We start from the raw sequence: 57671 nt of genomic DNA, 5'->3' as shown, positions 1-57671 counted from the left end.
AGAGGGAGAAATTTTCGGCTAACATGAACAAATTGCAGGTAAGTCAAAAAATCGCGCCATCATAGCAGCTTCTCCCAGACAGTGATCTAAAAAAGTGCACAATCTTGAACGCATAATTGAATCAAGAAGATTTAGAAAAGCGATGCGTGTAGCGATGCTGTAACTGCCGGGCCAAAACGTGCCGGCTTGCGGTATAAAATAAAGTTGCCATCTACAACAATGATAATGCCCAAAGAAGGACCCACCCTATGCAAACGCCTGTTCCAGATTATTTAAAGCATGTTTTGTCACAATGTCAGCGCAATGTGGGCGGGCAGCTGGCCGATTATATTCCGGAACTGGCACAGGCTGATCCTAACAAGCTGGCGCTGGCCCTGTCCACCGCAGATGGCATGATCTATTCCAGCGGTGATGATGGTCATGAATTTACCATCCAGTCCATGTCCAAACCCTTTGCCTATGCACTGGTGTTGGAGCAGTTGGGCATTGAAGAAGTTTTGCAAAAAGTAGGTGTTGAACCCTCCGGAGAAGCCTTTAACCAGATTTCCTTAGACAAAGAACTGAATATTCCGAAAAACCCGATGATCAACTCGGGGGCGATTACCACCCATTCATTAATTCAAACTACGGCTGGCATTTCACGGGCCGAGCAGCTGCGCCGTTTTTTAAGTGAACTGGCCGGACGGGAATTAAGTTTTGATGAGCAGGTCTATACCTCCGAAATGAAGACCGCATTCCGGAACCTGTCGATTGGCTATATGTTGCGTACTGTCGGTGCACTGGACACTGACCCGGTCGAGATTGTGAATGGGTATATCCAGCAGTGTGCAATTAAGGTCACGGTTAAGGATTTGGCACACATTGCCAGTGTCTTGGCCAATGGCGGCCTACATCCGAAAACGGGCGAATGTTTACTGGATCGGGCCGTGGTGCGGCAGGTGTTAAGCGTGATGCTGAGCTGTGGTATGTATGATGCTGCCGGAGACTGGCTCACGACAGTGGGGATTCCGGCCAAAAGTGGCGTTTCAGGTGGGATTATTGGTGTGCTGCCAGGGCAGGTCGGTATTGCGGTATTTTCACCGCGCGTAGATGAACATGGTAACAGTGTCCGCGGGATTGATATTTTCGAGCGCTTATCTGCTGATATGGGCCTGCATCTGATGGAAGGGACGCCTTCCGCACAAACCATTATTCAAAGCTGTTATTGGGCTGGCAAAAATGATGATGTTCGCGTCTATGAACTGCGTGGGGTGTTGCAGTTTACCGAGTCAGAAATGTTGCTGCGCAATTTACAGGAAGAGCCACCGGGTGATACGACGATTGTACTCGATCTGACCAACCTCACCTTAATTCATGATGTGGGTGCACGGATGCTGTTTGAAGGAGTAGAGCGTTTGCAGCAAGATGGACATCGTGTGGTGGTGGTTGATTCGGAAGGACTGTTAAGTCAAACGCAAATTCAGAAGCATGCAGCGGTGCTGGTTCAGGAAGAGCTAGAGCGTTATTTGCAACAGTATGAATGAGGAAAGGGCCTCTCCTTCAACTTTTCTGGCGCTTTGTTTTAAATACCTCTCCCTGACCCTCTCCTGAGAGGCAGAGGGGGAACTTTACGCGAATTTGATGGTGGTTTTGGATTCGTAATTCATTTAATCACATGACAAAGTCCCCCTTTGAAAAAGGGGGATTTAGGGGGATTTTTAGTTCCCCCTTTAATAAAGAGGACTAGAGAGATTCTTAAGAAATCGAATCATCCAAATTTGGCGCTAACCAACGTTTCGCTTCATCCAGTGTCCAACCTTTACGCTGCGCATAATCTTCAAGCTGGTCGCCTGCGATTTTACCCACGTTAAAGTACTGGCTTTCAGGGTTGGCATAGTAGAAACCACTGACTGATGAAGGTGGCCACATCGCGAAGCTGCTGGTCAGTTGTGTGCCAATCTTGTCGGTTGAACCTAACCAGTCAAATAGTGGTGCTTTTTCAGAATGTTCAGGACAAGCAGGGTAGCCCGGCGCCGGACGAATCCCGACATATTTCTCTTTAATCAGCTCTTCATTCGACAGTTGTTCATTGGCCTGATAGCCCCAGAACTCTTTACGGATACGTTCATGTAAATGCTCGGCAAAGGCTTCGGCAAAACGGTCACCTAAAGACTGTACCAGAATGGCATTGTAGTCATCGCCTTTGGCTTTGTACTCATTGGCCATTTCTTCTGCACCAAAGATCGACACGGTAAAGCCACCTAAATAGTCTTCCGCTTCACCTTTTGGCGCGACAAAATCGGCCAGTGACAGGTTCGGTTTGCCAGTGACTTTGTCTGACTGCTGACGAACGTGCTGGAAAGTATGCGTGACATGCGTACCTGTTGCATCATACACTTCGACTGAATCTGCACCGGAACGGTTGGCCGGATACAGGCCAAATACCGCGCGCGCATCAAAGCGTTTATTGTCGATAATATCTTTCAGCATCGCCTGCGCCTGATTGTATAAATCGGTCGCTGCTTCACCCACCACTTCATCGGTCAGGATGGCTGGGAATTTACCGGCCAGACTCCATGAAATAAAGAATGGCGTCCAGTCAAAATATTCAACCAGTGTTTCCAGCGGATAGTTGGTCAGGGTCTGGGTACCAATAAAGTTTGGTTTTACCGGTGTATTGGCTTTAAAGTCAATTTTCAGGCCGTTTTCAATTGATTCTGCATAAGACAGTTTCGCCGCTTTCGGCTGCTTGTTGGCAATCCGCTCACGTACTTTGGCATATTCAGCACGGGTGTCTGCTACAAAGGCTGGTTTCATCTCTTGTGACAGCAGGGTAGTTGCAACACCAACAGCACGTGAAGCATCAGCCACATAAATGACCGCATCATTGGAATATTGCGGATCAATTTTCACAGCCGTATGCGCTTTCGAGGTAGTCGCACCGCCAATCATCAATGGAATATTGAAGCCTTTACGCTGCATTTCTTTGGCCACAAAGACCATTTCATCCAAAGATGGGGTGATCAGACCCGACAGGCCAATAATATCGACTTTTTCATCAATCGCAGTTTGCAGGATTTTCTCTGCCGGTACCATCACGCCCAGGTCAATAATGTCATAGCCGTTACAGCCCAAGACCACACCAACAATGTTTTTACCAATATCGTGGACATCGCCTTTTACTGTGGCCATCAGCACTTTACCTTTGGACTCGCCCACAGTTTTTTCTGCTTCGATGTACGGGTTTAACCAGGCCACCGCCTGTTTCATCACACGGGCCGATTTCACCACTTGCGGCAGGAACATTTTACCGGCACCAAACAGATCGCCGACCACGTTCATACCGTCCATGAGTGGACCTTCAATCACATCTAGCGGACGTTTGGCTTTTAAGCGGGCTTCTTCGGTGTCTTCATTAATAAAGGTGGTAATTCCTTTGACCAGCGCATATTCCAGACGTTTTTCCACCGGCTGGTTACGCCATTCCAGGTTTTCTTCTTCTTTTTTAACGCCCGACTGACCGCGATATTTTTCCGCGACTTCCAGCAGTTTTTCCGTAGCATCCTGACCGCTGGTACCCTGATTCTGGTTCAGAATCACGTTCTCAACCGCATCTTTCAGTTCCGGGTCAATATCATCATAAATGGCTAGCTGACCAGCGTTTACAATACCCATGGTCAGGCCCTGTTTAATCGCATAGTACAGGAACACGGCATGAATTGCTTCACGCACTGGCTCATTACCACGGAAAGAGAACGACACGTTAGAAATACCGCCAGAAATCATGGCATGTGGCAGATTCTGTTTAATCCAGCCCGTCGCTTCAATGAAATCCACCGCATAGTTGTTGTGTTCTTCAATACCGGTTGCAACCGCAAACACGTTCGGGTCAAAGATAATATCTTCAGCCGGGAAGCCCACGTCATTGACCAGCACATCATAAGAACGTTTACAGATTTCTTTTTTACGTGCGGCAGTATCGGCCTGACCATTTTCATCAAAGGCCATTACGATCACGGCAGCACCATACTGACGGCATAGACGCGCTTTTTCGACAAACTCGTCATAACCTTCTTTCAGGGAAATCGAGTTGACGACAGCTTTACCTTGTACACATTTCAGACCGGCTTCAATAATTTCCCATTTAGATGAGTCAATCATGATTGGCACACGGGAAATGTCCGGCTCAGAGGCCACCAGATTCAGGAAGTGCACCATCGCGCCCTGTGAATCGAGCATGCCTTCATCCATGTTGATGTCGATGACCTGTGCACCGCTTTCAACCTGTTGACGGGCCACATCCAGCGCTTCGGCAAAGTTTTCTTCACGAATCAGACGCAGGAATTTTTTCGAACCGGTCACGTTGGTCCGCTCACCGACGTTCACGAACAAGGAATCTTTGGTGATGTTAAATGGTTCTAAACCACTTAAACGGCAGGCAGGTTCAATTTCTGGCAGTTGACGCGGTGCAATACCTTCAACGGCTTGTGCAATGGCACGGATATGATCCGGCGTGGTGCCACAGCAACCACCGGTAATATTAATTAGACCGCTTTCGGCAAATTCTTTTAAGAAGGCAGCAGTTTGTTCCGGGGTTTCATCATAACCGCCAAAGGCATTTGGCAAGCCGGCATTCGGGTGTGCAGAAACAAAGACATCGGCCACATCGGATACGGTTTTTACGTGTGGACGCATGGCATCTGCACCTAAGGCACAGTTAAAGCCAATAGAGAGTAAATCACCATGACGCACCGAGTTCCAGAACGCTTCGGCAGTCTGGCCGGTTAAGGTACGGCCTGAGGCATCGGTGATGGTGCCGGAAATCATCAGCGGTAATTCGCGGCCCAGCTGTTTAAAGACTTCTTTTACCGCAAAAATTGCCGCTTTACAGTTCAGGGTATCGAAAACGGTTTCAATCAGCAGAATATCGGCACCGCCTTCAATCAGGGCGTGCGCAGCTTCAATATAGTTTTCTTTGAGTTCATCAAAAGTGATATTACGGAATGCCGGATCATTCACGTTTGGTGAAATTGAACAGGTGCGTGACGTTGGCCCCAAGACACCCGCCACAAAACGTGGTTTTTCCGGTGTTGAATATTTTTCACAGGCAGCTTTGGCCAGACGCGCAGCTTCACGGTTAATTTCCGGAACCAGCGTTTCCATGTGGTAATCCGCCATGGAAACACGCGTGCCGTTAAAGCTGTTGGTTTCAATAATGTCAGCGCCGGCATCTAGGTAGGCTTCATGAATACCTTGAATAATCTGCGGCTGGGTCAGTACCAGCAGGTCATTGTTGCCTTTCAGGTCATAGGCCCAGTCAGCAAAACGCTCACCACGATAATCGGCTTCTTCCAATTTATGGCGTTGGATCATGGTACCCATGGCACCATCGATAATTAAAATTCTTTTGGCAAGAAGTTCTTTCAGGGTAGCAAGCGTGGACATAAAAAACCCTTGTTTTGATGAATCAGAAATGCGCAATATTTTAGCAGAGTTCGACTGCTTTTTTCCGCAATTGATGGGATGGAACGGAACTTTGTGGCATCTTTGCTGAAAAAGTATACGTTTTCATGGGCTTATTTTGAAAATATACACATCGTTATAAATAAATCATTGTAAGGATTCATAAAATTGTCATATAGCTATGGCAGTATGAGAGAGTCTAAAAATGGGCCGGGTTTTGCTGTACTTGTAATATTTCAGTGTCATCAAAGATGACAGCAGTGACGGAAAACCGGATGAAGATGAGATGGTGGTTTATAAGTTTTTGATTTATTTTAAATAGTTTGATTTTTTGTCTATAAAATTATCAGGAAATTGTGGCAAATAAAGTAGAAAAATTACTTTATTTGACCTGCTTTTGTCATATAATTGTCACAATTTAACTGAACAATAAGGGGATTTTGTATCCTCTTTTCCTGCTTGCATGAATTCTAATCAAACTCCCGTAGATTCAGCACACCAGTCGGCTCCGAAAAAGTCGACCAATGTTCATGTGCCAACACCGAAATTCTTTATGCCGGTGTTTCTAACGCTTATTATTTCAACGCTTATTTATATTGGCTTTCAATTATCGGCAGATTTATCGCATGTTCCGGCGCTTAGCCTGTATTCGGTGATTCTGCTGGCCACCGCTTTATTTATTGCGCTAGGCTTTGAATTTGTTAACGGTTTCCATGACACCGCCAACGCGGTGGCCACGGTCATTTATACCAATGCCTTGTCTGCACCGGTTGCGGTAATGTGGGCCGGTTTCTGTAACTTCCTTGGGGTGATGGTCGCCAGTGGTGCCGTGGCCTACGGTATTATTGCCTTGCTACCGGTCGAGCTGATCATGAATGTTGGCTCAGGCGCAGGTTTTGCCATGGTCTTTGCCATGCTGATTGCGGCCATTCTCTGGAACTTAGGCACCTGGTTCCTCGGTATTCCGGCTTCAAGTTCGCATACCTTAATTGGTTCCATTCTGGGTGTGGGGATTATGAATTACATCCTCAATGCGGGCGCTGGTGCATCCGGTGTGGATATGGAACAGGTGATGAAAGTCGGTAAGGCTTTACTGTTCTCGCCATTAATTGGTTTTGCCTTTGCTGCCGTACTGTTCCTGCTGGTGAAAAAGATTTTCAAACGTCAGCTGGAACTGTTCCAGCCGCCTGAAGGCAACAAACCACCACCGCCATTAATCCGTGCCATCCTGATCTTTACCTGTACCGGCGTGAGCTTTGCCCACGGTTCCAATGACGGCCAGAAAGGCATGGGCTTAATCATGCTGATTCTGATTGGGATTGTGCCATTGGCTTATTCCTTGAATAAGGAACTGGACAATCAGCATATCCAGTCTTTCCAGCAATTGTCGACACAAACCGCATCTGCAATTTATGCCAACCATACCGATATTCCGGATGCGCAGGCCCGTGAAGTAATCACCAAGTACATCCAGACCAAGGAAATCACCCCGGAAGTGGTACCGGCTTTGGCCAGTTTGACTGATCATTTAGGTGAGCGTGTGGGTCAATACGGCGATTTGAAAAATATTCCGGAAGCAGAAGTGGCAGCATTGCGTAATGATATGTACCTCAGCACCACGTCATTCAAGCGTCTGGATAAAGCGGAAGCTTTACCTGCCATGAGCAAGGAACAGGAAAAAGTGGTCGATGATTACCGTGACCATCTCGATTCCTTCCTGCAATATATTCCAACCTGGGTTAAAGTTGCGGTGGCACTGGCACTGGGCTTAGGAACCATGGTCGGCTGGAAGCGTATTGTGGTCACCGTGGGTGAACGGATTGGTAAACAGCACATGACTTATGGTCAGGGTATGTCAGCCGAGCTGGTGGCGATGTCGACCATTGCTGCAGCAGATGGCTTTGGTATGCCGGTATCGACCACGCATGTCTTGAACAGTGCGGTGGCCGGGACCATGGTGGCGAATAAATCTGGCCTGAATTTCCAGATGGTTAAAACCATTCTATCGGCGTGGATTTTCACCTTGCCTGCAACCATCTGTTTATCGGGTGGCCTGTTCTGGTTATTCCTGAAAGTATTCTAAGCCGGTTCATCCGCAATAAAAAACGCTGCCTGGGCAGCGTTTTTTTATATCTGTAGATGAAACAGATGATCCAAATGCTAAGTCGTGACGTCCTTTATTTTTTAGATAGACAGCAAATCTACAATGCATTCTCTCAAGGGGTGAGGGCTGAGGGTAAGGAAATAGCCTAAGCAATATCAAAGCTTCTCTTTCTTTAATGAACCTATCCACTCTTTTATCTTTCAGGTAGACAGCAGGTCTCTAAAAAAATCTCCCTCTCCGTTTTGGATACGTAGCACCGCTACACAAGAGAGAGGGAACGATCGAAGAGAGATTAAAATCTCTTATTTCTTTAACTTGGCCAGTAAGCCTTTAGGCAGCTTCTCGGTAGCAAAACCATATAAGGCTGCAAAAGGCAGGGCAGTACGGGCCAAATATGCGACACGCCATAAACCGCCATGGTTGGCCCCTTCCATCATCAACTCTAAAGGATGGTTCAGAGTCACTTCCGGATTGGCCCCCGACTGTGGATTACGCAGGTCATGAATCCAGAGCGCGGCCATAATCGCATTGGTGGTTTCTGGCGCAAAAGCTTCCACATCAAACAGGCTGGCACCATTAAATGCCGCTTTTAATAACGGATTTTTAGTCACCGAATAGGTCGTGGTTGATGGTGCAATATTAATGCTGACGCGTTGTCCCTGATGACGGGCGAGGGTGGCGCGCCATTGCTGAATCCGTTTGGCCAGCGCATAGTTCGGTCCTTGTTCTACCACCAGACAGTCGGCAATCCCGTAATCCTGTCCATTGTCTGAATGGACCAGATCATGCAGGTTTTTCTGGAAGAAATGCTGCGCCGTAACCGTTGAAACCCCACGGGTCAGCAGTTGCTGGGCTTTCGAGCGCTGCTGATACTTGTCTTTTGAGGCCTGAATCACATCGGCAGGCACTGCATAGACATCAGTTGGGGTGCACATAAACATCAGGCTGGTCTCGGCTTTTTGCGTGCTGACGGCCTGCATAATCGCATCCATCGCCATGGCCACACGCACGTGTTTTTCACCATCTAAATAGGCAATTGCAGCCAAATCCAGCTGCTGTTCAAACTGGGTTAGCCACTGGGCAATTTCAGGAGTTTGAGTCAGTAAATTGGCGCCAAGCTGCTCTTTTAATAGCTCAGTCGTGCTGTTTTCATCTACCGCTTCAGTCGCTGGTGCATACAGGGTGGCATTACCCTGTTGCACGGTTTCTAGAATTTTGTTCCAGACCCGGGCATTGGGTAAATCGACCGCGACAATATTGGCTTTCCATTTCGTTAGCCAGGTCAGGGGGCCAGCTTCAGAAGCAGCACCAAACAGCACCATGGTACGGTCTGATAAATCGAACCATTCCGGATGAGCGACTGCTGCACGTAAAGCTTGAGCATGACTGTGTTCAATAATCCCGCCATCTTCCCAGCGCTGGATTTGCTCAAGCAGTGTCTGACCTTGCAGTTTCTGTCCCTGATACGGCACATACCACTCCGGCGCCGCCGTGCTTTGGCCCTGGATTTTAACTGTGTGCAAAGGCTGGGCATCGAGGCTCATCACATCTTTCAGCAGATGTTTTTGACTATGTCGATAAAACTCGAAACTGCCATGTGCTTTATTCAGGCCCTGTTCAGCAATTTGAATCGGGTTCTGGCAGGTCTGAATGCCGTATTCGACCAGCGCCTTAAAATATTTGGGATACTGTTTGCGCCAGTTTTTTTCAGACAGGGTTTGCTGGGACAGTTGCGGTGCAACACCGGCCAGTGCCTCGGCAATAATCGCACGTCCTGTGCGTGAAGTACTGGGTTTCTGGTTTTCGAAATGTGGAAATTGTAGGCCGTCTAATTTGGACATGCAAAAACTCGCAGCTTGAAAGCAAATTAATATACAGATGTATACATTATCTATGCCAAATTGTGAGATGGGGTGGCATTAACTACCAAAATTGTATGAATTATCCAATGAAATTGCAGTTTATGAGGACGCAGTAAAAAGCCTCCGTTCTGGAGGCTAAATGGAAAAATGGGCTTAGCAGCGGCCTTTTTTGGCCTGACCTGGTGGGCAGAAATCTCCTGGATGGCCATAAATACGTGAGTCAGGATCAATCACCAAACGGCCTTCTGGGGTATGGACGGCACAGGCACTCAAGCTCAGTAAACAGCCGGCAATCAGAAATAACTTTTTCATCTCTCATCTTCCATCTTCGTTATTATTCGAGTTATTTTAGACGCCAACCGCTGCGGCATACTGTGTTAATTTGTAGTTATGCGTTGTCAAAATATACCGCAGGCGCTTCAGATTGCTCAAATTTAGAACGGAAGCTGGCTAAGTTTATTCAGGAAATGCGGAATTAAACGCGGCTCAATCATGATGGTGATAATCACCCCATAGGCTGCTCCCCACAAATGCGCGCTGTGGTTAATATTGGAATTGCCACGTTTACCCGACCAGATGCTATAGGCCACATACAGCACCGCAAAAATAATAGCCGGAACCGGAATAAAGAACACAAAAATCAGTTTCCATGGTTCAAACAGGATATAGGCAAACAGTACTGCAGACACCGCACCGGAAGCACCCAGGCTGGCCCAGCGATGATCATTTTTGTGTTTCAGATAACTCGGTAAAATTGCGGCAATCAGACCGCCTAAATAAAACAGTACAAAGCCCAGATCATACAGATATTGACGGTAAAAGCTTTCAATAATACTGCCGAAGAAAAACAGGGTAATCATGTTAAACAGTAAGTGGGTACCATCGGCATGGACAAAACCGTGAGTAATGAAGCGGTCATATTGACCCCGTTCCAACGCCGGTGGCCAGAAAATCAACCGGTTCATGACTTTTTCTTTGGAAAAAGCAATAAAGGAGATAATCGCTGTAATCACAATCAGCGTAACAGTATGATTAAACGGTAAATCTAACATAAACAGATGTTCTTCTTTTCGGGTTTCCTGATCATAATGCCATTAAAAAACAAATGAAACAGAACTTTCATAGGATAATTCCGACAATTTTAGTTGAATTTTTTTAATTCCCCCGCATCTTCAGTTAAAATGGCAACTTCAGCATGAGGAAATATTGTTATGTCGACTGAGAACCACAGCACTGCAGTTGCAGAAGAGATTCCAAACTTATTGATCACCCCAAATGCTCAAGAGTATTTAAAAGATTTATTGGCAAAGCAAAATACACCGGGGATTGGTGTGCGCGTTTTTGTTGAGAATCCTGGAACGCCGCGTGCTGAGTGTTGTATGGCTTATAGTGCGCCAGAAGAAGTCGTACCAACAGATTATAAGCAGGATTATCCGGATTTTCCGGCCTATATCGACACCCCGTCTATTCCATATTTACTGGATGCGGTTATTGATTACAACAAAGACCGTTTTGGGGGCCAGCTGACCTTCCGTGCGCCTAACTCGAAAGTGCCACGCGTGGGTCCGGATGCCTCAATCGAAGAGCGTATTACTTACGTATTACAGTCTGAAATTAACCCGGGCCTTGCCGGTCACGGCGGTAACTGTGCCTTGGTGGAAGTGGTTGAAGATCCGGAACACGGTTTAACCGCGATCCTGAAATTCGGTGGCGGTTGTCAGGGCTGTTCAGCGATTGATGTCACGCTGAAACAGGGTGTGGAAACCACATTAAAACAGCATGTGCCTGAATTAATGCGTGTGGTAGACCAGACTGACCACAGCCAGGCCGAAGGTGCTTATTTTAAATAATAAATAAGTTTCACTTCAGCAAATGAGCCTCCCATCGTGGAGGCTTTTTACTGTATTAAATAAATATAATAATGATAATAATTATCAGTATTAATTGAATTATCAGTCAAGATTGTTGCAATGCGTAACGAAATACACAGAATTTCTCCTTAATTAAATTGGGATAACCTGATGAATAAAACTCTGAACCAGTCAGCATTATCTTTTGCGGTCCTTGCCGTGATGAGCAGCCTTGCTCAAGCAAATCCAGACAATAGCACTGCAGATGCGACCCAGTTAAATACCATTGTGGTAACCGCTACCGGCTATGAACAGGACCTGTCCAAGGCGCCGGCGTCCATTACCGTGATTGATCGGGAAGAGCTGGAAAAGCGTGAATATAATGATATTACAGATGTACTTAGACATACTCCCGGCGTGGTGGTGTCCGGTTCTGGCTCGGCACAAACCATCAGCATTCGCGGTATGAGCTCGAATTACACCTTGTTTCTGGTCGATGGCAAACGTCAATACGGCCGTGATGTCAATCCAAATGGCGATGATGCCGGTTTTGAGAAAAATATTTTGCCGCCGGTCTCCGCGATTGAGCGAATTGAAATTATTCGTGGGCCGGCCTCAACACTGTATGGAACAGATGCGATGGGCGGGGTGGTGAATATTATTACCAAGAAAGTCAGTGACCGCTGGTCGGGCAGTGTCGAACTGGGCAGTGTCATTCAGGATCAGGGCAATGCCGGTGATATTCAAAATGGCTCGGTCTATCTGGCGGGTCCATTACTAGAGAACAAGCTTGGTTTACAGCTGTCGCTGAATAAGCAAAAACGTGAAGAAGATGCCTATGTTGGCGGTTTTCGCGGGACTGAACGGGAAAGCCTGAATAGCCGCTTGAGTTATATACTCAATGACAATCATGATCTGCAACTGGAAGCCAATTTTGTCCAGCAGGAATCGGAAACCACGGTGGGTAAAACGGTTGCACCGGCCAACAATGCCGCCGATTCCAGTTCACGTAATTATCGTCATGTTTATGCCTTAACCCATCATGGCCGTTATAGCGATCAGCTTGATAGTACCACCTATCTGCAGTATGAAAATTCTAAAAACCCCGATCGTGGTAATACCCAGTTGGGCACCAAAGGCATTGAACTGGATACCTGGACCTTTAATAACCAGTGGAACTGGTTGCTGGGCAATCATACACTGTCTTTTGGTGCGCATTATAAAGATGAGAAACTCACCGATAAGGCCACCAACCGTAATCCGAATGCGCCGGAGTTTAGTGAATTAACCCGCTGGTCGGCCGCGGCTTTTCTGGAAGATACCTGGCATTTGAGTGACCGTTTCGATTTAACCGCCGGGCTGCGCTATGACCATGACGAAAACTACAGTGGTCATGTTTCGCCGCGCTTATATGGCGTGTATAGCCTGAATGACCAATGGACCGTGAAAGGTGGGGTGTCAACCGGTTATAAACAGCCGGATATTCGTGCTGCCACGGAAGGCTTTTATAGCGTCACCGGCGGTGGTGGTTCACCGTTAGCCACCGGACGCGGCATTATTCGCGCCAATCCGGACCTAGACCCGGAATCGAGTCTGTCTTCAGAGCTGGGCGTGAACTGGCAAAATGACAGGGTCAAGGCGTCCTTAACCGCTTATGTCACTCAGTATAAAGACCGGATTACCGAAGTGCGTGCCTGCGAAACCGATACCGATGGCAGCTCGACCAACCGGGATAACTGGCAGGAGTGGAAATGTTTTGAAGGCGATACACCGTTTTATTTCATCAGTGAACGGATTAATGTCGATGAAGCCGAGTTAAAAGGTGTGGAAGCGACTCTGGAAGCCAGCCTGAGTGATTACACCACGCTCATGGCCAACTATACCTTTACCGATTCCGAATTTAAGACAGGTGAGTTCAAAGGCCAGCCTGTAAACCAGATGCCGGAGCATATGCTGAATATTACGGTCGATCATGAAATTAATGATGCCTTGAATATCTGGTCACGCCTGCATTATCGTTCAGAAACATCTGCCTATTTAAGCCGGACTTCTGTTGCCCAGCCAAATCCGGGTTATGAGTTTTTAGATGTGGGTCTGAACTATAAATTTACCCCAAATATCAGTGGTAAATTTGGCGTGTATAACCTGCTGGATGAAAAAGCTGAAGACCGTGATGGTGATCAGCTTCTAGATGGCCGCCGTTATGGCATTAACCTGATGGCCAAGTTCTAATCATCAACGGCTAAACATCTACGTTTCAGTGATCAAGCAAGAAAAAGCCGCAATTGCGGCTTTTTTTGAGGCTTAGGTACGGGTGTCCAGAATTTTCTGTGCCGGCTCGGAATAATAAAACTTTTCTAGATAGAGCCGCGCACGTTCCCGTAAATACTGCTGCGACAGCATCTGCTGAATCACGGGGTTTAACAGCTGCTGTAATTCTTGCTGAATCAGGGCTTCATCAATATTCAGATCACGCAATAACAGGTCAAAAGTGCGTTCCTGATTACGGACATACCAGGCGTGTACCCCATCATGTAGCTGCTGTTTTAAATAATCACTCTGGCGCATAAAGTCCCAGATTTCATGACCCAGCGCCACAGTCTGTGGCAGATCCTGTACTTCAATATAGTTTTTTAAGACCGACAAAGGCAGGTCTTTAATCTTGTGCCAGATATTGGCCTGCAGATGATAGAGCTTGTCATCATCAAAATGCTGGTTCAGGACCGATTCACTCATCTGGCTAAGCTTTAAGATATTCTTTTGCAAATAGGCGCTGACTGCACTGTCTAAACTGGAATCGGTCACTGTTTCCAGTACCGATTTGCCCATTTTCATAAAACGCGACACGCCAGGCACGCTTTTGGCAATCAGTGAATTGTCCAGATAATCCTGAATCGAGTGCTGGATTAACTGGCTGATCATTGCAGAAAAGGCCGGATTACTGACCACGGTTTTAATCAGACGCTGACGATGGCCACTTTTGCTGGCCACATACTGGGCAATTTTATCAATGGTCAGTACCGGAATGACATCGGCAATTTTGGCGCTGTCATTTACCGGATGCACCAGGGCAAAGCGGATGTGTTCTGCAATCTGTTCAATCAGAAAGGCGCTGGCCGGCGTGTCTAGAATCTGTTTTTGCAGCAGGTCATTCAGCTGTTCGCAGCTCCAGAGATCTTTCAGATGCTGCTTGCGGAACCAGTGATAAAAATGCAGAAATTCCTGCTGTACGGTTTCAGGCTGAGAAAACTCATGTGCTAAAAAGTCAAGATGAGCTTCAATCAACTGCTCAAGCATCGGGTTTTGCTGCATACAATCTCTGGAACTTAATTTAAAGGAATCAGTTTATCAGCTAGCGGGTTTTTTAGGTTCTGTGTTTTGGCCAGGAAGGGTAAATAATGTTGTACCACCTGCTGTTCAGCTTCCAGCATTGGCACATGACCGACATTATTTAAAATGACCGGGGTTTCCGCGCGTTTAAACAGGCCCTGTAATTCTTTGGCCACTTCAACATTAATAATTTTATCGTGCTTGCCCCAGAGAATCAGGGTGGGTGCTTCAATATTGCGGGTGAGGCGGGCAAAGCTGTCCGGGGTGTAAATCCGGTTTAGGGTCACCATCTGGTCAATAAATTTTAAGGATTGACTGGCCCGTGAAATTAACAGTTTTTCCTGGGCAGATTTAAACTGCTCTGGTACTTTCGGCGGGTTTTGCATCAGCTGATGCGCAATATGGTCTAAATCGCCCGGCGCGGTGACCACCAGATTTTTCAGTAACAGCGGATCTTTGGTATAAGGCGTATTGGAGTGTTTATAAATACCGGCACTGTTCAGCAGGAACAGGCTTTGGGTATCAAACGGATATTGGGCTGCATAGACCGTTGCCACAGAGCCACCCAATGAGTGCCCGGCAATATTCAGCTTGTCGGCAATATTCAAGGTTTCTACCAGCTGACGCAATTGTGCGCTCATGCTTGGTACAGACAGGTCGAAATTGCCCGAACTCTGGGTTTCACCGGTATTGGGTAAATCGGGGATAATCACATGATAGGACGGGGTGAGAAATTTGGCCACCCGGTTCCAGTTGTCGCGGTGTCCGGCAAAGCCATGTAACAGCAAAATGGTTGGCCGATTAACATCGCCGCCTTCATTATAGCGCCAGGTAATATTGCCAATTTTCAAGCTTTTCGAGACCAGACCCGCCGCCTGGCGTTCAGTCTGATAATAATGCTGCACCACCTGCTGTTCAGGCGAGAGTTTGGCGGCAGAGCTGAGCAGAGGCGCAGACAGTGCCAGTGCCAGGACTGCCAGTCGTGGCCAAGACAAAAATCGCGAAGAATCCTGCTTCATTGACGATATCCCCAAGAATATTTTTTAAATAGGCGTCGGCTTGGCTTGTTTGAATTGTGTAAATTTTCGCCTTAAGTCGAATTGAAAATGCTGTTTCTGGTTATTGTAAGGGCTTTGCAGAAAATGTCACCTAGCTGTTTTTTGATCGGGTTGGTGTGCTGCTTTTGAAGTGTGATGTAAATCGCAATTACTTTAGGAAAATTTGAAAAAATTTATCTTATAAAAATTGATCAGCTATTTTTTTTGCAAGTGACTTTGCCCCGGCAGAGGATTAAAATGCTGAAAACTCAAAAACTGGTGGTAACAAGAATGCTCACAGCTCAAGAGGCTTTAGAACGTCTTAAACAAGGAAACCAACGTTTTGTTTCGGGCAATACCAATCATCCGAAACAACTAACCCACCATCAACGTGCAGAGATGGCCGAAGACCAGAATCCTTTTGCGATTGTGCTCGGTTGTTCTGATTCACGTGTACCTGCAGAAATGGTTTTTGATCAGGGACTCGGCGATCTGTTTGTGATTCGTGTGGCAGGGAATATTGTTGCGCCATCTCAGGTCGGCAGTGTTGAATTTGCGGCAGAGCGTTATGACTGCGCCGTGGTTGTGGTTTTGGGCCATAGTCACTGTGGCGCGATTCAGGCCACCATTGATACCTTGATGTGCCCGGACTGTCCACCATCTGCCAATCTGATGTCAATTGTGAACCGTGTCCGCCCGTCCGTAGAAACGCTGATGCAGACTGAACTGAAAAATGATTTGGCCAAGCTGTCGAAACATGCGGTTCGTTCCAATGTGTTTGCCTCAGTCAATCAGCTACGTCATGGTTCAGCAGTGTTAGAAAACCTGATTGAACAGGGGCAGCTGAAAGTCGTAGGTGCAGAATATTCATTAGAAACCGGTGAAGTAACTTTCTTTGATTTTTAATTGATTCTAAAAATAATCAAAAAGCGGGCATTGATGTCCCGCTTTTTTTATGGCTGAAATCCGGATCTTGAAAACCATCTCAGCGTTGAATCGGCTTTATTTTAATGCTGCCTGAATCAAGGGATAGGCATTTTTCAGCAAAATGGGCTGGGCTGCAGCCGTCGGATGGATCAGATCTTTTTGCATCAGGGTATTTTTACCGGCGACACCGTCTAGGAAGAAGGGCAGTAATTTGACCTGATAACGCTGGCTCACCACTTTGTAGTTATTTTCAAACGCCTTGCTGTAGGCGCTGCCATAATTGGGTGGCATTTTCATGCCAAATACAATCACCTTGGCTTTGGCCTGTTGACTGTGCTGAATCAGCCGCGCCAGATTATTTTGAATCAGCTGCGGTGGTTGACCACGCAAGCCATCATTACCGCCCAGTTCAATTACCACCACATGCGGCTTATGCGTTTGCAGTAATTTGGGCAAACGTGCCAGCGCGCCGCTGGTGGTTTCGCCACTCACACTTGCATTGACCACTTTATGCTGTTTCGGATACTGTTGTTCTAAACGTTTTTGTAACAGATGGACCCAGCCTTGTTGTGGTTGCAAACCGTAACCGGCACTTAAGCTGTCACCCAGAATCATGATGGTTTTGGCAGACACCAGCATGGGCATGAAGGCAAGCCCCGCCACAGCGAAATAAGCAAAACAACTCATTTTGAAATTGCGAATGTGCATTTAAGGATACTATGACTCAATTCACTACAGATACCGCCATCATGCCACAAAGCATTATTTCTGCCCAACAATTGACACAAAAGATACAACTTGCACAAAAAACACTGACGATTTTTGAAAATTTAAATCTGGAGATCCGGGCGGGGGAACAGGTGGCAATTACCGGCCGTTCCGGTTCAGGCAAATCGACCTTATTGGGGATTCTGGCGACCTTGGATCAGGCCAGTGCCGGGCAGTTAACGGTCTGTGGTGAATCAATTCAGGAGCTGAATGAAGAACAGCGTGCGCTGGTGCGGCTGAAATATATTGGTTTTGTATTTCAGTCATTCCAGTTATTGCCGCATTTAACCGCACTGGAAAATGTCATGCTGCCGCTACGCTTGCAACCGAATTTTAAATTTGCCGAGGCCGAACACAAGGCGCGTAATCTACTGAAAAAAGTCGGACTGGAACGGCAGGCAGAGCAGACCCCGAAAGTCCTGTCGGGTGGTGAGCAGCAACGGGTGGCGATTGCCCGGGCTTTAATCAGTGAGCCTAAAATCATTTTTGCCGATGAACCGACCGGGAATTTAGATGGCGAAACCGCCAAAGAAATTGAACAGCTGTTATTTCAACTGAACCGTGAACTGGGGACCACCTTGGTGCTGGTGACGCATGATCCGAAACTGGCGCAGCAATGTCAGCGCCATTTTGAACTCAGTCAGGGACAATTGCTGGAACACCCGGCAGGAGGATGAGATGAACCCATTATTTCGTCCTTTACTGACCCAGAGTTTTAAAAGTACCGGTGTTTATCTGTTACTGATTGCGCTAATTCTGGCAATTAGTGCCACAACCGCGCTGAAATTCAGCAATGAGCAGATTCAAAATGCGGTGGCTTTGCAGGCGGCAGAAATGCTGGCCGGTGATCTGGTGCTGTCCGACAATAAACCGATTGCACCGCGCTGGGAAGCGGCGGCCGATGAATTGGCGCTAAAGCAGTCACATGTTACGGTGTTTAGCTCGATGGCACACACCGGCGATGAATTTGTGATGGTGAATGTCAAAGCCATTGATCAGGCCTTTCCGTTACGCGGAGAGCTGCGGGTTGCGCCGCAGCCTGCTGCTGCCATTCAACCGGGCGAGGTCTGGGTCAGCCAGCGCGCGATGGAGCTGCTAAAAATTCAGGTGGGCGATACCTTAAATATTGCCGATGGCGCCTTTCAGGTCACGGCCAGCATCGAGCATGATTCCAATCAGGAACTGGGTTTTAGCGGTTTTTCACCGACGGTGATCATTGCCCAGCAAGATGTGGCGCGTACCAATGCCATTCAGGTTGGCAGTCGGATTAATTACCGCTTGCTGATGGCCGGTACACCCCAGCATACTCGCCAGTTCGAGCAGGATTTTAAACAGTATCAGGAAAGCTTGCCCAAGACCCAGGAAATTGACGGGCAGAATATCAGTGAGCCGGATGGGCTGCGCCTGCGCAATGCCAGTGAAGGCAATACCCGCTTGATGCGTCCAATTGCCAATCTGGATACCTTTTTACAGCTGGCCAATATTCTCACCATTTTACTGTGTGGCATTGCCATTGCCCTAACCAGCCAGCGCTATGTACAGCAGAATCAGGATCATATTGCTTTAATGCGTTGCATTGGCGCGACCAAGAAGCAGATTCTGGGCGCTTATCTGACCTTGTTGGCGGTGGTGCTGTTACTGGCGATGCTGCTCGGTAGTGCGGTCGGCATTACGCTAGGCTATGGGCTGTTGCAATTGATGTTACAGCTGATTCCGCATTTGCAATTGCAGTTTTCCGCTGTCGAGATGCTGCTGGGGCCACTCCCGATTGCCATGCTGACCAGTGCCGTGGTACTGCTGGGCTTTATTTTGCCAAGTCTGTGGCAGCTGCTCAATACCCCACCAATCCGGGTGATTCGCCAGCAGGAAAAATCAGTCCAGTCGATGCTATGGATGCTGCTGACCGGCACACTCAGCCTGATGCTGTTTAGTGTGGTGCTGACCGAAAATATTGTGCTGACGCTATGGGTCATGGGTGCCATCATCCTGCTGTGTAGCGTACTCTATGCCGTAGTCTGGAGCTTCCTGAAACTGATCCGCAATTTAAAAAGCGGCATCTCGGCCTATGTGCGCACGCCGTATCAGACTGCATTTCAGATTACCGCACTGGCGCTGGGCCTTAGCCTGATTACCGTGCTGGCAGTATTACGTACCGATCTGCTGGATCGCTGGCAGCAGCAATTGCCGGAAGGTACGCCAAACCAGTTTGTCTATGGTTTACCACCGTTTGATATGCCAGAGTTTCAGGCGCAACTTGAACAGCAGGGCTGGCACAGTACGCCGCTGTACCCAAATGTGCGCGGGCGGCTGGTAGCGAAAAATGATCAGCCCTTTGCAGAAGCGCTAATCCAGCACAATAATTCGCTCAGACGTGAACTGAACCTGACCCAGGCCGAACGCTTTCCGGCCGACAACCTGATTGTGGCCGGACAGGAACAGTTTAGTCAGGTCGGGCAGGTCTCGGTTGAAGCCAATACTGCGCAAGAGCTGGGCATTGAGATTGGCGATACGCTGACCTTTAGTTTGCCGGAAGGCTTGTTGCAGGCCAAAGTCATCAATCTGCGCAGCGTGGAATGGGAAAGCTTTAGCCCGAATTTCTTCTTTATTTTTTCACCGCAGACCATGGATGAAAATGCCGGCAGCTATCTGGGCAGTTTCTATGTGCCAGAGCAGGACCGGCCGGCACTGGTGCAGCTGATCCAGCAGTTTTCCAATACCGTATTTATTGATGTCAGTCTGATTCTGGAAGAGATTAAACGGATTGTGAATGTGTTGGTACAGATTATTACCATTCTGGCAGTGTTGGTGGCCGTGTCCGGGATTCTGGTGCTGATTGCCTGTTTAAACCTGCTGATGGATGAGCGGAAACGTGAGGTGGCCTTGCTGCGTTCTTTTGGTAGTTCCAAGCAGAAATTAAAACGGATGATGAGTCTGGAAATTGGCCTGATTGGCGGGATTGCCGGGGTGGTGGCCTGTCTGTTTGCCGAGGTGATTAGTGCGATTGCCAGCTACCGGATGGAACTGGCAATTCAGCCACATTGGGAAATCTGGCTAATCTTGCCGGTTGTAATGACTTTATTGTGTGCTTTAATTGGCCGTTATCGGCTTAGTTATTTATCGGATATTCCGCCTTTGCAAAGTCTGCGAGAGATGAATCAATAAGTTTCATCTCTGCATTAAAATGGTGGGGTATGCGTTACAGCTGCAATTGCTGGCGCATCATCGCGAGAATTTCCTGCCACAGCGGGGCAAGCATCTGTACCTGTTGCAGACAGTACTGATAAAACAGCCAGCTGATGATGGCGGCGCCGGTCAGCGCCAGCAGCGAAAACAGCGCTGACTTGTGCAGCTTCTGGCCGATGTACCAAAGTGCTGCCAAGGCTGCACCCATCACCATGCCGCCAATATGTGCGGCATTGTTAATTCCGCTAATCATAAAGCCCATAAACAGGTTCAGGCCCATCACCAGTAACAGGGTTTTCTTATCCAGCAGAAAACGCTGTTTTGGCAGACGTGGCAATAATGATAAAACCGTCAGGGAAGCACCCAGACCCATCACTGCACCGGATGCACCAGCGCTCACACTTGGCAGTAAATCCGGGCTGGTCAGGCCATGCGCGAGAATTTGTAAGGAATCCTGAATCTGCAAATAGCCACTGAGCAGGCTGCCCATCAGTCCGGCCAATATGTATAAACCTAAAAAATACAGCCGACCAAAGAGCTGTTCGGCCACGCTGCCAAAAATATACAGGGCCCACATATTCAGCATCAGGTGAATCATGCCAAAATGGAAAAACATGCTGCTGAACAGACGCTGCGGCTGTTCGAGAAAGGTCAGGGGAGCATAGTCGGCGCCCCAGAGAATCGCATCTCGGGTGCTGGGCTGGCTGGCATCGACACCGGTCAGGATTTGCCAGGCAAATACACCAATATTGAGGGCAATCAACAGGGCCGTCAGCCACCATAAATGCGTGTCGGGTTTACGGTGAATCAGCGGCGGTGAATATTCAGACATGCTATTTTTATACAATGATGATTTATTTCGTTATAAGCTTAACACGAAAAATTCACGCCTCAGGAGCCCCAAGCTGACATGAAAGCTTTTATTGTCCGTACCTTATTAATTCTTGTCAGTCTGTTTTTATTGATCCAGTTGTGGATTTTCTCGAGTCTGGCCTGGTGGCGAACCCAGCCGGTACAAAGTACCATGATGATGCGCCTGGACTACTGGTCAGATACTTCCCAGCCTATCCGGCATGAATGGCGTGACTATGACCAGATCAGTGAATATCTGAAAAAAGCCGTGGTCGCTGCCGAAGATGGCAAGTTTATGCAGCATCATGGCTTTGACTGGGAAGGTATTCAGCATGCACTAGAACGTAATAAAGATCAGGGTCAGGTGGTGGCTGGCGGTTCGACCATTTCCCAGCAGCTGGCGAAAAACCTGTTTTTATTTAACCAGCGTTCGTTTTTGCGTAAAGGTCAGGAAGCGATTGCCACTTGGATGATGGAACGCATGTGGAGCAAGCAGCGGATTCTGGAAGTGTATTTAAACTCGGTAGAGTTTGGCGACAACATTTACGGTATTGAAGCAGCGACCCAGCATTATTTTGGCAAGTCTTCACGCAGCCTCAGCCGTGAAGAAGCGATTTTTCTGGCCGCAATTTTACCGAATCCGAAATATTATCAGGACAACCGTTCCGGTCGTGGTCTGGAGCCGCGTAAGCGTATGATCCGTAAATACATGCGTTACAGCGAGATTCCTTGAGTTGTAAAATTGAAAAAAAGCCCACAGCAGTGGGCTTTTTTTATGAAATTGTCACAAAATTGAAGCATACTTATGAATAGTGAATACTTGAGAAAAAGTCATAGGGTGCATATGAATACGGCAGCGAGCGCGACCCCTGCGCAAATAGACTATACCTATAATGATCGATACATCAATCGTGAGCTTTCTATCCTCGATTTCCATTTGCGCGTGCTGGAGCAGGCAGTCGATCCTTTGCATCCCTTGCTGGAACGTATGAACTTTTTACTCATCTTTTCACGTAACTTAGATGAGTTTTTTGAAATTCGTGTTGCAGGCGTCATGGAGCAGCTGGATTTGGGTAATGAAAGCCGTAGCCCGGATGGCTTGACTCCAAAACAGGTACTGGAGCAGATTTCCCAAACTGCCCACGCTGCCATTGAGCGCCAATACCGTATTTTAAACCAGGAAATTCTGCCTAAACTGCGTGAAGAAGATATCTGTTTCTTGCGCCGTGGTGAACTAACGCCAGCCCAATCGGCCTGGGTGAAAAAATATTTTCAGGAACAGGTGGCACCGGTCTTAACGCCAATCAGCCTGGACCCGGCTCATCCATTCCCGCGTCTGGTCAATAAAAGCCTGAACTTTATTGTGACGCTGGAAGGGAAAGATGCTTTTGGCCGTCAGATTGACCTAGCCGTGGTGCCAGCGCCGCGTTCCTTGCCACGTGTGGTGCGTTTGCCAGATGAATTGACCGGTGGTAAAGAACATCACGTGATGCTGTCTGCAATTATTCATGAGCATGTATCGGACCTGTTCCCGGGCATGACTGCGACTGGCTGTTATCAGTTCCGTGTCACCCGTAATGCTGACTTGGCCTTAAACGAAGATGTCGAAGATCTGGCCAAAGCGCTGAAAGGCGAGCTGAACTCCCGCCGTTTTGGCCGCGCGGTGCGTCTGGAAGTGACCCAGAACTGTCCGCAACCGATTTATGAATATCTGCTGAATGAGTTCGATCTGCATGAAGACCAGCTCTATAAAGTGGATGGTCCAGTGAATCTGGCGCGTTTATTGTCTAACTTTAAACGTCCGCATTTACGTTATGATTCACATACGCCAGTGATTCCGAAAGTGTTGAAAAAGTCCGAGAATATTTTCTCGGCCATGCAAAAGCAGGATATCTTGCTGCATCATCCGTTTGAATCCTTTGCCCCGGTGATTAACCTGCTGCGTGAAGCGGCGCGTGACCCGCAGGTACTGGCAATTAAACAGACCCTGTACCGTAGTGGTGCCGATTCTGAAATCGTACAAGTCTTAGCGGAAGCGGCGCGTAATGGTAAAGAAGTGACCGCGGTCATTGAGCTGCGTGCGCGTTTTGATGAAGAATCCAACATTGCTGTGGCCAACGTGCTGCAAGAGGCCGGCGCGGTGGTGGTCTATGGCATTGTCGGTTATAAAACCCATGCCAAAATGATTCTGGTGGTGCGCCGTGAAAACAACAAGCTGGTGCGTTATGTGCATTTGGGCACCGGTAACTATCATGCCGGTAACGCGCGGATTTATACCGACTACGGCTTGCTCACCACCGACAAGGAACTCTGTGAAGATGTACACCGTATTTTCCAGGAACTGACCGGCATGGGCAAAATGGCCAAGCTGAAAAAGCTGTTACATGCGCCGTTTACCCTGCATACCCAGCTGATCAACTTTATTGATGATGAAATTGCCAATGCTAAAGCCGGTAAACCAGCACAAATTATTGTGAAGGTGAATGCCTTAACTGAAATGCAGCTGATCAATAAACTGTATGAAGCTTCCCAGGCTGGCGTGCAGATTGACCTGATTATCCGTTCGATTTGCTGCCTGCGTCCGGGCTTGCCGGGGTTGTCGGAAAATATCCGGGTACGCTCCATTGTTGGCCGATTCCTGGAACATACCCGCGTGTATTATTTCAGCAATAATGGTGATGCGCGTATTTACTGTTCAAGTGCTGACTGGATGGACCGTAACCTGTTTAACCGGGTTGAAGCCTGCTTCCCGATTGAAGATCCGGCACTGAAAAAACGTATTTATCAGCAAGGTCTGCAAATTTATCTGCAAGATAACCAGCAGGCGTGGCTACTGCAGGGAGATGGTACCTGGATTCGTGCGCAGGCCGCAGAAGGTGAGCCGGCTTCCAATGCACAGCGCACCCTGATCGAGATGATTCAGTAAGCGAAGCAAGCCTGACATTTAAAGAATGTCAGGCTTTTATCCGCTAAAAAAATAAGGAGCTGATGCTCCTTATTTTTATGGGTATTGAAGATATTAGCTGTGCGAGATTTTTTGCAGAATTTGCAATAACACATCAAATTCGCTTTGCAGCGGAGTACTCTTACGCGTTACTAAGGCCAGGGTACGGGTAGGTGCCGCGTCAATCTGTTTCACCACCAGCTCTGAATTGGCCTGAATCATATTGGTATGAATGGCAATTTCAGGCAGTAAGGTAAAGCCGAGGTTGGCTGATACCATTTCCACCAGAGTTGGTAGTGAGCTGGCTTTTAAACGATGATCATTTTTACGCTCGCCAATCGGGCAGGCACTTAAGGCATGATCACGCAAGCAGTGGCCTTCTTCCAGCAGCATCAGGCGAGACAGGTCCAGATCTTCTAAAGATTTGGCCTGAGCCGAGTGTGCATCGGATTTATGGTGGACCAGTACCAGATTTTCTTTGGCAATTTCAGCAACTTTCAGACTGCGGGTATCAAACGGCAGCGCCAGTAACACCATATCCAGGTTACCGTGTTCCAGTTTTTCTACAATTTTTTCACTTTGTGCTTCATGCAGGTGTAACTGGATTTTTGGCAGTTGCTTATGCACTTCATCTAACAGCTGCGACAAAATGAACGGTGCAATGGTTGGAATCACACCTAAATGCAGGTCGCCGGTTAAGGGCTCGCTCATTTCACGGCTTAGACGCATCAAGTCCTGTGCATCGGCCAATAGAACACGCGCTCGGGCTACAACTTGTTCACCGAGAGGAGTCAAACGTACATTCTGGCGATCGCGTTCAACCAATACGCCACCCAATAAGCGCTCTAACTCCATGATTCCGCCCGACAATGTCGATTGAGTCACGAATGAACGGCGCGCCGCTTCTGTAAAATGCAACGTTTCAGACAGTGTAACGAGGTATGACAGCTGTCTTAAGGATGGTAATGCAGCCATAGTGTCCTAATGCTTATAATTTAAAGTGATGAGCAAATAATTCGCTAAGATATGGAATGAAATGCGGAGGGATATCATGCCCCATTCCTTCAATTAATTCAAATTTAGCGTCAAGTATTGCTTTCGCAACAGCCTTACCATGTGCAGGTGGAAGTAAGCGGTCACGAGAACCATGAACAACCAGCGTGGGCTGTTGGATCTGCTTGTCCAGACTGCGCAATGAGCCTGTACATAATATTGCTAAAAACTGCTGAAGTACACCCGCTGGATGGTAACTTCGCTGATATAATTTACGGGCGGTCTGTACCGCTTCCATTTCATTCAGATAACCTGGCGAACCAATCACTTTAAACAGTTTCAGGCTGTGGTTAATAATGCCTTCTTCATCATTGGATGCCGGCTTGCCCACTAGGCTGAACAGCTGTTTCGGGAAAGGTGGCGGCAGGAAAGGCTGGTTGTTGCTGGTAAACAATAGTGCCAGTTTTCTGACCTTGTCCGGATAGCGGGCCGCCAGAATCTGTGCAATCATGCCGCCCATTGAAGCGCCAATCACATCAACCTGTTCTAGCTCCAGTTTATCAATCAGCAGGGCCACATCATCGGCCATATCATACAGGTTATAAGGCGCCCCCTGATTTTCTAAACCCAAGGCAAAACGGCCCATCAGTTTTAGGGTATTCAGGCGCTCGCCCTGATGGCGTACTTTAGAGGACAGGCCAATATCGCGGTTATCAAAACGGATGACCCGAAAGCCTTGGTCAATGAGTGACTTGCAGAAAAAGTCTGGCCAATACAGCAGCTGTGCACCCAGTCCCATGACCAGTAAAATGGTCGGATTGCCAATTTCGCCGCCCATTTCGACATGCAATTCAATGCCATTGCCCAAGTCGACTTTGGTTTCGTGCATAAAACTGCTGTAAGGTGAAACATTTAACCGCAAACTATTCATTCTTATATTCCTTTCTTCAAGGTGAGCGCGCACCCCTGATGGATTAAAGCGCTAAACTGCCGCTGGAATCAAGTCAGGAACAAGTTTACTTAAAGCCAGGCGCTGTTTGCCGGCTGTTGGCCCGAGCAGCACAAAGCCGCGTAAGGTGGCAGTGCTGTCAAAGGCTTTGGCAATCATGCCATCGTCCAGTTCTTCATTTTGCCAGGTCACTTCCACATCTACCGGGGCAGGTAACACCGTTAATGGTGCCGCCGGGGTTTTCACTGCAACCGGCATAGCCGGGTAGTGCACTTGTGTGGTTTCACCATTTAAGGTTTTGGCCAGGGCACGTGCCTGCTGCATGATTGGCATGACATACGGTAATAAAATCCCGTTGACTTCAGCGCAGTCGCCCACTGCATAAATATCAGCCAGGTTGGTTTCCAGTAAGCCATTGGTCAACACGCCGCGACTGGTATGAATGCCGGCTTCTTTGGCTAAAGTGATATTCGGCTGTAAACCGACGGCGGATAGCACCACATCGGCACTCAGGCTGCGGCCATCGGCCAGTGTCACCAGATAATCGCCATGATCCAGTTTCGATACTTTATCGACCGTGGTGCCCAAGACAAAATGAATCCCGGTTTCTTCCAGGTTCTGTTTAAATGCAGTGGCAATAAATTCAGGCAATAAACGGCCGAGCGGTTGGGTTGCCAGATCAATCACCGTGACTTGATGCTCGGTGTTTTGCAGGTCATTGGCAAATTCACAGCCAATCAGGCCCGCGCCTAAAATCACCACACGTTTATCCTGACGCGCTGCCAGCTGTTCGCGGAAGGCTTTATAGTCATTTAAATTATTGACCACGTGAATATCATCACTGCCATCGCCAGAAATGGCCAGACGAATCGGGTTGGCACCGACTGCCAGTACCAGTTTGGCATAGGCTTGCTGGCTTTCGACGCCATCTTTCTCTAAAGTCAGCAGATGCTGCTCGGCATCAATGGCTTTGACCCAGGTATGCACTTCAATACGCATATTCAGCTGTGCCCCCATTTTTGCTGCATCCCCCAGCGCAATCTGTTCGGGTGCTTTTTTGCCGGCCAGGGCATTGGAGAGGGTAGGTTTTGCATAGTTGATTGCATCATCTGCGCAAATCATGACCAGTTCCTGTTCAGGGTTCAGTTTGCGAAATTCACGGGCGACTGTATAGCCAGCCATACCAGAACCAATGATGACAATCGGATGCATTATTTTCTCCATAAAAGGTTGAGCATAAGTTTCAAGACATAAAAAAAGACCATGCAGTTATGGTCTTCGAGGCGTACTTAGATTTCGACCATTTCAAAATCGACTTTAGATACGCCACAGTCCGGGCAGGTCCAGTCATCTGGAATATCTTCCCATTTGGTGCCCGCGACGATGCCATCTTGCGGCCAGCCTTCTGCCTCGTCATAAATCCATCCACAAACGATGCATTGATACTTTTTCATTTGACTCTCCAAAAGCCGATCTTCAATAAACCTGACCGGCAAAAAATTCCCTAACCAGCATGACTCAGTTGATATGATTTTAACACTTCATATTCGCTTAAATTTTTACGCAGTTATGAGGTTAAAGTAAAGTAAATATCGGAGTCTAATGCTTCATTTCTAAAGCTGAATGGCTAAGAAGGACAAAATTTATCTTTAAAATCTCAAACATTGCATAGTGTCGGACAATATGCACACTAAAAACCAGCGCAAATCTTTTCAAAATATATGAGAGATCACCTAAATTTCGACTAAAGTCGGACAGCTATTTTTGCTTAAATAGGCTATTCTATAATTAGGATAATCTATATTGGTTATTTAGTATAAAAATACCAATAATAAAAACAATGATTTACTAATTTTAATCGGGTTTTATTTAAACCTGAAGGGCGGACTTTGGCTGGTCTTCGCGGTCAAGACGCTGTAAAATTCACCTATTCTTTTTAATCTCTCTCCGATCTCCTTATGAGCAAGCTGTCTACAACGTTGTGGTCTCACATTCGTACTGTCCAAAACTTTCCTAAAGCCGGTATTTGTTTTTATGACTTGACCCCTTTATTCATGAAAAATATTGGTCCGTTGACAGATGCTTTAATTGAAAGTATTCCTGCAGAAAAACTGGCTGAAGTAGATAGCTTTATTGCGGTAGAAGCACGTGGTTTTGTGCTGGCCAGCCTGTTGGCACAGCGTACTGGCAAGGGCTTATTGCTGGTGCGTAAAGCCGGTAAATTACCACCACCGGTAGTGGGTGTGGGTTATAGCCTGGAATACGGTCTGGACCGTCTGGAAATGGCGGCAGATGTCACCGGTCAGAAAGTTATTATTGTGGATGATGTATTAGCGACTGGCGGTACCTTAAAAGCAGTGAAACAACTGGCGGAAAAATGTCAGCATGAAATTCTGGGTGCGAGCATTTTCCTGGATTTACCAGATTTACACGCAGATTTAGGTCTGAACATCTGGTCGGTACTGGATGAACGCTCTAAGCCGGTGGAAGCAGTGGCTTAAGTCTGAGCACTACCCTGTAAAACATAGAAAGCCTTGCCGAGTGCAAGGCTTTTTTATTTGTGCAGTGATTGCTGTTCCAGTTGCCAGATTAAAGGATTGATATTTTCAGGACACACCAGTCGATGATGACCGCCTTTAAAAGCATGAATTGGCATGTAATTTTCCAGCTGGGTTTGTACCCAGTGCATGTCCAGCTGTTCATCGCCGAGTTCCAGATAGGCCAGCTGTGGAATATCATGGTTCAGTTCCTGTTCGGAAATCTGCGGATAGTCCGGTCGGAAGTCGGGTTGTAAACTCGGGTTGGCAATGACGCAGGGAATACCATGCAGCGCCGACATCTTTAAGGCCCAATAGCCGCCGAGGCTATGTCCGACAATAATTTCAGGCTGGATTTTAACAATAATATCGTTATAGAAACTGGCCACCGTCTGGTAGTTCAGATTGCGATAATCCACGGTAATACAGTATTTTTTATCTGCGCAGATGGCATGGAACTTACTCGATTCACGTGAGGAATCCAGCCCATGCAGAAATAGGATTTTCGAGGTGCATCTATTCATTGTTTTCATTCACACTCAAGCGTCTATTGAATAGTTGAAAAGTTCCCTTTTCAATTAATTTCTCTTGCTTATTGTAAGAGTGGTGACGCAAGAAAGAAGTTAGCTATTGGTCTAACAGTTCAGCAAAAGGCGAGGTGCTGTTTAGCAGAGGTTTAGAAAATGAAAAAAATGGCTTAGGATTCAGCAGAGCATACGAAAAGCCAAATAAATCTGCTATGCTATTGCACTTCATTTTTTAGTAATTTTCGAGGCAGAGATGACGCAACCAAACGCTCAGTCGACTTCTGAACCCACTATTTCCGAAAACGATTTAATTGCACAGCGTCATGCCAAGTTAAAGCAAATCCAAGAAAAGGCTCAGGAAAGCAACAGTAGCCCATGGCCAAACACCTTCAAGCGTGAACATTACGCGCAAGATTTACAAGAACAGTTTGCCGACAAATCTAAAGAAGAAATTGAAGGCGGCGATAAGGTGTATGTGTCGGTGGCTGGCCGTGTCATGCTCAACCGTGGTTCGTTTATCGTAATTCAGGACATGACCGGTCGTATCCAGCTGTATGTGGCCCGTAAAGAACTTAGCCCTGAAACCTTGGAAACCATTAAAGGTTTGGACCTGGGCGATATTATTGCTGTTAAAGGTTATATCGGCCGTTCAGGCAAAGGCGATTTATATGTGCATATCGAGCACTTTGAATTGCTGACCAAATCGCTGCGTCCATTACCAGACAAGTTCCATGGCCTGACCGATACTGAAGTGAAGTATCGTAAGCGTTATCTGGACCTGATTGTAAACGAAGAAACCCGTAAGACTTTTGAAATTCGTGCCAAAGTGGTATCGGGCATCCGTGCGTTTTTAACTGAAAAACGTTTCATGGAAGTTGAAACCCCAATGATGCACGTGATTCCAGGTGGTGCATCGGCGCGTCCATTTGAAACCCATCATAATGCACTGGATATGCCATTATTCCTGCGTATTGCGCCAGAACTTTATTTAAAACGTCTGGTGGTGGGCGGTTTTGAACGCGTGTTCGAAATTAACCGTAACTTCCGTAACGAAGGTGTATCGACCCGTCATAACCCGGAATTCACCATGATTGAATTCTATCAGGCTTATGCAGACTACAAAGATTTGATGGAACTGACCGAGCAGATGCTGGAGAAACTGGCCATCGACATCTTGGGTTCGACCGATGTGCCGTATGGCGATGAAGTGTATAGCTTCAAAGGTCCGTTCAAGAAAATCTCGATGTTTGATGCGATTCTTGAGCACAACCCGCAATTCACGCCTGAAAACGTCAATGACCGTGAATTTCTGGCCAACTTCGTACAAAACGAACTGAAAGAGCAGGTAAAACCGGGCTTTGGTTTAGGCAAGCTGCAAACCATCGTGTTTGAAGAAACGGTTGAAACTCAACTGCGTCAGCCAACCTTCATTACTGAATACCCAGCAGAAACCTCACCGCTGGCTCGCCGTAATGATGAGAACCCGCACATCACTGACCGTTTTGAATTCTTCATTGGTGGTCGTGAGCTGGCAAACGGCTTCTCAGAGTTAAATGATCCAATTGATCAGGCGGAGCGTTTCCAGGCACAGGTGGCTGAGAAAGATGCTGGTGATGATGAAGCGATGCACTACGATGCAGACTTCGTTGAAGCACTGGAATATGGCTTGCCACCTACAGCAGGTGAAGGGATCGGGATTGACCGTCTGGTGATGTTATTCGCCAATGCACCAAGTATACGTGATGTGATTTTGTTCCCGCATATGCGTCACAAGAACTAAAATCTGCTAAATCAAATAACCCGCGAATCTCGCGGGTTATTTTTTTGTTTGAGTATCATCAAGCTATACGTAAAGCACAGATCGGACGAATCGCTTAGATTAAACTGGTCTGAATACGCACTTTCATGTTCAGGCTTTGCTGCACAATAAAGGATTTCATCCACTGCACCTGTTCACCCATTGGATTGGTTTTGACTGCGGTGTCGAGGAAGGCCAGTTCCGGGCGCTGGAACAGTTGCTGTTCAATGGCCTGTTCCAGCTGGCTTGAGGTGGAGGCCAGTGGCATGCTGACCAGATAAAAGGCCTTTGGATAATTATAAAAGGCATACATCAGGTTAAAGGCTTTCTGGTCACCTTTTAAATTGCCGGCACCAATTTCATAACCGCGATCCTGATTACTGTGGGTCAGACCAATCAAAAACTCGATATTATGGTCCGAAAGTCGTAGACCAAATTGCAGCCCGATCTGATCGGCACTGAACTCGTGCTGGACAAAGGTATTTAGTGCAGAACCATCTTCATCAAACGCTTCCTGCAACACCAGCATGTGCTGCTGATGCTGATACAGAAAGCCGGCAAGCTGCGCCTGTTCCAGCTGGGCTTTTAAGGTGGCTAAATCGTAATGACTATAAGGCATGGGAGCAATCAGAAAAAATTAAAATTTGTTTTATTTTAGGTGTTTCACTTGGAAAATGAAGCGATCTATTAGAGCTTTTAACAATAACTCAATAGATAGAAGTGAGCATAAAAACGGCGACTGGAAAATAGTGATCAGGCTAAAAATAAGCGATGCTGTGCAGGGTATGAGTAAACTTTGATAGCAATATCAGTAATCCTGTATATGACGTTTTTGCATATTAATATAATAAAACAAGCAATAGTACAGATAACTAAATCTCTATAATGAATATAAATTTTATAAAGTGTAATAAGTACACGTTGATTTAAGCTGGTGTTGTCCATGTCATTAAATGAGGAAAGACTTACTCATCTGAAACAGCTTGAAGCTGAGAGTATTCATATCATCCGTGAAGTTGCTGCCGAGTTTGAAAATCCGGTTATGCTGTACTCGATTGGTAAAGATTCTGCGGTAATGCTGCATCTTGCCTTGAAAGCCTTCTATCCTGCAAAACTTCCATTCCCTCTGTTACATGTCGATACAGGCTGGAAATTCAAAGATATGATTGAATTCCGCGACAACATGGCCAAGAAACATGGTTTTGATCTGATTGTGCATCAGAACCAGGAAGGCCGTGACGCCGGAATCAATCCATTTGATCATGGTAGCTCAAAATACACCGACATCATGAAAACCCAGGGGCTGAAACAGGCGCTGGACAAATACGGTTTTGATGCTGCATTTGGTGGTGCGCGCCGTGACGAAGAAAAATCACGTGCCAAAGAACGTGTCTATTCTTTCCGTGATTCCAAACACCGTTGGGACCCGAAAAACCAGCGTCCAGAACTGTGGAACCTTTATAACGGTAAGGTCAACAAGGGCGAAAGCATTCGTGTGTTCCCATTGTCGAACTGGACCGAGCTGGACATCTGGCAATACATTTATCTCGAGCAGATTCCAATTGTTCCATTGTACTTTGCTGCTGAACGTCCAGTGGTAGAACGTAGTGGTACACTCATTATGGTTGATGATGAGCGTATGCGTTTACATGAAGGCGAAGTACCACAAATGAAATCGGTACGTTTCCGTACACTTGGCTGTTACCCACTGACCGGTGCAGTTGAGTCAGGCGCAGATACCTTGCCTGAAATTATTCAGGAAATGTTGCTGGCCACCAGCTCGGAACGTCAGGGTCGTATGATTGACCATGATGAAGCCGGCTCGATGGAGAAGAAGAAGCAAGAGGGCTACTTCTAATTTCTCCCGACCTCTCTTTAGACAAGAGAGGAAATTCCCTCTGGGTAAAAGGGGGATACAGGGAGATTAAACCGGTTTCTAAAGAATTTGTGGAGTTTGAGCAATGTCTCATCAATCAGAACTCATTAGCCAAGATATTTTGGCCTATTTAAAACAGCACGAAAATAAAGACTTATTGCGTTTCCTGACCTGCGGTAACGTCGATGATGGTAAATCGACCTTAATTGGTCGTCTGCTTTATGATTCAAAACTGATTTATGAAGATCAGTTGCAAGCGGTAACCCGTGACTCGAAAAAAGTCGGGACGACAGGGGATGCACCTGACCTGGCTTTACTGGTCGATGGCCTGCAGGCAGAACGTGAGCAGGGTATTACCATTGATGTGGCGTATCGCTATTTCTCGACTGAAAAGCGTAAGTTCATCATTGCCGATACCCCGGGACATGAGCAATATACCCGTAACATGGCCACTGGTGCATCAACTGCGGATCTGGCGATTATTTTAATTGATGCACGTTATGGCGTGCAGACCCAAACCCGTCGTCATACCTTTATTGCCAGCCTGCTGGGTATTAAGAACATTATTGTTGCCATCAACAAAATGGACCTGGTGGAATTCTCTGAAGCACGCTTCAATGAAATTCAGGCGCAATATAACGAGTTTGTGAACCAGCTTGGTGACCGTAAACCGGCCAATATCATTTTCACCCCAATTTCTGCCCTGAATGGCGATAACGTGGTGAACAAGTCGGCCAATACTCCTTGGTACAACGGCGAAACCTTGATGGAAACGCTGGAAAACGTGGAAATTAGCCGGACTTCAGGTAAAAACGAATTCCGCTTCCCGGTGCAATATGTCAACCGTCCAAACCTCGACTTCCGTGGTTTTGCTGGCACCATTGCTTCGGGCGACATCCGTGTGGGTGATGAAATTGTCGCGTTGCCATCAGGTAAACGTTCTACCGTCAAAGACATTGTAACTTTTGATGGCAATTTGGAACGTGCTTTTGCCGGTCAGGCGGTTACCCTTACCCTGAATGACGAAATTGATATTTCACGCGGTAACCTGCTGGTCAAAGCGGGCGATCAACCGGAAATTTCACGTTCTGCACGCGCAACTGTGGTGTGGATGAATGATCAGCCACTGGTCAAAGGCAAGCTGTACAACATTAAGCTCGGTACGCAAACTGTTCCAGCCAAAATTGCTGAAATTAACTATCGTGTAAACGTGAATACGCTGGAAAAAACTCAGGTAGAGCAGCTGGAACTGAACGCGATTGCTGATGTTCAGATCGAGTTTGATGCGCCAGTGGTATTTGACCGTTATCAGGACAGCCGTTATACCGGCTCGTTTATTTTCATTGACCGTTTAAGCAACGTGACCGTTGGTGCGGGCATGGTGGAAGCAGCGGTAGAATGGACTGCGCATGATGAACCTGTGACTGCGGAAGACCGTGCTGCCCGTTTAGGTCAAAAACCTGCTGCGGTGACTGTAACAGCACAAGCACTGGAAAATGCACAAGCGCTGGAAAGTCTGTTGATTCAGCAAGGTGTAGTTGCAATTGCAAAAGCGGGTCTGAATGCTGCTCAAGTGGCATTACTTCGTGAAACTGGTGTTGTGGTGGTCACCGATGTTGCTGAAGGCACTGACGTAAGCTATGGCACCGAAGCCGTTGAAGAACTGGCTGAGAAAATTGTGGAGCTGGTTCGTCTATAAGACTGGACTGGTTTAAAAACCCGTCTGATTGGCGGGTTTTTTATTGCCTAAATTTTGATTGCATGAGAATCATTCGATTGGTCAAAATGTGATCTTTCAATTTACTGGTCAATTAATACAATGCTCCCTAGATTTAGGGGATATATGAAAAAATTAATTTTGCTGGCTGGCTTGTGTGTGGCTTTTGGAGCTGAAGCTAAACAGAGTAGCCAAAGCGTTGACGCAATCAAGCAGAAAATAATCCAGTAGTCGATTGAGAATTATCCGGGAAATTGTCCGTGTCCTTACAATACTGCAAGTAATGGTAGTCGTTGTGGTAAGCGTAGTGTTTATAATCGTGTAGGCGGATATGCGCCGCTATGTTATCCGGAAGATGTGAGTGATCGAATGGTAAAGGAATATAAAGGGCGTAGTTAATTAAAGGCTCCGTATTTTAGATAGCGAGCTAAAGGAAATATTTTGTTGGATTTAGTTTTATATGGATAATCATTCATAAGAATCATTGAGGATTAAGGTCAGAATAGATTTCATCTCTGTCAGACTTTTGACCCCTGCAATTCTGTGGATGATCTGTCCCTGCTTGAAAATCAGGGTCGAAGGTAATCCATAGACATGATAACGCAGGGTGAGAATAGGAGATTGATCGACATTGATCTTGCCAAATTTAATCTCTGGCTGATGGTGGGCATAATAGCCGGCCAGTTCGGCAAACACCGGAAAATTCTGTACGCAGGGTGCACACCAGTCTGCATAAAAGCGGATCACGGCAAAGCCATCAAACCATTCAAATTCACTGTAATTATTTTCATTATAGTCGATGACTTGGGTCATGGCTCACCTGAGTTATCAATCTGCGAAATATACATCTCATTATACATAAGTCCGGCTTGGCTTCATTCCGTCATTTATCTATGTTCAAATAGAGCACAGAAAACTTGCACTGAACAATTAAGGAAAATCCATGTCACAAGCGACGATGCAGCAGGTCATTATTACAGAACCAGGCGGCCCGGAAAAACTGGCCTATGAAAGTGTGGCTATTCCGACACCGGCAGCCAATGATGTGCTGGTTAAGGTTCATGCCTTTGGTTTAAACCGCCCGGATATCTTGCAGCGCCAAGGCCTTTATCCAATGCCGAAAGGGGTGACGCCTGTGCCGGGGCTGGAAGTGGCAGGTGAAGTGGTAGCGGTAGGCGAAGAGGTCAGCAAATTTAAAGTCGGCGATAAAGTTTGTGGCCTGACCAATGGCGGTGGCTATGCAGAATACTGCGTGGTTCCGGAAAGCCAGACCCTGACCATTCCTGAAGGCTTGAGTTTTGTACAAGCTGCGGCTATTCCAGAAACCTTCTTTACCGTATGGGCCAATGTGTTCCAGATGGGACAAGCCAAGGCTGGCGAAACAGTACTGGTACATGGCGGCAGCAGCGGTATTGGTACCACAGCGCTGATGTTATGTAATGCGCTGGGCATGAAAACCTTTGCCACTGTGGGTTCAGATGAAAAAGTTGCAGCTATTTCACACTTGACCACCGCCATTAACTACAAGACACAAGATTTTGAGCAGGTGATTAATGAACAGACCGACAACGGCGGCGTCGATGTTATTTTAGATATCGTTGGTGCACCTTATCTGGAACGTAACCTGAACCTGTTACGCCGTGATGGTCGTCTGGTTTATATCGCGTTCTTGGGCGGTGCCAAAGCCAAAGATGTGAAACTTGGCCCGATTATGATGAAGCGCCTGACCATTACCGGTTCAACCATGCGTGCGCGTAACACCGCAGAAAAAGCCGAAATTGCCCAAGGCTTGCAAGACACAGTGTGGCCATTATTGAGCAAAGGTGAATGTCTGCCGATGATTTTTAAAACCTTTAAATTTGATCAGATCCAGGAAGCGCATGCGGCCATGGATACCGGTGATCATATTGGCAAGGTTGTGGTAGAAATTATTTAATTCTGCACCTAAAAAAGACCGGCTATTGCCGGTCTTTTTTATGCTTATTTCAAGTTAGTACATTGATGTTTATTACTTAAACTGTACAAGTTTTACTAAAAATTAAAATATATGTGATGTATTTGACACAACCTGTCGAAACTGTGTTGTACATTAGCCCACATCCGAAACAGACATCATAAAAATAAACTGGATATTTCAATGAAGAGACAGAGGGCAGAATCATGAGAATTTCATCTACAGCATATACCACCACCCAGAATATACGTGCTTTAAGGCGCATTCATCGGGCCATTATCCGTCAAAAAATAGGTCTGGCAGATATCCACCGGGTGTATAGTGCCATGCTGCATTTAGAGCGTTATGTTGATCGCCTAGATCAGAATAAGCCTTAAGTCTAAGCTGAATGCAGTATTGCGATACGGATTCTGATTTACTTTTAACGTAAATGTATTTAAAGTTTTGGTCTAATTATTTATATGATTTTTATTTAATAAATTTTAATTTACGGTTGTTTAATTGATAGAAAAAACAGTGCCTTAAAACAGCACCATGAGGGTATCATGAAGTGTGTTACTTCAACACATGAACGACTGGCTGAACGGCTGGTCAGTATTTTAACCAAACTCAATGTAGGGCATCAGCTGAGTATTCCGGAACTGGCCCAGGAATTTAAAGTCAGCACCCGCACCATTGAACGTGACTTTGATCGGCTGAATGCCTATCTACCTTTATTGCAGGACAAAAGCAGCAAAAAATACTATCTTGATGCTTCCTATTTGGGACGGTTTAAACTTCAGGATATCCAGAACTTTGCCCAGTTGTCGGGCATTAGCGATCTTTATCCCTCGCTGGATATTTCGTTCCTACGTGAGCTGATGGATCATCGTGCCAATCTGGTGTTTTCCGCCAAAGGTTATGATTATGAAGACAGTAGCCAATATGCCGAACATTTTAAAACCCTGACCCAAGCCATTCAGCTGCGTCAGTACATTGGCTTTGTCTATAAAAACAAGTCCCGTCGGGTGCAGCCTTATCGCCTGATTCATCATCATGGTAACTGGTATCTGGCTGCGGTGCATTCGGATACCTTAAAAGTGTATCGCCTGAGCCTGATTGAGCAGATTGAACTCAGCTATGAACTGAACCCGTTTGAGCATGATCCGGCTATTCTGCAACAGCTGGAAGATGAAGAAGGTATCTGGTTTGGTCATGAACAGCAGGAAGTGCATTTATCGGTTGCGGCAGATGCCGCGCTGTATTTTAAACAGCGCCGGCTGTTTCCAAAGCAGCAGATTCTGGAAGAAAAGCCGTGTGGCAGCCTGTTGATTTCCTGCCAGATTCGCCATCATATTCAGCTTTATCCGCTGGTACGCTACTGGATTCCCTATGTCAAAATTGTAGCGCCGCTGCATTTACAAACCGAGCTGGAGCAGAGCCTTAGCCATTATCTGCATTAATTCGTGTTGTGGGTGTACATTTGAGTTTTGATGACCATTAAGACTGGCCTCTTATTCCTGCCATAATTGCTACGGAATCTGTCGAGCTTTAAGTGAAATTATGCGAAAATAGCGTTTTACTTTTTGCCCAAGGCTATTTCATGATTGACCAGTCTCCTGAATCTTTAAGCGATATTGAAATTATAGACATCCTTCAGAGTATGAAGAATGATGTGCTCAATAGCGAAGCCAAAGAGATTATCCGCAAAGGCGGAAAAGTGGGACGTCAGGAAGCGCATAAACAGGCCTTGGTGGCATTACATCAATCTTTTGAAGAAAAATTTGTTGAAGCGGTGACGCTGGCATTGAGCCTGAATGAAGCCCAGGCCAAAAAAATCCGCTATAAAAAAGACCGGATTCGTATTTTAAAAGCCCGTCAGATTGATTATCTGGCCATTGATGGCGCAGAAACCGCCCAGGTGCTGGCACAAATTGCACAAGCCATTGTCCGTGAAGATGCGATTGTGACCCATGACCTGCACAATATTTTCCCGTTCTGGAAAGAAGGTTGGCCAATGGTGCAGTTCGACAGCGCCTATAAAATTCTGGAAGATGATATTGCCATTCACTATCAGGCGGTGCTGGATGAGTTGCTGCGTCAGTTTTAATTGAACTGCTGCATAAAAAAACCTTCTAGAGTCTAGAAGGTTTTTTATGGCTGTTAATTGGAGGAAGATGGATTATTCCTGTTCCGGCGGCTGGTTATTTTCCAGTAAACGTGTCACCAACAGCTGGTCAATTTTAAAATGATCGACATCGACCACTTCAAATTTATAACCGCCATATAACACGGTATCGGCTGGACGCGGAATTTTACGCAGCTGATACATCATAAAACCGGCTAAGGTTTCATAGTTTTCTTCATCGGGCATTTCTTCAATTTCAAGTGCATGTTTCATGTCTTCAATTGGGGTACTGCCGTCAATCAGCCATGAATTATTATCACGTTTAATAATCTGCTGTTCTTCTTCAATAGGGGTTACCCAGTCGCCCATTACGGTAATCATAATATCGGACAGGGTAATGACGCCGACCACCAGTGCATATTCATTAATCACCACCGCAAATTTTTCTTTGGTCGAGCGGAAGCGGTCCAGCACTTCAGACAGAGTCAGGGTATCGGGAATGGTGAGTACATTACGAATGGTTGATTCATTCAGCTGGTTAATTTTCTGGTTATTTAGAATCCGTACCAGAATGTCTTTGGCATCGACATAGCCAATCACCTGATCAATATTTTCATTACAGACCAGAAATTTGGAATAGGGAAATTCGGCCAGTTTCTGGCGAATGCTGTCTTCGGCTTCATTTAGGGTAAAGTACACCACATTTTCACGCGTGGTCATGCTGGATGGGACATTACGTTCTTCCAGTTCAAACACGTTTTCAATAAAGTGATGTTCCTGTTTTTGCAACACACCCGCTTGGGCGCCGGCATCCATCACTGCGGAAATATCATCAAAGGTAATATTGTCATCGCGGATGGTATTGACCTTAAATAGCCGGAACAGCATATTGGCGATGGCATTAATAAACCAGGCCAGTGGTTTGCAGACGGTAATAAACACCTGCACCGGATTGATCACGGAAATGGAAATTTTCTCTGGTGCAATCATGGCCAGGCGTTTCGGCATCAGGTCGGCGAACAGAATAAATAAAGAGGTGACTAAGGTAAAAGACAGCGCGAAGCTGAGGGTTTCGGCCCACGGTCCGGTATAGAAGCGGGTGACAAAATCGTAGAAATACGGGCGAAAAGCACCTTCACCTAAAATACCGCCTAAAATGGCAATCGCATTCAAGCCAATTTGCGAGGCGGCAAAAAAGTCTGCCGAGTTTTCCTGTAAATCCAGCACTTTTTGCGCACGTTCATCTCCGGCTTCAGCCAGAATTTTTAATTTGACCTTACGCGCACCGGCCAGGGCGATCTCGGTCAGTGATAAAAAACCTGCTCCTGCAATCAGTATGAAAATAATAACAATGTTCTGGAAGAGGCTCACGAATCCACCTGCGGATTTTTATTCTGAATATTTTTAACGTCAAAAACATCGAGTAGTGCACCGGGCACTACTCATGTTCATCTTAGTATAAGCTTTAAAAAGAGAGATTTATGAGCGTTTTTTGTCAAAATTGAGAAAATTGTGAGTTATTCATTAAAAACTCACGGTTTTCTTCTTCAATCATTTGACGGGCCACATACAGAATCAGCTGACGTAACCAGCGATGCGCCGGATGATGATGCAGTAACGGACACCAGGCCATCTTCAATTCAAATTCCGGAATATAAAACGGCGGGTCTTTAATCAGCAGATTCTGGCTTTTGGCCTGTAAACGGGCAATTCGGGTCGGTAAGGTAGCTACCAGATCCACATTGGATGCCAAGAGTGCCGGCATCTGATAATGACGGGTAAATACCGAAATCTTGCGTTTTTGACCAATCCGCTCCAGTGCCTGATCAATCCAGCCTAATCCGGCCTGTTTTTCCGGATTAACGCCAAAGCCAACGCCCATACCGGTTTTAGAGACCCAGATATGCTGTGCATCTAAATAGCTTTTGAGGTTCAGGTTACTGGCCGCCGGGTGTTTCTGATTGAGTAGACAGGAAAAACTGTCACGCCAGACCAGTACCTGGTGGAAACTTTGCGGAATTTCATTAAAGCGGTTGATGGCTAGGTCTACCTTGCCTTGTTCCATGTCACGATAGGACACATCACTTGGGGTCAGAAAGTCGAGCACCACATTTGGCGCTTCAGAACGCAAGGCTTTGACCAGACGCGGCACCAGAGTGGCTTCGGCATAGTCTGAAGTCATAATCCGGAATACGCGATTGGAGGTATACGGGCGGAACTCGGTACGGGGTTCCAGAATCATGGATAAATCGGACAGGGCATCACGAATACGCGGTTGTAATTCAAGTGCGCGTTCGGTCGGGGTCATCCCTTCAGATGAACGGATGAGCAGGGGATCATTAAATAAGTTACGTAGACGACGTAAAATGTTACTCATGGCGGGTTGGGTAACGCCCAATTGTTCAGCTGCTCGAGTGACATTTTTTTCGCGAAGTAATACGTCCAGGTAAATTAGTAGGTTGAGATCGACCCGCTCCAGATTCATAAAAAAAATACCGAAAATAAACCCAAGAAATTATTTGGATTATGCCATAAGCCTGAAGGCTTGGGTAGAACAATTACCGAAAAAGCCTGTTCCCTGATCGGATCAATTCCTGCATATTTACCGGGTTTTTCGGCCCAATTCGCGCGGGGTTTAAGCGGCTTAAATCAGCGCGTGTCGGGTTGATTCAAACCTCATCGCATCCACCTGCAGAAATGCTTGAGTTGAGCGACTCAACACAAGCATGGTCTTCTTCTATTCACTGTCAGGTTGGCTCTACCAGGCTAAAAATAAGCCGGATATTGCCTTGATTTTGTACGGAAAAAGCCGTACCCGACTTAAGTATAATGAATATAAAAAAAGCAAATGGTGTGTTTTTTAATCGGTTATTTGAATTGTAAAATAAAATTTATTTAATAAAAATCAAATATTTGTTTTGTAATATAAATTTTCGGATACGACTTTGATCTACATATTTTTTAAATAAATAGTGAAGATTCTTTGAGGATATTGGATTAATTTTCTAACTCACTCTAATCTGTACTCAACACGACGAAGTGCTCTAAATCTGAACACATCCAGAGGTATGATTTTAGTCATTTCGTTGGAGAAAATCCTAAAATTAATACAGGAAAATATCATGACTACATACCAAACAGCGATTGATGCAATCCGCGAATTGAAAGCGAAATTCGGTAACACTTGGGCAGACATCAGTCCTGAAGATGCTGCGCGTATGCAGATGCAAAACCGTTTCAAAACTGGTTTAGACATTGCTAAATATACAGCTGCGATTATGCGTCGTGATATGGCTGAATACGATGCAGACAGCAGCAAGTATACTCAATCATTAGGTTGCTGGCACGGTTTCGTTGCGCAACAAAAAATGATTGCGAACAAAAAATACTTCGGTACAACCTCTAAGCGTTATATCTACCTGTCTGGCTGGATGGTTGCTGCACTTCGTTCAGAATTCGGTCCACTTCCTGACCAATCTATGCACGAAAAAACTTCTGTTCCTGCATTGATCGAAGAAATCTACACTTTCTTACGTCAAGCTGACGCAAAAGAATTAAACGATTTGTTCCGTGCACTGAAAAAAGCACAAGACGCAGGTGATACTGCTAAAGCAGCTGAAATCACTGCTCAAATCGACAACTTTGAAACTCACGTTGTGCCAATTATTGCCGACATCGACGCTGGTTTCGGTAACGAAGAAGCAACTTACTTACTTGCGAAGAAAATGATCGAAGCGGGTGCTTGTGCACTGCAAATCGAAAACCAGGTTTCTGATGCGAAACAATGTGGTCACCAAGCAGGTAAAGTAACTGTTCCACACGAAGACTTCATCGCGAAAATCCACGCGCTTCGCTATGCGTTCCTGGAAATGGGTCTTGACGACGGTATCATCGTTGCACGTACTGACTCTGAAGGCGCTGACTTGACTCAAAAAATCCCAGTGGTTAAAGAGCCAGGCGACATCGCTTCTCAATACATTAGCTACTTAGACACTCAAGAAATTGACATCTCTGAAGCGAAAGAAGACGAAATCCTGATCAAGCGTGATGGTAAATTACACCGTCCTAAGCGTTTAGCATCTGGCCTGTACCAGTTCCGTGAAGGCACTCAAATTGACCGCGTTGTACTTGACTGTGTAACCAGCTTACAAAACGGTGCTGACCTGCTTTGGATCGAAACTGCAACGCCTAACGTTGAAGAAATCGCTCACATGGTGAACCGTGTACGTGAAGTTGTGCCAAATGCGAAGCTTGTTTATAACAACTCTCCATCGTTCAACTGGACTTTAAACTTCCGTCAACAAGCGTACGACCGTTGGGTTGCTGAAGGTAAAGATGTATCTGCATACGACCGTGCTAAGTTAATGAGTGCTGAGTACGACAACACTGAATTAGCTGCTGAAGCTGACGAAAAAGTACGTACATTCCAAGCAGATGCTTCTCGTGAAGCGGGTGTATTCCATCACTTAATCACACTTCCGACTTACCACACAGCTGCTCTGTCTACTCACGAGCTTGCTCAAGGTTACTTCGGTTCTGAAGGTATGTTGGCTTATGTTGCTGGCGTACAACGTAAAGAAATCCGTGGTGGTATCGCTTGTGTGAAACACCAAGCAATGGCGGGTTCTGATATCGGTGATGACCACAAAGAAATCTTCGCTGGTGACAACGCGCTTAAAGCGGGTGACGATGCGAAAAACACAATGAACCAGTTCAACGGCTAATCGTTAGACGGTTTAGAAAAAACCCTGCATCTGCAGGGTTTTTTTATGCTTGAATAAAAAGAATAAATAAGAAAGAAAAAAGAAGATCAGTACAGCAAGATAAAAAGAAACGGCAGAATAGAAAATGAAACAAAAAAGAAAAGCTATTTCACCTTAATATAGTCCGCCACCGCATTGTCCGGATAATTAAAGCTGATTTTATTGTAGCGGGTGTGCTGGGCCGGAATAGGTTCTAAAAAGCTTTCATCAACCAGCGCGTTATATTCCTGATAGTTTTGATCGACCAGAATAATATCGCTGACTTTCAGTTTTAGCGGCTGATCTGACTGGTTATGAATACGCATATAGTAGTCATGCGCTTTGACGGTATCGGTAATATCGCGAAAGCTTAAGCTATCAATATGTTCGGCCTGAATGTCGGCATGTTTCAGCGCATTGCTGACTTCAATGGTCGCAACACGTTCCAGTTTTAGTGCTGGCTGTTTGGATGAGGCATCTACAAGTTCCAGCCCGTTTGCTGTGGGCTGCAATTGTTGAATCTGTTGATCAGTACTGATTAATTGGGCAGTCTGTTCATTGGTATAGCTGACCTGACCTTGTGTATTCTGGCTACGCTGACGGCGAGCATAGATACGGGTATCTTGCAGGCTGTAGCTCTGATCCGGATGAATCTTTAACTCAAGAATACGCTGCTGGCAATCATCACAGTCAAGGATGGTTTTGTAGTGACCGGCCAGCGGCTCCGGCTGTGGTGCTGCTGTTTCAGCAGCAGGCATTAGGCTGTCTTGCGGTTGGGTTTCAGTTTGGGCCTGGGCATTGCTCATGGTACTGCTTTTTTCAGCTTGCCCACCGCAACCACTTAAACACAAGGACAAGGTGCTAATTGCAAGAAGAGGACGAGATAACATGGCAACAGATCAATCTTTGGATAAGGTATTAAACATAAACTTTTCGGGCATATTCGCCTAGAGCAGAGGGCTAAATTGGACCGCTGTTTTGTAGCAAATTTTATCGCGGGCAAAAAACCGTTTTGAAACAAGAAAAGCCACCAAAGCGGTGACTTTTAGCAGTGCTAGATCTTGTGCTTTATTGCAGATCTTTTTGCAGACGATAATTCTGGCTGGCACCAATATTGTCGCCATTATTGACATCACGCGCTTCAATAAAGTTTTCACCGACAAAGAATTTACGGTTATTGGCAGCCTGATCCAGAATAATAACGGCAGGATCATTCGGGTCAAATTCAAACGTACCGGTAATTTTGGACTCCTGACCATTGGCACGGCCCAGGAATTCTTCACTCAGCTCATAGGTTTTATCCATTTTTAGCTCAAGCTCGGTTTCAATGCCCTGGCAGTCGCTACACGGCAAGACCCCTTTATATTCTCCCGGCCAGTCCAGTGCGGTGGCGGCTGTATCATTGGCGCTCATGTCAGTGGCTGCGGCAGGCGAGGTGGTTTCTGCATCGCGGGCGGTTTCAGGGGTTTTATTGTTATCACAGGCGGCCAGTAACAGCGCCGTGAGGGCAAGGCTCAAAATTTTTATTTTCACCGATCAATCTCCTGACAGGACAGATAGGGTCAGCATAGCCTGATTGTAAAAATTGCCCTGTTGGGTTTCTGTGAGTATTTATTTTCAGTTTCCGGCATCCGGTTTATTTAAGAAAAACCCGAAAGATTGGCAGGAATGGCGATTGACGGTTTGGCTAATTTTATACATTTATATATTAATTGATTAAATATTCGGCAATCTGCTCTTTTTTAAATCTGTTGAGTTGTTAAACTTCGCGCAATTTTTATTGTGTGGATTGTGCTTGTGTTTGAGAAGTTGGCAGAACAGAGCTTGGGGCTGATGGGCTGGGAAATTGACAATCACTGGCCGCTGGATTTGGACCAGTGTGTGATGATTGCCGCGCCGCATACCAGTAACTGGGATGCACTATATGCACGTTTGGCGCTTAAAGCCTTGGGCGTGAATGTTCGCCTGACCATTAAAGACAGTTATATGAAGTTTCCGTTTGGGCCTTTTGTCCGTGCAATGGGCGGAATTGGCATTGACCGTCGTCCGAAGGCAGCCGGTGAGCAGCGTCCGAGCATGGTGCAGCTGATGAGTGATTTGTTCAAGCAGCATCCCAAGCTGGTGATGCTGGTCACGCCAGAAGGTACACGCGCCAAACAGGAACAGTGGAAAACCGGTTTTTACCATGTGGCGGTAACGGCTGGCGTGCCAATTGCACTGGCCTATATGGACTACGCCCAGAAAAAATGTGGCGTGGGTAAAATTGTCTATCCATCGGGAGATATGGAAAAAGACATGGCCGAAATCATGGCGTTTTATGCCAGCATCGCCGCCAAATTCCCGGAACAGTTTAGTGTCGATACTCGTTACTATGCAGAACCGGCTGAATAGTCACTCATTGTTAAAAAAAGAAGACAGGGCATCGGCCCTGTATTCTTATTTATATGCTTTCAATATCGCAATTGGCAGTACATCAAGATGCGAGATGCAATCTCTGATCCGTTGTTTCGCTTGATTAGCTTTCTAAATATTTGATTCTGATTTAAGGCTGTTCTGCTTTGGGAAAAATCCCGCCCAACGATTGGCAGGCTGCGGTATAAAGATGATATTGCTGCTGCACAATTTCATCCACCGCCAGGCTGGATTGCTGTTCACCTTCCCGATATTGCTCGACATAACGGCTGGCTTTTTGCCGGGCGGCAACCAGCGCATGTTCGTGATAGCTGTTAATAGCACTATGGGTCATCAGCGTTGTTTCAATATTGTGGCATTCAAATTGCGCCAGCAATTGTTCAGCGCGTTTTAATTCTTGGGAGTTACCGAACATACAGGCGCTCAGCAGGGTACAGCAGACCAAAGCAAACAGGGGTTTCATGTTAGCAAAATAGTGAAGAGAGGATGGACCATAGTCTAGCGAATTCAGCCCACCTCTAGCATGACAAACCGGTTTAACTGCTTAAAAATTAGTTTATTGTGATAAAAGTCACACAAAACTGCAGTTAACCTTTGACCAGACCGCCATCAACAATCAGGTTTTGCCCGGTGACTGCACGCGAATATGGTGACAGGAACATCATAATAGCTGCGGCAAATTCTTCTGGGGTGGTAACACGGCGTAGTGGCGTCGAGGCAGCAATTAAATCAAATACCGCATCTGGCGTGGCTTTGCTGGCATCGGTGGTTTGGAGCAGACCGCCAGACAACATATTCACGTTAATACCATATTGGCCTAGATCATGCGCTGCAGTACGGGTAAAGGCCAACAGTGCGGCTTTGGCGGTGGTGTAGTCATGATAAGGCACCACCGGATTCTGCACGAGGTTGGTACCAATATTCACAATACGGCCAAATCCCGCAGTTTTCATATCCTCAAGCGCTGCTTGGGTGGTATTGAGGGCAGCCACAACTGCACCATCAAACTGTTGCTGCATGATGGCCGGCGTCAGATCTTCGACTTTGGGACGGGCATCACCATTAAACTCAAAGTTAATTAAGGCATTGTTGATGACACTATGAATGGCCTGACCAAAATGCGCCTTGGCTGCGGCAAAGAGAGCCTGCACTTGGGCCTTGTCAGTGACATCGGCCTGATAGGCAAAGACCTGCTCAGGATACTGTTGCACCAGTTGCTCGGCAGCAGCGGCACTGTTTAAATAATTTACCACTACACGCGCCCCTTCCGCCAATAAGGTTCGGGTAATCGCCAGGCCTAAACCGCGTGCGCCGCCAGTCACTAAAACAATTTGATCACGAATTTGCATATTGTTCACATCCTCATTCCCTATGCAGATGCACCATAGCAAGAAATGGCAGTCAGCCAAAGCGAAATCTGTGCCGATAGAAACTGGTGCAGTTATTGCTTAATGCCAGGGCATAGACTTCAAAAAGATACGAATTGAGCAAAATGAATCAGCTGGTGGCAACAGAAGTGAAGCCTGCGGTGCAATATTGGTTTGCACAGCTCGAACTTGGCTTTAAAGGCGCAGAAAATCGCACCGTATTGGAACATCGTAAACATCATGGTCCTGTTCGGGTGCAAAAAATGCTGTGGCCGGAAAAAACCGGGGTGTGCCACGCCATTATTGTGCATCCACCGGCAGGCATTGCCGGGGGTGATCATTTAACCTTTCAGATGTCGGCAGAGCAGGCCGCACATGCCTTGGTGACCACGCCGGGTGCAGGAAAATGGTACAAGACCAATCAAAAACAGGCTTTCCAACATATTGATATTACAGTTAAAGATGCCTCTATTTTTGAATGGCTACCACAAGAAACCATGCTCTTTAATGGTGCACATACCAATTCTGAAACCAGAGTTATTTTGGAGGATGCCGCCAGTTTTATTGGTTGGGATATGTTGGTACTGGGCCGTCAGGCGCGCCATGAAACATTTATCGAGGGCAGTTATCAAAATCGATTTCAGCTGTACCGGAACAATAAATTACTGGTCACTGACCGTTTGAGTTTTAGTGGCAATGACCGCTGGCTCAGCTCCTGTTTGGGAATGAACGGTCATGCAGTCATGGCTAGCTTCTGGGCAGTGCCGCCAGAAAAATTCCGCTCAAAATTCTATTTAGATCAGCAGATTGATCAAATCCGTGAGCTGATTATGCGCATGGATATTAAGGTGACGTTAACCCTGCTGGATGATGTGGTGACAGCACGTTATCTGGGTGATGACGTACGCCAGTGTCATGATGCCTTTGCTGCGATACGCGCCAAGCTGCGCCGTTACTGGTTTGATTTAGATGAAGAATTTCCGAGGATTTGGCGGACATAAAATGAAGTTCTCCCTCCCAATGGGAGGGAGCTAGAGGGAGGGTAAATACATTGGGTTTATTACCTCTCCCTAACCCTCTCCTGAAAGGAGAGGGAATATCATTTTTTAGCACACATTTTGCATTACACCCTTTAGAACAAACTTAGGAACGAGATATGGAACTCAATCCCACTGAAAAAGACAAAATGCTAATTTTTACTGCGGGCTTGGTGGCCGAACGCCGTAAAGCACGTGGGCTAAAACTGAACTATCCCGAGGCGATTGCCTATATTTCTGCCGCGTTGTTAGAAGGCGCGCGTGATGGCATGAGCGTGAGTGAGCTAATGCATTACGGCACCACATTATTAAAACGTGAAGATGTGATGGACGGCATTCCGGAAATGATTGCCGAAGTTCAGGTTGAAGCGACTTTTCCAGATGGCTCAAAACTGGTCACGGTTCATCAGCCAATTATTTAGGAGAAGCGCATGATTCCGGGTGAAATTTTTACCCCAGACTCAGACATTGAAATGAATGTCGGACGTCAGACCTTAAAAATGACCGTCAGTAATATCGGAGATCGTCCGATTCAAGTCGGTTCACATTTTCATTTTTATGAGGCCAATGATGCTTTGCAATTTAACCGTGAAGCGGCACGAGGTTTTCGTTTAAATATTGCCGCAGGCACAGCGGTACGTTTTGAGCCGGGTCAAAGCCGGGATATTGAACTGGTCGCTTTGGCAGGTAAACGGGAAGTGTACGGTTTTGCAGGTCGTGTCATGGGTCCATTGGATTAAGGAAAAATTAAAATGAAAATGTCACGCCGTGCCTATGCGGAAATGTTTGGTCCAACGGTAGGCGATCGGGTTCGTTTGGCCGATACCGAACTATTTATTGAAGTCGAGCAAGACCTGACCACCTATGGCGAAGAGGTGAAGTTTGGTGGCGGTAAAGTCATCCGAGATGGCATGGGGCAGTCACAACTTTTGGCTGATGATGTTGCCGATACCGTCATTACCAATGCTTTAATTGTAGATTGGTGGGGCATTGTTAAAGCTGATGTCGGTTTAAAGAACGGCCGTATCTGGAAAATTGGTAAAGCCGGCAACCCTGATATTCAGCCGGATATTACCATTCCACTTGGTGCTGCTACTGAAGTGATTGCAGGTGAAGGACAAATTTTAACAGCAGGTGGTGTGGATACCCATATTCATTGGATTTGCCCACAACAAGTGGAAACTGCACTCATGTCAGGCGTCACCACCATGATTGGTGGCGGTACAGGTCCTGCAGCAGGCACATCGGCAACGACGGTGACTCCGGGTCCTTGGCATATTTCCACCATGCTGCAAGCCATTGACGATTTACCCATGAATATTGGTTTATTGGGTAAAGGTAACCTCAGTCAGCCTGAACCGATTGCCGAGCAAATTCGTGCAGGTGTAGTGGGTTTAAAACTGCATGAAGATTGGGGCTCGACACCTGCAGCGATTGATAACTGTTTGACTGTGGCAGATGAATTTGACGTGCAAGTCGCAATTCATACCGACACTTTAAATGAAAGTGGTTTCTTGGAAGAAACGTTGGCGGCATTTAAAAACCGTACCATTCACACTTATCATACCGAAGGTGCCGGTGGTGGACATGCGCCTGATATTTTAAGAGCCATTGGTCAGCCAAATGTGTTGCCATCGTCGACCAATCCAACCCGTCCTTATACCATCAACACCATTGATGAACATCTGGATATGTTGATGGTCTGTCACCATTTAGATCCTGCAATTTCGGAAGATGTGGCGTTTGCGGAAAGTCGTATTCGCCGTGAAACCATTGCTGCGGAAGATATTTTGCAAGACTTAGGCGCAATTGCCATGATGTCATCGGATTCGCAAGCGATGGGGCGTGTTGGAGAAGTGGTGATACGCACATGGCAAACCGCACATAAAATGAAAGTGCAGCGTGGACCTTTAGAGGGTGACAATGCCACGCATGACAATCATCGTGTGAAGCGTTATATCGCCAAATATACGATTAACCCTGCGATTACCCATGGTTTAAGTCATGAAATTGGCTCGGTGGAAGTCGGTAAACTGGCCGATTTAGTGTTGTGGAAGCCCGCATTTTTTGGGGTAAAACCGTCGATGATTATTAAAGGTGGGATGATTGCAGCAGCGCCAATGGGCGATATTAACGCTTCGATTCCAACGCCACAGCCTGTGCATTATCGTCCGATGTTTGGTGCCAATGCGCGTGGTGTGCATAACACCTGTATTACCTTCTTGTCGCAAGTGGCGATTGAAGCGGGTGTGCATGAAAAGTTGGGTCTGAAAAAGTTGATTAGTCCATGTAAAGGTACTCGGGATATTCAGAAGAAGGATATGAAGCTGAATACCTACTGTCCTGTGATGGAAGTCGATCCTGAAATTTATGAAGTTCGGGCGGATGGGAAATTACTGACGTGTGAGCCTGCGGAAGTGTTACCGATGGCACAAAGGTATTTCTTGTTTTAAGCTCTTGGAGGATATTAAGGGTATATAAATAATTAGATTTATTTCTAGACCCTTAGCTGACTATATCAATATTTTGCACATTATTTTTTTTGAACTGATCATCCCAAGTTAGTTTAATTGTGAATTTACTTGGGAAATCGTAGCTCCTAGAACATATGATTTTTCCTGAATGTCCAGAATTAAGATTCATAGGAAAAATTTCATCTATATTGCAAAAATAATTTTGAAATTTTTTGTCTACTAATATGTCTAGGTTCACATTTTCTGCAGTTGCTTTTCCTGTGTTTGTAACAACTAAATAATGGCTCTTTGAAGATGAAGTCATATAGGCTCTAAGTTCTGCTCTATTATTTTCCTTAATATGCTCAACTTCTTTATTTAATATAAGATCATTAATCTTGATTTGTTGTTCAATAACTTTTCTATTAAGTGAACGGAAAGAGAAAAAACTATACATAGCAAAGCCAATTGATATAGCAGAAAATATCGCTGAAAGTCCTGCAATAGTGAGTTCCCAATTGATTTGCATGTTTATTTCCAATTTTTTCCTTTAAATATTTTTTGAATTTCTTTTGTTAAATCTTTCGATAATTGTTCAATGTTGATTTTTTCCTCAAGATTGTTTTGATTAATCAACTCATCTTTATGAATTTTTAGACTGCATGTTTGACAACTAACGATTTTATATTCATCTATAGCTAGGTACTCACTTTTACAGCTAGGGCAATTTAAGGTGATACTTTCAGGCAGGTCTAATTTCATGTTTTACTTATTTAATTTTATTGTTTAATAAATCTATAAAAAAATATGTGTTTTTACAAGTTAGAATCTTGATCAAATTAAAAAATATTGATGCACCAAGAAAACTCATAATTGGCATAAAAAATGCTTACTTTTGATGCGTAAATTTACAGATGTTTTGCTTTGAAATTGAAAAACATAAGCCAAAGCAAAACATCTTCGTGACAAAAGGAACAGCATGAAAATCTACACTCAACGAATAGAACACATTTCAGAGGGAAGCACTTTTGAAACCGTCGAACTCAGTTTTGACACCCGCCAAAAGAGCCGATTTCGTGCAACATTAAAATCAGGCGCCGATATTGGTGCAGACCTGCCGCGTACCGGCATTTTGCGTAGCGGCTCATTTATTGCCACTGAACAAGGGGATGTACTCCGGGTCGATGCAAAACCTGAACACCTGATGCAAGTGGTCGCCCAAACCGATTTTGATTTATTGAAAGCGGCGTATCACCTCGGCAACCGCCATGTACCGCTGATGCTCACGCCAACTGCACTGTATTTTGAACCAGATCATGTGCTGGCTGAAATGGTCATTGGACTGGGTCTGACCGTGAGTGAAGTCGAGCATCCCTTTGAACCAGAAAGCGGGGCATATGCACAGCACAGTCATGATCATCGTTTAAGCCCGATCAAGGCTATTCACGCCCATGCCCATCACTAATGCAGCGCAACTGCTCAAACTGCTGACTCTGTCTTCGACAGCGTTACCGGTCGGAGCGTATTGCTATTCGCAAGGGGTAGAAAGTGCGATTGATCAGGGCCTGATTCAAGATGAAAGCAGTAGCATCGCCTACTTTGAAGAAGTCTTGGAGATGCTACTGGTACGTTTTGAACTACCGGTCTTAAAACGGCTGATGCAATTTTATGATGATGACACACAGTTTGATCATTGGGCGCAGATTTATCGTGCCAGTCGGGAAAGCCGTGAACTTTTAGCAGAATCACAGCAGCTGGCATTTTCTCTTAATGCATGGATTAAAGATGTGCTGAAAATGCCGGTGACGGTGAAAAAACAGCTAGGTTTTGTGCCGGTTTATGCCCAGCTCTGCGGCCAGTTGGGTCTCAATGACGCAGATGTATTAACCGCTTATACCTTTACTGTGCTGGAAAATCAGGTGCTGGCGGCGGTGAAAACTGTCCCGCTGGGGCAGATGAGTGGGCAACGGATTTTATGGTATTTACATGAGCAGGTTCCGGCAGCCATCGAAAAAGCCTTAACGCTGGAAGATGAGCAGCTCAGTAGCGCCTTACCCAATTACGCCATGCTGAGTATGGCGCATGAAACTCAGTATTCACGCTTATTTCGTTCTTAAAGTCTTCCTTTTTAAAGGGAGATTGAGAGGGCTCAAAAATTTAATCAATATTCTCTCTCCCTTTGGGAGAGGGAAATCACCTCACCTTAGCGCAGTATGACTGCTTATCTCCTAAGAGGAGAGGGACAAGAAAAGGAAAATCAACATGACAGAACGTTCTCCATTACGTGTCGGCATCGGTGGTCCAGTCGGTTCAGGTAAAACTGCACTTACTCTCAATTTATGTCAGGCCTTGCGCCAGCGCTATAACATGGCGGTGGTCACCAATGACATTTATACCAAGGAAGACTCCAACTTTCTTACCCGCAACGAAGCCATGAGCCCAGACCGGATTGTCGGTGTCGAAACAGGTGGCTGTCCGCACACTGCCATCCGTGAAGATGCTTCGATTAACCTGGCAGCGATTGACGACTTGTGTGAAAAGTTCGATGGCTTGGAATTGATCATTATTGAAAGTGGTGGCGATAACTTGGCGGCAACCTTTAGTCCGGAATTATCCGATCTGACTTTATATGTGATTGATGTGGCCGGTGGTGAAAAAATTCCACGTAAAGGTGGGCCGGGCATTACCAAATCTGATTTACTGATTATTAACAAAACCGATTTAGCCCCGATGGTCGGCGCCAGTCTGGAAGTAATGGATCAGGATGCCAAGCGCATGCGTGGTGATAAACCATTTTTATTTTCCAATATGAAAACCAAAGATGGTTTGGAGCAGATTATTGAGTTTATTGAAAAACAGGGCCTGTTTAAAAACTAAATAGCCTAAGCAATATCTCTATTTTTCCCTGATTCTAAAAAGATGGCTATGGCTGTCTTTTTTCTTGTGAGCATTTAACATTTGCACTGCTTGAATATCGAGTCAAAAGCTCATCTTTCTGAACCAATTTTGATCTCCACTTGCAAATAGTAGATCAGGCAGGGCAGATAAAACCTTAACTCGGCAGAAACTTGGCCAGTCTTTTCTTTTATCCACCAGAAAAATAGCCTAGATATGGATGAAATATGAACTTGCACATACAGGAACGCAACAAAAAATTGCCAGTAAATTCATGCTGATTGCTGAAAATGCAGCCATCTGAACAGGGGATAAATTGCATGAAAAAGCTGGCTTTTGTGTCGCTGGTGGCGGTGGCACTTACCGGGTGTGTGGTCACGCCGTATGAGAATGGTCCACGACATAGCGTCTATACCGGATATGATCGAGGCTATTCAAGCTATCCATATACCGTGTCGCGTTGGGAACATGAACGCCGTCCGGTGTATATTCAGCAGCGTCCATCGGTTAAGCCAGTGAATCGACCGCATGCTCAACGTCCGCATGGGCAAAAACCGGGTCAGGCCAATCGTCCTGCACATAAACCGACACAGAGTAAACCTGCACAAAGCAAACCGGTAAAGCCAAATCGTCCGGTGGCCAACAAGCTGCCCGTGAAGAAGCCACAGGTGAGTAATCCAGCTAAGGCCAAACCAGTGACGGCTTTGCCGCCGACTTCTGGAGTGCAGCGTCCATTACGACCGGGCGTATAAATCAAAAAGGATTCCATGTGGAATCCTTTTTTTATAACCGTTCAATCAAACGTTAAAGTGATTTCTGATACAGTCCGGCGCGGACCGTACCGGCTTTGGTTTCCTTGATTTGCTGCCAGGAGGCCGGCAGTTTTAGCTGTTTTAGATCACGGTCGGCTTCGACATAAATCAGGCCTTTATCCTGAATTAATGGATCAGCCAGTTGTGCCAGCTGTTCCCATAAATCCAGGCTATAAGGCGGATCAAGAAACACCAGATCATAGCTGTCTTTCAGACTGGCCAGCGCCTGCTGTGCAGTACTGATTTTTAACTGGGCCCGGGCTTTGGTGACTTTTAACAGTTCTAGGTTCTGGGTCAGGAACTGGGCTTGAGTGCGGTCCGGTTCAATCATGGTGACCTGTGCAGCACCACGTGATAGCGCTTCAAAGGAAAGCGCCCCCGAGCCGGCACACAGGTCCAGCACTTTGGCATTTTGCACATCCCACATCAGCCAGTTAAACAGGGTTTCACGCACCCGGTCCGGCGTCGGGCGTAAACCGTCAATACTGGCAAAGGCCAACTGGCGACGTTTCCAGTCTCCACCAATAATTCGTAGCTGGTTTTTCATGGTTTAGTCACTCTCTATTGTGGCAGATGGGGCAGCGGCCGGTGTTGCTGGCGCAGATGCAGCAGTATCCTGAGCCGGAGTGGTGGTGCTACGAGCACCTTCGGCACTTGGCAGTTCACTTGGCTTTAAACCGGCGGTCATCAGGCCACCACTAATTTGGGCCGCAGATGGGCGAATCGGATTCTTGTCTTTGTTGAGTAGCCAGTAATCCAGAATTGGACGGGCCAGGGCAGTGGCAGCACTCCCACCACGGCCATTTTCCAGAATCACCGCAATGGCAATTTCAGGTTTTTCTGCCGGAGCGAAGCCGACAAATAAACCGTGGTCAAGCTGACGGTCGGTGAGCAGCGCTTCATTATAGCGTTTGCCCTGCGCAATACTTTTGACCTGCGCGGTCCCGGTTTTTCCGGCAATTGAATATTGCAGGCCGCCTTTAATGCCTTTACCGGTGCCTGATTGAATGACATCCACCATGGCATCGCGCATTTTAATCCAGTCTTCGTCGGTCCCGTTAAATTCAATGCGGCCATTGGTACCATTATGCACCTTAAATGGACGCGCACCGCGGCTTTCACGCAGCACGTGTGGCGTGACTTTAAAGCCCTGGTTGGCGGTAATGGCAGTGGCCATGGCCAGTTGTAATGGCGTCGCGGTAAAGGCGCCCTGACCAATACTGACCGAAATGGTCTCACCGCGCATCCATTTGGCATTGCGGGTACGCATCTTCCATTCCGGACTTGGATATAGGCCGGTGCTTTCACTTGGTAAATCGACACCAGTGCGCTCACTAAAACCAAACTGGCGCATCCAGTCATTCATCTTTTCAATGCCCATCCGGTAGGATAGTACATAGAAATAGGTATCACAGGACACCACCTGAGCAGTGTGCATATTGACAATGCCATGCCCCGATTTTTTATGGTCACGGAAACGGTGGCTATCGCCCGGTAAGGTGAAATAGCCATAATCCTGAATCGCAGTGCTCCAGTCGACCAGACCATAATGAATCCCGCCTAAACCAAACATTGGCTTAATGATCGAGCCGGGCGGATACACCCCTTGCACGGCACGGTTATACAGCGGCTGGTCAATATTGTCACGCAGGGCGGCATAGTTGGTATGGCTGATGCCGGTGACAAAGAGGTTCGGGTTAAAGCTGGGGCTCGACACCAGCGCCAGAATTTCCCCGGTACGTGGATCAAGCGCGACAATCGCACCACGGCGGCCAGCCAGCTGTTCAGAGGCCACCACTTGCAGGCCATAATCTAAGGACAGATATAGATCATTACCGCGAACCGGATCTTTACGGCCCAAATGACGCAGTACATTACCGTGTGCATCGGCCTCGACCGATTCATTACCCGGTACGCCGTGCAGTAAATGCTCATATGATTTTTCTACGCCAATTTTACCAATCAGGTTGGTGCCGGCGTAGGCATCTTTATCAATCTCTTTCAGCTCTTTGTCATTGATCCGGCCCACATAACCAATCACATGCGCAAACAGCTCACCATGTGGATAGTAACGGGTCATCTGGGTTTCAATATTCACCCCGGGAAACTGGAATTTTACTTCACTGAAACGGGCAATATCGGTTTCGTTCAGATTCAGTTTAATGGAGACCCGTTCAGTTTTACGCGCGGTTTTAATCCGGCTCTGGAAGCGTTCAATATCTTCTTCAGTCAGTTCCAGAATCGGGGTCAGCCGTTCGATGGTGGCATCAATATCTTCGACATCGGCCCGGCTTAAGGTCGCGGTAAAGACCGGATAGTTATCGGCCAGCAACACCCCATTACGGTCATAGATATAACCGCGTGCGGGCGCTAAGGGTTGCAGGCGAATCCGGTTTTTGTCAGATGCGGTGGCAAACTCATCAAAGCTACTGATTTGCAGATAGGCATAACGTACCACCAGCAGCAGTAAAAAGAAACTGACCAGCCCGATAGAGATGAATACCCGATTGCGAAAAATGCGCTTTTCTTGCTGAACGTTTTTTAAAGGAAAGTGCTGTTTCATATGCAATCGGCTTAAACAGATCAAGGAGATGAGAATAGGGCTGTTATTCTAGCCGATAACACAGCGCTTTGCGTATGCCTGCATGACCGATTCGACACAAATAATGTGATTTAGGTTTTTGACTTTTGCGACAATAAAAAGATCGGCTGCTGTATATAAGAATCCGGGTAAATCTGCTACAGTCAAAAAAATAAAACAGGATTGTTTTACAATTAGAATTAAGGAACTTGGTGAAAATAATGAAAAAAGTATATTCCTTAGTGGCATGTATTGCACTGTGCAATGTGGCCTATGCCGAAGAATCTTCTTTTTTCCCACAGGCAAAATTGACCGGGGAAGATACAAAAACCTGGAATATCGGGGCAGGAATTACACAAAAATTACTTCATTTAAATGCAGAATGGGTCAATCCCTACGGCATTGCCTATGCCAAAGCCGGGGCATTTTTAAATGGGGATCATGAACCGGGTGGACAAATTGGCTTTCGCTTGCCATATCATTTCACCGGTAAAGATAAAAATGGTTATTATATCGGAGCTTATGCGGGTCATCTTGAATCCAAAGTGGTCGACCAGAAAGAGAAAGCACGTCTGGGCGCTGGTGTAGATCTTGCTTATGTCTTGCTGAGCCGTG

General features: G+C 46.3%; 54 protein-coding genes and 1 pseudogene (2 of these 55 cut by a window edge). 29 read left to right on the top strand and 26 right to left on the bottom strand.

Annotated elements, in window-relative coordinates; translation table 11 throughout:
• A protein-coding gene (locus tag FTT89_RS02990) for a hypothetical protein (protein ID WP_228153072.1) crosses the window boundary here: on the bottom strand, window positions 1-25 show its 5' portion. The gene continues 542 nt to the left of window position 1, outside the view; only the first 25 of its 567 coding nucleotides appear in the window; its start codon is at window positions 23-25; its stop codon lies off the left edge, out of view.
• 223 nt (window positions 26-248) lie between these two features.
• Here FTT89_RS02990 and FTT89_RS02985 point away from each other — a divergent pair, with 223 nt between their 5' ends.
• A complete protein-coding gene (locus tag FTT89_RS02985; RefSeq protein WP_168393757.1) occupies window positions 249-1523 on the top strand; it encodes a glutaminase in 1275 nt (424 codons plus the stop codon).
• A 211-nt stretch (window positions 1524-1734) separates the two neighbouring features.
• Here the strand turns inward: FTT89_RS02985 and metH are convergent, their stop codons facing one another.
• Window positions 1735-5424: a methionine synthase gene (metH, locus tag FTT89_RS02980; RefSeq protein ID WP_168390106.1), complete on the bottom strand. Its 3690-nt coding sequence runs from the start codon at window positions 5422-5424 to the stop codon at window positions 1735-1737.
• 481 nt (window positions 5425-5905) lie between these two features.
• Between metH and FTT89_RS02975 the strand changes: the two genes are divergently transcribed.
• On the top strand, window positions 5906-7525 hold the full coding sequence (locus FTT89_RS02975) for an inorganic phosphate transporter (protein ID WP_005179429.1): 1620 nt from the start codon (window positions 5906-5908) through the stop codon (window positions 7523-7525).
• A 323-nt stretch (window positions 7526-7848) separates the two neighbouring features.
• On the opposite strand, the gene FTT89_RS02970 is transcribed toward FTT89_RS02975, so the two are convergent.
• The 3 genes from FTT89_RS02970 to FTT89_RS02960 all read right to left on the bottom strand — a co-directional run bounded on the left by FTT89_RS02970 (window position 7849) and on the right by FTT89_RS02960 (window position 10460).
• Window positions 7849-9387, bottom strand: a complete 1539-nt coding sequence (locus FTT89_RS02970) for a hypothetical protein (protein ID WP_180061353.1) — start codon at window positions 9385-9387, stop codon at window positions 7849-7851.
• A 174-nt stretch (window positions 9388-9561) separates the two neighbouring features.
• Complete coding sequence (locus FTT89_RS02965; RefSeq protein WP_005179424.1) at window positions 9562-9720, bottom strand: hypothetical protein; 159 nt, start codon at window positions 9718-9720, stop codon at window positions 9562-9564.
• Between the two features lie 122 nt (window positions 9721-9842).
• On the bottom strand, window positions 9843-10460 hold the full coding sequence (locus FTT89_RS02960; RefSeq protein WP_005179422.1) for a rhomboid family intramembrane serine protease: 618 nt from the start codon (window positions 10458-10460) through the stop codon (window positions 9843-9845).
• 159 nt (window positions 10461-10619) lie between these two features.
• Here FTT89_RS02960 and nfuA point away from each other — a divergent pair, with 159 nt between their 5' ends.
• On the top strand, window positions 10620-11258 hold the full coding sequence (gene nfuA, locus FTT89_RS02955) for a Fe-S biogenesis protein NfuA (RefSeq protein WP_005179419.1): 639 nt from the start codon (window positions 10620-10622) through the stop codon (window positions 11256-11258).
• A gap of 171 nt (window positions 11259-11429) precedes the next feature.
• Window positions 11430-13490 carry a TonB-dependent receptor domain-containing protein gene (locus FTT89_RS02950; protein ID WP_163145572.1) on the top strand — a complete coding sequence of 687 codons (2061 nt, stop codon included), beginning with the start codon at window positions 11430-11432 and terminating at the stop codon, window positions 13488-13490.
• A 72-nt stretch (window positions 13491-13562) separates the two neighbouring features.
• On the opposite strand, the gene FTT89_RS02945 is transcribed toward FTT89_RS02950, so the two are convergent.
• A complete protein-coding gene (locus FTT89_RS02945; protein WP_104513534.1) occupies window positions 13563-14570 on the bottom strand; it encodes a hypothetical protein in 1008 nt (335 codons plus the stop codon).
• 14 nt (window positions 14571-14584) lie between these two features.
• Window positions 14585-15607, bottom strand: a complete 1023-nt coding sequence (locus FTT89_RS02940; RefSeq protein ID WP_005179410.1) for an alpha/beta fold hydrolase — start codon at window positions 15605-15607, stop codon at window positions 14585-14587.
• 309 nt (window positions 15608-15916) lie between these two features.
• On the opposite strand from FTT89_RS02940, the gene FTT89_RS02935 reads away from it, so the two are divergent.
• Window positions 15917-16531 (top strand): carbonic anhydrase, encoded by a 615-nt coding sequence (locus FTT89_RS02935; RefSeq protein WP_034598190.1) that lies wholly within the window; start codon window positions 15917-15919, stop codon window positions 16529-16531.
• Between the two features lie 96 nt (window positions 16532-16627).
• Here the strand turns inward: FTT89_RS02935 and FTT89_RS02930 are convergent, their stop codons facing one another.
• Window positions 16628-17239 (bottom strand): arylesterase, encoded by a 612-nt coding sequence (locus tag FTT89_RS02930; RefSeq protein WP_016659292.1) that lies wholly within the window; start codon window positions 17237-17239, stop codon window positions 16628-16630.
• Window positions 17240-17271: 32 nt separating this feature from the next.
• Here FTT89_RS02930 and FTT89_RS02925 point away from each other — a divergent pair, with 32 nt between their 5' ends.
• Both FTT89_RS02925 and FTT89_RS02920 read left to right on the top strand, forming a co-directional pair.
• Entirely contained in the window at window positions 17272-17997 is a 726-nt protein-coding gene (locus FTT89_RS02925; protein ID WP_005179393.1) for an ABC transporter ATP-binding protein, read from the top strand.
• A gap of 1 nt (window position 17998) precedes the next feature.
• Complete coding sequence (locus FTT89_RS02920) at window positions 17999-20482, top strand: ABC transporter permease (RefSeq protein WP_160242934.1); 2484 nt, start codon at window positions 17999-18001, stop codon at window positions 20480-20482.
• A gap of 34 nt (window positions 20483-20516) precedes the next feature.
• On the opposite strand, the gene FTT89_RS02915 is transcribed toward FTT89_RS02920, so the two are convergent.
• Window positions 20517-21335, bottom strand: a complete 819-nt coding sequence (locus tag FTT89_RS02915) for a rhomboid family intramembrane serine protease (protein ID WP_168370101.1) — start codon at window positions 21333-21335, stop codon at window positions 20517-20519.
• Between the two features lie 78 nt (window positions 21336-21413).
• Between FTT89_RS02915 and mtgA the strand changes: the two genes are divergently transcribed.
• Together mtgA and ppk1 are read left to right on the top strand one after the other, a co-directional pair.
• Window positions 21414-22088 carry a monofunctional biosynthetic peptidoglycan transglycosylase gene (gene mtgA, locus FTT89_RS02910; RefSeq protein WP_045796058.1) on the top strand — a complete coding sequence of 225 codons (675 nt, stop codon included), beginning with the start codon at window positions 21414-21416 and terminating at the stop codon, window positions 22086-22088.
• A gap of 111 nt (window positions 22089-22199) precedes the next feature.
• A complete protein-coding gene (ppk1, locus tag FTT89_RS02905) occupies window positions 22200-24281 on the top strand; it encodes a polyphosphate kinase 1 (protein ID WP_005179379.1) in 2082 nt (693 codons plus the stop codon).
• Window positions 24282-24374: 93 nt separating this feature from the next.
• On the opposite strand, the gene oxyR is transcribed toward ppk1, so the two are convergent.
• The 4 genes from oxyR to rubA all read right to left on the bottom strand — a co-directional run bounded on the left by oxyR (window position 24375) and on the right by rubA (window position 27695).
• Window positions 24375-25274 carry a LysR family transcriptional regulator OxyR gene (gene oxyR / locus FTT89_RS02900; protein ID WP_005179377.1) on the bottom strand — a complete coding sequence of 300 codons (900 nt, stop codon included), beginning with the start codon at window positions 25272-25274 and terminating at the stop codon, window positions 24375-24377.
• Between the two features lie 13 nt (window positions 25275-25287).
• Window positions 25288-26223: an alpha/beta fold hydrolase gene (locus tag FTT89_RS02895; RefSeq protein WP_218954824.1), complete on the bottom strand. Its 936-nt coding sequence runs from the start codon at window positions 26221-26223 to the stop codon at window positions 25288-25290.
• Between the two features lie 51 nt (window positions 26224-26274).
• Window positions 26275-27453 carry an NAD(P)/FAD-dependent oxidoreductase gene (locus FTT89_RS02890; RefSeq protein ID WP_180172663.1) on the bottom strand — a complete coding sequence of 393 codons (1179 nt, stop codon included), beginning with the start codon at window positions 27451-27453 and terminating at the stop codon, window positions 26275-26277.
• A 77-nt stretch (window positions 27454-27530) separates the two neighbouring features.
• Window positions 27531-27695: a rubredoxin RubA gene (gene rubA, locus FTT89_RS02885; protein ID WP_005179369.1), complete on the bottom strand. Its 165-nt coding sequence runs from the start codon at window positions 27693-27695 to the stop codon at window positions 27531-27533.
• Between the two features lie 504 nt (window positions 27696-28199).
• Here rubA and FTT89_RS02880 point away from each other — a divergent pair.
• Window positions 28200-28742 carry an adenine phosphoribosyltransferase gene (locus FTT89_RS02880; RefSeq protein ID WP_005179368.1) on the top strand — a complete coding sequence of 181 codons (543 nt, stop codon included), beginning with the start codon at window positions 28200-28202 and terminating at the stop codon, window positions 28740-28742.
• Between the two features lie 53 nt (window positions 28743-28795).
• Here the strand turns inward: FTT89_RS02880 and FTT89_RS02875 are convergent, their stop codons facing one another.
• Window positions 28796-29302: a YqiA/YcfP family alpha/beta fold hydrolase gene (locus tag FTT89_RS02875; RefSeq protein WP_168384305.1), complete on the bottom strand. Its 507-nt coding sequence runs from the start codon at window positions 29300-29302 to the stop codon at window positions 28796-28798.
• 256 nt (window positions 29303-29558) lie between these two features.
• On the opposite strand from FTT89_RS02875, the gene lysS reads away from it, so the two are divergent.
• Window positions 29559-31085 carry a lysine--tRNA ligase gene (gene lysS, locus FTT89_RS02870; RefSeq protein ID WP_005179355.1) on the top strand — a complete coding sequence of 509 codons (1527 nt, stop codon included), beginning with the start codon at window positions 29559-29561 and terminating at the stop codon, window positions 31083-31085.
• A 94-nt stretch (window positions 31086-31179) separates the two neighbouring features.
• Here lysS and FTT89_RS02865 read toward each other — a convergent pair whose 3' ends face one another.
• Window positions 31180-31722: a hypothetical protein gene (locus FTT89_RS02865; RefSeq protein WP_016659284.1), complete on the bottom strand. Its 543-nt coding sequence runs from the start codon at window positions 31720-31722 to the stop codon at window positions 31180-31182.
• A gap of 324 nt (window positions 31723-32046) precedes the next feature.
• Here FTT89_RS02865 and cysD point away from each other — a divergent pair, with 324 nt between their 5' ends.
• The 3 genes and pseudogenes from cysD to FTT89_RS14515 all read left to right on the top strand — a co-directional run bounded on the left by cysD (window position 32047) and on the right by FTT89_RS14515 (window position 35095).
• Complete coding sequence (gene cysD, locus FTT89_RS02860; RefSeq protein ID WP_005179347.1) at window positions 32047-32961, top strand: sulfate adenylyltransferase subunit CysD; 915 nt, start codon at window positions 32047-32049, stop codon at window positions 32959-32961.
• A 103-nt stretch (window positions 32962-33064) separates the two neighbouring features.
• Window positions 33065-34678: a sulfate adenylyltransferase subunit CysN gene (cysN, locus tag FTT89_RS02855; protein ID WP_180006740.1), complete on the top strand. Its 1614-nt coding sequence runs from the start codon at window positions 33065-33067 to the stop codon at window positions 34676-34678.
• 144 nt (window positions 34679-34822) lie between these two features.
• Window positions 34823-35095, top strand: a pseudogene (locus FTT89_RS14515) (hypothetical protein).
• 69 nt (window positions 35096-35164) lie between these two features.
• Here the strand turns inward: FTT89_RS14515 and FTT89_RS02850 are convergent.
• On the bottom strand, window positions 35165-35509 hold the full coding sequence (locus FTT89_RS02850) for a co-chaperone YbbN (protein WP_180006739.1): 345 nt from the start codon (window positions 35507-35509) through the stop codon (window positions 35165-35167).
• A gap of 130 nt (window positions 35510-35639) precedes the next feature.
• On the opposite strand from FTT89_RS02850, the gene FTT89_RS02845 reads away from it, so the two are divergent.
• The 4 genes from FTT89_RS02845 to FTT89_RS02830 all read left to right on the top strand — a co-directional run bounded on the left by FTT89_RS02845 (window position 35640) and on the right by FTT89_RS02830 (window position 38739).
• Entirely contained in the window at window positions 35640-36632 is a 993-nt protein-coding gene (locus FTT89_RS02845; RefSeq protein ID WP_163145581.1) for an NAD(P)H-quinone oxidoreductase, read from the top strand.
• A 224-nt stretch (window positions 36633-36856) separates the two neighbouring features.
• Window positions 36857-37027: a hypothetical protein gene (locus FTT89_RS02840; RefSeq protein ID WP_005179332.1), complete on the top strand. Its 171-nt coding sequence runs from the start codon at window positions 36857-36859 to the stop codon at window positions 37025-37027.
• A 168-nt stretch (window positions 37028-37195) separates the two neighbouring features.
• Window positions 37196-38092, top strand: coding sequence for a YafY family protein (locus tag FTT89_RS02835; RefSeq protein WP_180006737.1), 897 nt, complete (start codon window positions 37196-37198; stop codon window positions 38090-38092).
• Between the two features lie 140 nt (window positions 38093-38232).
• A complete protein-coding gene (locus FTT89_RS02830; RefSeq protein WP_016659280.1) occupies window positions 38233-38739 on the top strand; it encodes a hypothetical protein in 507 nt (168 codons plus the stop codon).
• Window positions 38740-38811: 72 nt separating this feature from the next.
• Here FTT89_RS02830 and FTT89_RS02825 read toward each other — a convergent pair whose 3' ends face one another.
• Window positions 38812-40128 carry a hemolysin family protein gene (locus FTT89_RS02825; RefSeq protein ID WP_005179329.1) on the bottom strand — a complete coding sequence of 439 codons (1317 nt, stop codon included), beginning with the start codon at window positions 40126-40128 and terminating at the stop codon, window positions 38812-38814.
• A 124-nt stretch (window positions 40129-40252) separates the two neighbouring features.
• Window positions 40253-41242 carry a LysR family transcriptional regulator gene (locus tag FTT89_RS02820; RefSeq protein WP_075167072.1) on the bottom strand — a complete coding sequence of 330 codons (990 nt, stop codon included), beginning with the start codon at window positions 41240-41242 and terminating at the stop codon, window positions 40253-40255.
• 637 nt (window positions 41243-41879) lie between these two features.
• Here FTT89_RS02820 and FTT89_RS02815 point away from each other — a divergent pair.
• Window positions 41880-43481 carry an isocitrate lyase gene (locus FTT89_RS02815; RefSeq protein ID WP_005179327.1) on the top strand — a complete coding sequence of 534 codons (1602 nt, stop codon included), beginning with the start codon at window positions 41880-41882 and terminating at the stop codon, window positions 43479-43481.
• A 143-nt stretch (window positions 43482-43624) separates the two neighbouring features.
• Here FTT89_RS02815 and FTT89_RS02810 read toward each other — a convergent pair whose 3' ends face one another.
• Both FTT89_RS02810 and FTT89_RS02805 read right to left on the bottom strand, forming a co-directional pair.
• Window positions 43625-44389, bottom strand: a complete 765-nt coding sequence (locus tag FTT89_RS02810) for a copper resistance protein NlpE N-terminal domain-containing protein (protein ID WP_104494549.1) — start codon at window positions 44387-44389, stop codon at window positions 43625-43627.
• A gap of 178 nt (window positions 44390-44567) precedes the next feature.
• Window positions 44568-45032 carry a copper resistance protein NlpE gene (locus tag FTT89_RS02805; protein WP_180006736.1) on the bottom strand — a complete coding sequence of 155 codons (465 nt, stop codon included), beginning with the start codon at window positions 45030-45032 and terminating at the stop codon, window positions 44568-44570.
• 264 nt (window positions 45033-45296) lie between these two features.
• Between FTT89_RS02805 and FTT89_RS02800 the strand changes: the two genes are divergently transcribed.
• Entirely contained in the window at window positions 45297-45890 is a 594-nt protein-coding gene (locus FTT89_RS02800; RefSeq protein ID WP_127800579.1) for a 1-acyl-sn-glycerol-3-phosphate acyltransferase, read from the top strand.
• A gap of 151 nt (window positions 45891-46041) precedes the next feature.
• Here FTT89_RS02800 and FTT89_RS02795 read toward each other — a convergent pair whose 3' ends face one another.
• Together FTT89_RS02795 and FTT89_RS02790 are read right to left on the bottom strand one after the other, a co-directional pair.
• Window positions 46042-46374 carry a hypothetical protein gene (locus tag FTT89_RS02795; protein WP_180006735.1) on the bottom strand — a complete coding sequence of 111 codons (333 nt, stop codon included), beginning with the start codon at window positions 46372-46374 and terminating at the stop codon, window positions 46042-46044.
• Between the two features lie 124 nt (window positions 46375-46498).
• Window positions 46499-47260, bottom strand: a complete 762-nt coding sequence (locus FTT89_RS02790; protein WP_168370105.1) for a 3-oxoacyl-ACP reductase — start codon at window positions 47258-47260, stop codon at window positions 46499-46501.
• A 143-nt stretch (window positions 47261-47403) separates the two neighbouring features.
• Between FTT89_RS02790 and FTT89_RS02785 the strand changes: the two genes are divergently transcribed.
• From FTT89_RS02785 to ureC, 4 genes are all read left to right on the top strand, one after another.
• Window positions 47404-48279, top strand: a complete 876-nt coding sequence (locus FTT89_RS02785; protein ID WP_180006734.1) for an urease accessory protein UreD — start codon at window positions 47404-47406, stop codon at window positions 48277-48279.
• A gap of 155 nt (window positions 48280-48434) precedes the next feature.
• Complete coding sequence (ureA, locus tag FTT89_RS02780; RefSeq protein WP_163170294.1) at window positions 48435-48737, top strand: urease subunit gamma; 303 nt, start codon at window positions 48435-48437, stop codon at window positions 48735-48737.
• A 9-nt stretch (window positions 48738-48746) separates the two neighbouring features.
• A complete protein-coding gene (locus FTT89_RS02775) occupies window positions 48747-49055 on the top strand; it encodes an urease subunit beta (RefSeq protein WP_180006733.1) in 309 nt (102 codons plus the stop codon).
• A 12-nt stretch (window positions 49056-49067) separates the two neighbouring features.
• Window positions 49068-50768 (top strand): urease subunit alpha, encoded by a 1701-nt coding sequence (gene ureC / locus FTT89_RS02770; protein WP_171432168.1) that lies wholly within the window; start codon window positions 49068-49070, stop codon window positions 50766-50768.
• Between the two features lie 52 nt (window positions 50769-50820).
• On the opposite strand, the gene FTT89_RS02765 is transcribed toward ureC, so the two are convergent.
• Both FTT89_RS02765 and FTT89_RS02760 read right to left on the bottom strand, forming a co-directional pair.
• Window positions 50821-51297 (bottom strand): hypothetical protein, encoded by a 477-nt coding sequence (locus tag FTT89_RS02765; protein WP_016659270.1) that lies wholly within the window; start codon window positions 51295-51297, stop codon window positions 50821-50823.
• A 2-nt stretch (window positions 51298-51299) separates the two neighbouring features.
• Complete coding sequence (locus FTT89_RS02760) at window positions 51300-51530, bottom strand: hypothetical protein (RefSeq protein WP_016659269.1); 231 nt, start codon at window positions 51528-51530, stop codon at window positions 51300-51302.
• 217 nt (window positions 51531-51747) lie between these two features.
• Here FTT89_RS02760 and ureE point away from each other — a divergent pair, with 217 nt between their 5' ends.
• The 4 genes from ureE to FTT89_RS02740 all read left to right on the top strand — a co-directional run bounded on the left by ureE (window position 51748) and on the right by FTT89_RS02740 (window position 54415).
• Window positions 51748-52233: an urease accessory protein UreE gene (gene ureE, locus FTT89_RS02755; protein WP_168398244.1), complete on the top strand. Its 486-nt coding sequence runs from the start codon at window positions 51748-51750 to the stop codon at window positions 52231-52233.
• Window positions 52220-52885 carry an urease accessory protein UreF gene (locus tag FTT89_RS02750; RefSeq protein ID WP_005179301.1) on the top strand — a complete coding sequence of 222 codons (666 nt, stop codon included), beginning with the start codon at window positions 52220-52222 and terminating at the stop codon, window positions 52883-52885. The genes ureE and FTT89_RS02750 overlap by 14 nt, the downstream gene beginning before the upstream one ends.
• A gap of 145 nt (window positions 52886-53030) precedes the next feature.
• On the top strand, window positions 53031-53645 hold the full coding sequence (gene ureG / locus FTT89_RS02745; RefSeq protein ID WP_005179298.1) for an urease accessory protein UreG: 615 nt from the start codon (window positions 53031-53033) through the stop codon (window positions 53643-53645).
• 338 nt (window positions 53646-53983) lie between these two features.
• Window positions 53984-54415: a hypothetical protein gene (locus FTT89_RS02740; protein WP_180006732.1), complete on the top strand. Its 432-nt coding sequence runs from the start codon at window positions 53984-53986 to the stop codon at window positions 54413-54415.
• Between the two features lie 52 nt (window positions 54416-54467).
• Here FTT89_RS02740 and rsmD read toward each other — a convergent pair whose 3' ends face one another.
• Together rsmD and mrdA are read right to left on the bottom strand one after the other, a co-directional pair.
• A complete protein-coding gene (rsmD, locus tag FTT89_RS02735) occupies window positions 54468-55022 on the bottom strand; it encodes a 16S rRNA (guanine(966)-N(2))-methyltransferase RsmD (protein ID WP_016659264.1) in 555 nt (184 codons plus the stop codon).
• 3 nt (window positions 55023-55025) lie between these two features.
• Window positions 55026-57038: a penicillin-binding protein 2 gene (gene mrdA, locus FTT89_RS02730; RefSeq protein WP_104473178.1), complete on the bottom strand. Its 2013-nt coding sequence runs from the start codon at window positions 57036-57038 to the stop codon at window positions 55026-55028.
• Window positions 57039-57277: 239 nt separating this feature from the next.
• Here mrdA and FTT89_RS02725 point away from each other — a divergent pair, with 239 nt between their 5' ends.
• A protein-coding gene (locus tag FTT89_RS02725) for a hypothetical protein (protein WP_104484164.1) crosses the window boundary here: on the top strand, window positions 57278-57671 show its 5' portion. It continues 125 nt past the right edge of the window; 394 of the gene's 519 nt are visible here — the first part of the coding sequence; its start codon is at window positions 57278-57280; the stop codon falls past the right edge of the window.

It is taken from the genome of Acinetobacter sp. YH01025, from assembly GCF_013420185.1.
GTDB lineage: Bacteria > Pseudomonadota > Gammaproteobacteria > Pseudomonadales > Moraxellaceae > Acinetobacter > Acinetobacter indicus.
This window is presented reverse-complemented; position numbering and strand designations above follow the sequence as displayed.

What these genes read in the sequence shown, in the direction of transcription:
- ureG (WP_005179298.1), top strand. Translation starts at nt 53,031, where the DNA reads ATGACAGAACGTTCTCCATTACGTGTCGGCATCGGTGGTCCAGTCGGT.
- FTT89_RS02750 (WP_005179301.1), top strand. Translation starts at nt 52,220, where the DNA reads ATGCCCATCACTAATGCAGCGCAACTGCTCAAACTGCTGACTCTGTCT.
- FTT89_RS02970 (WP_180061353.1), bottom strand. Translation starts at nt 9,387, where the DNA reads ATGTCCAAATTAGACGGCCTACAATTTCCACATTTCGAAAACCAGAAA.
- FTT89_RS02875 (WP_168384305.1), bottom strand. Translation starts at nt 29,302, where the DNA reads ATGAATAGATGCACCTCGAAAATCCTATTTCTGCATGGGCTGGATTCC.
- ureA (WP_163170294.1), top strand. Translation starts at nt 48,435, where the DNA reads ATGGAACTCAATCCCACTGAAAAAGACAAAATGCTAATTTTTACTGCG.
- FTT89_RS02960 (WP_005179422.1), bottom strand. Translation starts at nt 10,460, where the DNA reads ATGTTAGATTTACCGTTTAATCATACTGTTACGCTGATTGTGATTACA.
- FTT89_RS02920 (WP_160242934.1), top strand. Translation starts at nt 17,999, where the DNA reads ATGAACCCATTATTTCGTCCTTTACTGACCCAGAGTTTTAAAAGTACC.
- FTT89_RS02925 (WP_005179393.1), top strand. Translation starts at nt 17,272, where the DNA reads ATGACTCAATTCACTACAGATACCGCCATCATGCCACAAAGCATTATT.
- FTT89_RS02820 (WP_075167072.1), bottom strand. Translation starts at nt 41,242, where the DNA reads ATGAATCTGGAGCGGGTCGATCTCAACCTACTAATTTACCTGGACGTA.
- ureC (WP_171432168.1), top strand. Translation starts at nt 49,068, where the DNA reads ATGAAAATGTCACGCCGTGCCTATGCGGAAATGTTTGGTCCAACGGTA.
- FTT89_RS02935 (WP_034598190.1), top strand. Translation starts at nt 15,917, where the DNA reads ATGCTCACAGCTCAAGAGGCTTTAGAACGTCTTAAACAAGGAAACCAA.
- rubA (WP_005179369.1), bottom strand. Translation starts at nt 27,695, where the DNA reads ATGAAAAAGTATCAATGCATCGTTTGTGGATGGATTTATGACGAGGCA.
- FTT89_RS02810 (WP_104494549.1), bottom strand. Translation starts at nt 44,389, where the DNA reads ATGTTATCTCGTCCTCTTCTTGCAATTAGCACCTTGTCCTTGTGTTTA.
- FTT89_RS02890 (WP_180172663.1), bottom strand. Translation starts at nt 27,453, where the DNA reads ATGCATCCGATTGTCATCATTGGTTCTGGTATGGCTGGCTATACAGTC.
- metH (WP_168390106.1), bottom strand. Translation starts at nt 5,424, where the DNA reads ATGTCCACGCTTGCTACCCTGAAAGAACTTCTTGCCAAAAGAATTTTA.
- lysS (WP_005179355.1), top strand. Translation starts at nt 29,559, where the DNA reads ATGACGCAACCAAACGCTCAGTCGACTTCTGAACCCACTATTTCCGAA.
- cysD (WP_005179347.1), top strand. Translation starts at nt 32,047, where the DNA reads ATGTCATTAAATGAGGAAAGACTTACTCATCTGAAACAGCTTGAAGCT.
- FTT89_RS02945 (WP_104513534.1), bottom strand. Translation starts at nt 14,570, where the DNA reads ATGCAGCAAAACCCGATGCTTGAGCAGTTGATTGAAGCTCATCTTGAC.
- FTT89_RS02930 (WP_016659292.1), bottom strand. Translation starts at nt 17,239, where the DNA reads ATGAGTTGTTTTGCTTATTTCGCTGTGGCGGGGCTTGCCTTCATGCCC.
- FTT89_RS02765 (WP_016659270.1), bottom strand. Translation starts at nt 51,297, where the DNA reads ATGCAAATCAATTGGGAACTCACTATTGCAGGACTTTCAGCGATATTT.
- FTT89_RS02985 (WP_168393757.1), top strand. Translation starts at nt 249, where the DNA reads ATGCAAACGCCTGTTCCAGATTATTTAAAGCATGTTTTGTCACAATGT.
- FTT89_RS02940 (WP_005179410.1), bottom strand. Translation starts at nt 15,607, where the DNA reads ATGAAGCAGGATTCTTCGCGATTTTTGTCTTGGCCACGACTGGCAGTC.
- FTT89_RS02815 (WP_005179327.1), top strand. Translation starts at nt 41,880, where the DNA reads ATGACTACATACCAAACAGCGATTGATGCAATCCGCGAATTGAAAGCG.
- FTT89_RS02865 (WP_016659284.1), bottom strand. Translation starts at nt 31,722, where the DNA reads ATGCCTTATAGTCATTACGATTTAGCCACCTTAAAAGCCCAGCTGGAA.
- mtgA (WP_045796058.1), top strand. Translation starts at nt 21,414, where the DNA reads ATGAAAGCTTTTATTGTCCGTACCTTATTAATTCTTGTCAGTCTGTTT.
- FTT89_RS02835 (WP_180006737.1), top strand. Translation starts at nt 37,196, where the DNA reads ATGAAGTGTGTTACTTCAACACATGAACGACTGGCTGAACGGCTGGTC.
- FTT89_RS02845 (WP_163145581.1), top strand. Translation starts at nt 35,640, where the DNA reads ATGTCACAAGCGACGATGCAGCAGGTCATTATTACAGAACCAGGCGGC.
- cysN (WP_180006740.1), top strand. Translation starts at nt 33,065, where the DNA reads ATGTCTCATCAATCAGAACTCATTAGCCAAGATATTTTGGCCTATTTA.
- ureE (WP_168398244.1), top strand. Translation starts at nt 51,748, where the DNA reads ATGAAAATCTACACTCAACGAATAGAACACATTTCAGAGGGAAGCACT.
- rsmD (WP_016659264.1), bottom strand. Translation starts at nt 55,022, where the DNA reads ATGAAAAACCAGCTACGAATTATTGGTGGAGACTGGAAACGTCGCCAG.
- FTT89_RS02975 (WP_005179429.1), top strand. Translation starts at nt 5,906, where the DNA reads ATGAATTCTAATCAAACTCCCGTAGATTCAGCACACCAGTCGGCTCCG.
- FTT89_RS02950 (WP_163145572.1), top strand. Translation starts at nt 11,430, where the DNA reads ATGAATAAAACTCTGAACCAGTCAGCATTATCTTTTGCGGTCCTTGCC.
- FTT89_RS02915 (WP_168370101.1), bottom strand. Translation starts at nt 21,335, where the DNA reads ATGTCTGAATATTCACCGCCGCTGATTCACCGTAAACCCGACACGCAT.
- FTT89_RS02740 (WP_180006732.1), top strand. Translation starts at nt 53,984, where the DNA reads ATGAAAAAGCTGGCTTTTGTGTCGCTGGTGGCGGTGGCACTTACCGGG.
- oxyR (WP_005179377.1), bottom strand. Translation starts at nt 25,274, where the DNA reads ATGGCTGCATTACCATCCTTAAGACAGCTGTCATACCTCGTTACACTG.
- FTT89_RS02785 (WP_180006734.1), top strand. Translation starts at nt 47,404, where the DNA reads ATGAATCAGCTGGTGGCAACAGAAGTGAAGCCTGCGGTGCAATATTGG.
- FTT89_RS02795 (WP_180006735.1), bottom strand. Translation starts at nt 46,374, where the DNA reads ATGAAACCCCTGTTTGCTTTGGTCTGCTGTACCCTGCTGAGCGCCTGT.
- FTT89_RS02775 (WP_180006733.1), top strand. Translation starts at nt 48,747, where the DNA reads ATGATTCCGGGTGAAATTTTTACCCCAGACTCAGACATTGAAATGAAT.
- FTT89_RS02830 (WP_016659280.1), top strand. Translation starts at nt 38,233, where the DNA reads ATGATTGACCAGTCTCCTGAATCTTTAAGCGATATTGAAATTATAGAC.
- FTT89_RS02760 (WP_016659269.1), bottom strand. Translation starts at nt 51,530, where the DNA reads ATGAAATTAGACCTGCCTGAAAGTATCACCTTAAATTGCCCTAGCTGT.
- FTT89_RS02965 (WP_005179424.1), bottom strand. Translation starts at nt 9,720, where the DNA reads ATGAAAAAGTTATTTCTGATTGCCGGCTGTTTACTGAGCTTGAGTGCC.
- nfuA (WP_005179419.1), top strand. Translation starts at nt 10,620, where the DNA reads ATGTCGACTGAGAACCACAGCACTGCAGTTGCAGAAGAGATTCCAAAC.
- FTT89_RS02895 (WP_218954824.1), bottom strand. Translation starts at nt 26,223, where the DNA reads ATGAATAGTTTGCGGTTAAATGTTTCACCTTACAGCAGTTTTATGCAC.
- FTT89_RS02850 (WP_180006739.1), bottom strand. Translation starts at nt 35,509, where the DNA reads ATGACCCAAGTCATCGACTATAATGAAAATAATTACAGTGAATTTGAA.
- FTT89_RS02840 (WP_005179332.1), top strand. Translation starts at nt 36,857, where the DNA reads ATGAGAATTTCATCTACAGCATATACCACCACCCAGAATATACGTGCT.
- FTT89_RS02790 (WP_168370105.1), bottom strand. Translation starts at nt 47,260, where the DNA reads ATGCAAATTCGTGATCAAATTGTTTTAGTGACTGGCGGCGCACGCGGT.
- FTT89_RS02880 (WP_005179368.1), top strand. Translation starts at nt 28,200, where the DNA reads ATGAGCAAGCTGTCTACAACGTTGTGGTCTCACATTCGTACTGTCCAA.
- ppk1 (WP_005179379.1), top strand. Translation starts at nt 22,200, where the DNA reads ATGAATACGGCAGCGAGCGCGACCCCTGCGCAAATAGACTATACCTAT.
- mrdA (WP_104473178.1), bottom strand. Translation starts at nt 57,038, where the DNA reads ATGAAACAGCACTTTCCTTTAAAAAACGTTCAGCAAGAAAAGCGCATT.